Annotated in this window: 56 protein-coding genes (1 of these 56 cut by a window edge); 26 read left to right on the forward strand and 30 right to left on the reverse strand. The window is 72.2% G+C overall.

Annotated features, from left to right (window positions below; all coding sequences use genetic code 11):
* Positions 1-122: 122 nt before the first annotated feature.
* The 3 genes from ACFY10_RS31790 to ACFY10_RS31800 all read right to left on the reverse strand — a co-directional run bounded on the left by ACFY10_RS31790 (position 123) and on the right by ACFY10_RS31800 (position 3,505).
* Positions 123-1,694 carry an oleate hydratase gene (locus ACFY10_RS31790; protein ID WP_390668664.1) on the reverse strand — a complete coding sequence of 524 codons (1,572 nt, stop codon included), beginning with the start codon at positions 1,692-1,694 and terminating at the stop codon, positions 123-125.
* A 186-nt stretch (positions 1,695-1,880) separates the two neighbouring features.
* Positions 1,881-2,258, reverse strand: a complete 378-nt coding sequence (locus ACFY10_RS31795; RefSeq protein ID WP_390668665.1) for a hypothetical protein — start codon at positions 2,256-2,258, stop codon at positions 1,881-1,883.
* A gap of 32 nt (positions 2,259-2,290) precedes the next feature.
* A complete protein-coding gene (locus ACFY10_RS31800; protein WP_390668666.1) occupies positions 2,291-3,505 on the reverse strand; it encodes a globin domain-containing protein in 1,215 nt (404 codons plus the stop codon).
* A gap of 531 nt (positions 3,506-4,036) precedes the next feature.
* Between ACFY10_RS31800 and ACFY10_RS31805 the strand changes: the two genes are divergently transcribed.
* Positions 4,037-5,032, forward strand: a complete 996-nt coding sequence (locus ACFY10_RS31805) for an Acg family FMN-binding oxidoreductase (RefSeq protein ID WP_390668667.1) — start codon at positions 4,037-4,039, stop codon at positions 5,030-5,032.
* A 55-nt stretch (positions 5,033-5,087) separates the two neighbouring features.
* On the opposite strand, the gene ACFY10_RS31810 is transcribed toward ACFY10_RS31805, so the two are convergent.
* From ACFY10_RS31810 to ACFY10_RS31820, 3 genes are all read right to left on the reverse strand, one after another.
* The gene (locus tag ACFY10_RS31810) at positions 5,088-5,351 is read right to left on the reverse strand and encodes an SHOCT domain-containing protein (RefSeq protein ID WP_390668668.1); all 264 of its coding nucleotides are present in this window, start codon (positions 5,349-5,351) and stop codon (positions 5,088-5,090) included.
* A gap of 164 nt (positions 5,352-5,515) precedes the next feature.
* The gene (locus tag ACFY10_RS31815; protein ID WP_390668669.1) at positions 5,516-5,767 is read right to left on the reverse strand and encodes a hypothetical protein; all 252 of its coding nucleotides are present in this window, start codon (positions 5,765-5,767) and stop codon (positions 5,516-5,518) included.
* A 114-nt stretch (positions 5,768-5,881) separates the two neighbouring features.
* Positions 5,882-6,295 (reverse strand): nitroreductase family deazaflavin-dependent oxidoreductase, encoded by a 414-nt coding sequence (locus tag ACFY10_RS31820; protein ID WP_390668670.1) that lies wholly within the window; start codon positions 6,293-6,295, stop codon positions 5,882-5,884.
* A gap of 371 nt (positions 6,296-6,666) precedes the next feature.
* Here ACFY10_RS31820 and ACFY10_RS31825 point away from each other — a divergent pair, with 371 nt between their 5' ends.
* The 5 genes from ACFY10_RS31825 to ACFY10_RS31845 all read left to right on the forward strand — a co-directional run bounded on the left by ACFY10_RS31825 (position 6,667) and on the right by ACFY10_RS31845 (position 12,328).
* Positions 6,667-8,061, forward strand: a complete 1,395-nt coding sequence (locus ACFY10_RS31825) for an APC family permease (RefSeq protein WP_390668992.1) — start codon at positions 6,667-6,669, stop codon at positions 8,059-8,061.
* 26 nt (positions 8,062-8,087) lie between these two features.
* Positions 8,088-9,302 carry an arginine deiminase gene (locus ACFY10_RS31830; protein WP_390668671.1) on the forward strand — a complete coding sequence of 405 codons (1,215 nt, stop codon included), beginning with the start codon at positions 8,088-8,090 and terminating at the stop codon, positions 9,300-9,302.
* 22 nt (positions 9,303-9,324) lie between these two features.
* Complete coding sequence (gene argF / locus ACFY10_RS31835; protein WP_390668672.1) at positions 9,325-10,338, forward strand: ornithine carbamoyltransferase; 1,014 nt, start codon at positions 9,325-9,327, stop codon at positions 10,336-10,338.
* Positions 10,339-10,341: 3 nt separating this feature from the next.
* Positions 10,342-11,265: a carbamate kinase gene (locus ACFY10_RS31840; RefSeq protein ID WP_390668673.1), complete on the forward strand. Its 924-nt coding sequence runs from the start codon at positions 10,342-10,344 to the stop codon at positions 11,263-11,265.
* Positions 11,266-11,413: 148 nt separating this feature from the next.
* On the forward strand, positions 11,414-12,328 hold the full coding sequence (locus tag ACFY10_RS31845) for a universal stress protein (protein ID WP_390668674.1): 915 nt from the start codon (positions 11,414-11,416) through the stop codon (positions 12,326-12,328).
* Between the two features lie 147 nt (positions 12,329-12,475).
* On the opposite strand, the gene ACFY10_RS31850 is transcribed toward ACFY10_RS31845, so the two are convergent.
* Together ACFY10_RS31850 and ACFY10_RS31855 are read right to left on the reverse strand one after the other, a co-directional pair.
* Complete coding sequence (locus ACFY10_RS31850; RefSeq protein ID WP_390668675.1) at positions 12,476-12,856, reverse strand: hypothetical protein; 381 nt, start codon at positions 12,854-12,856, stop codon at positions 12,476-12,478.
* Positions 12,853-13,518, reverse strand: coding sequence for a DUF4389 domain-containing protein (locus tag ACFY10_RS31855; protein WP_390668676.1), 666 nt, complete (start codon positions 13,516-13,518; stop codon positions 12,853-12,855). The genes ACFY10_RS31850 and ACFY10_RS31855 overlap by 4 nt, the downstream gene beginning before the upstream one ends.
* Positions 13,519-13,840: 322 nt before the next feature.
* On the opposite strand from ACFY10_RS31855, the gene ACFY10_RS31860 reads away from it, so the two are divergent.
* The 10 genes from ACFY10_RS31860 to ACFY10_RS31905 all read left to right on the forward strand — a co-directional run bounded on the left by ACFY10_RS31860 (position 13,841) and on the right by ACFY10_RS31905 (position 24,915).
* Entirely contained in the window at positions 13,841-14,533 is a 693-nt protein-coding gene (locus tag ACFY10_RS31860) for a response regulator (RefSeq protein ID WP_390668677.1), read from the forward strand.
* Positions 14,534-14,655: 122 nt separating this feature from the next.
* Positions 14,656-15,684 (forward strand): type I glyceraldehyde-3-phosphate dehydrogenase, encoded by a 1,029-nt coding sequence (gene gap, locus ACFY10_RS31865; protein WP_390668678.1) that lies wholly within the window; start codon positions 14,656-14,658, stop codon positions 15,682-15,684.
* A 123-nt stretch (positions 15,685-15,807) separates the two neighbouring features.
* Entirely contained in the window at positions 15,808-17,535 is a 1,728-nt protein-coding gene (locus ACFY10_RS31870; RefSeq protein ID WP_390668679.1) for a GAF domain-containing protein, read from the forward strand.
* Positions 17,536-17,691: 156 nt separating this feature from the next.
* Positions 17,692-18,984: a GAF domain-containing protein gene (locus ACFY10_RS31875; RefSeq protein WP_390668680.1), complete on the forward strand. Its 1,293-nt coding sequence runs from the start codon at positions 17,692-17,694 to the stop codon at positions 18,982-18,984.
* 55 nt (positions 18,985-19,039) lie between these two features.
* On the forward strand, positions 19,040-20,560 hold the full coding sequence (locus ACFY10_RS31880; RefSeq protein ID WP_390668681.1) for an aldehyde dehydrogenase family protein: 1,521 nt from the start codon (positions 19,040-19,042) through the stop codon (positions 20,558-20,560).
* Between the two features lie 29 nt (positions 20,561-20,589).
* Positions 20,590-20,958, forward strand: coding sequence for a DUF779 domain-containing protein (locus tag ACFY10_RS31885; protein ID WP_390668682.1), 369 nt, complete (start codon positions 20,590-20,592; stop codon positions 20,956-20,958).
* A 39-nt stretch (positions 20,959-20,997) separates the two neighbouring features.
* Positions 20,998-22,011 (forward strand): zinc-dependent alcohol dehydrogenase, encoded by a 1,014-nt coding sequence (locus ACFY10_RS31890; RefSeq protein WP_390668683.1) that lies wholly within the window; start codon positions 20,998-21,000, stop codon positions 22,009-22,011.
* Positions 22,012-22,052: 41 nt separating this feature from the next.
* Positions 22,053-23,168, forward strand: coding sequence for an NAD(P) transhydrogenase subunit alpha (locus ACFY10_RS31895; RefSeq protein ID WP_390668684.1), 1,116 nt, complete (start codon positions 22,053-22,055; stop codon positions 23,166-23,168).
* A complete protein-coding gene (locus ACFY10_RS31900) occupies positions 23,165-23,497 on the forward strand; it encodes an NAD(P) transhydrogenase subunit alpha (protein ID WP_390668685.1) in 333 nt (110 codons plus the stop codon). The genes ACFY10_RS31895 and ACFY10_RS31900 overlap by 4 nt, the downstream gene beginning before the upstream one ends.
* 5 nt (positions 23,498-23,502) lie before the next feature.
* Positions 23,503-24,915, forward strand: coding sequence for an NAD(P)(+) transhydrogenase (Re/Si-specific) subunit beta (locus ACFY10_RS31905; protein ID WP_390668686.1), 1,413 nt, complete (start codon positions 23,503-23,505; stop codon positions 24,913-24,915).
* A 46-nt stretch (positions 24,916-24,961) separates the two neighbouring features.
* Here the strand turns inward: ACFY10_RS31905 and ACFY10_RS31910 are convergent, their stop codons facing one another.
* The gene (locus ACFY10_RS31910; protein WP_390668687.1) at positions 24,962-25,933 is read right to left on the reverse strand and encodes an LLM class flavin-dependent oxidoreductase; all 972 of its coding nucleotides are present in this window, start codon (positions 25,931-25,933) and stop codon (positions 24,962-24,964) included.
* A 68-nt stretch (positions 25,934-26,001) separates the two neighbouring features.
* On the opposite strand from ACFY10_RS31910, the gene ACFY10_RS31915 reads away from it, so the two are divergent.
* Positions 26,002-26,775, forward strand: a complete 774-nt coding sequence (locus ACFY10_RS31915; RefSeq protein ID WP_390668688.1) for a helix-turn-helix domain-containing protein — start codon at positions 26,002-26,004, stop codon at positions 26,773-26,775.
* Between the two features lie 495 nt (positions 26,776-27,270).
* Here the strand turns inward: ACFY10_RS31915 and ACFY10_RS31920 are convergent, their stop codons facing one another.
* The 5 genes from ACFY10_RS31920 to ACFY10_RS31940 all read right to left on the reverse strand — a co-directional run bounded on the left by ACFY10_RS31920 (position 27,271) and on the right by ACFY10_RS31940 (position 32,770).
* Positions 27,271-28,896, reverse strand: a complete 1,626-nt coding sequence (locus tag ACFY10_RS31920; RefSeq protein WP_390668689.1) for an NAD(P)-binding protein — start codon at positions 28,894-28,896, stop codon at positions 27,271-27,273.
* Positions 28,893-29,903: a thiamine pyrophosphate-dependent enzyme gene (locus ACFY10_RS31925; protein ID WP_390668690.1), complete on the reverse strand. Its 1,011-nt coding sequence runs from the start codon at positions 29,901-29,903 to the stop codon at positions 28,893-28,895. Before ACFY10_RS31925 ends, ACFY10_RS31920 begins: the two co-directional genes overlap by 4 nt.
* Positions 29,900-31,141: a pyruvate ferredoxin oxidoreductase gene (gene porA / locus ACFY10_RS31930; RefSeq protein ID WP_390668691.1), complete on the reverse strand. Its 1,242-nt coding sequence runs from the start codon at positions 31,139-31,141 to the stop codon at positions 29,900-29,902. The genes ACFY10_RS31925 and porA overlap by 4 nt, the downstream gene beginning before the upstream one ends.
* Positions 31,125-31,745 (reverse strand): 2-oxoacid:acceptor oxidoreductase family protein, encoded by a 621-nt coding sequence (locus ACFY10_RS31935; protein ID WP_390668692.1) that lies wholly within the window; start codon positions 31,743-31,745, stop codon positions 31,125-31,127. Before ACFY10_RS31935 ends, porA begins: the two co-directional genes overlap by 17 nt.
* Positions 31,746-31,879: 134 nt before the next feature.
* The gene (locus tag ACFY10_RS31940; RefSeq protein ID WP_390668693.1) at positions 31,880-32,770 is read right to left on the reverse strand and encodes a universal stress protein; all 891 of its coding nucleotides are present in this window, start codon (positions 32,768-32,770) and stop codon (positions 31,880-31,882) included.
* Between the two features lie 274 nt (positions 32,771-33,044).
* Between ACFY10_RS31940 and ACFY10_RS31945 the strand changes: the two genes are divergently transcribed.
* The 3 genes from ACFY10_RS31945 (at position 33,045) to ACFY10_RS31955 (ending at position 36,144) form a co-directional block, all read left to right on the forward strand.
* Complete coding sequence (locus ACFY10_RS31945) at positions 33,045-33,767, forward strand: CBS domain-containing protein (RefSeq protein WP_390668993.1); 723 nt, start codon at positions 33,045-33,047, stop codon at positions 33,765-33,767.
* Positions 33,768-33,910: 143 nt separating this feature from the next.
* A complete protein-coding gene (locus ACFY10_RS31950) occupies positions 33,911-34,333 on the forward strand; it encodes an Hsp20/alpha crystallin family protein (protein WP_390668694.1) in 423 nt (140 codons plus the stop codon).
* A gap of 374 nt (positions 34,334-34,707) precedes the next feature.
* Entirely contained in the window at positions 34,708-36,144 is a 1,437-nt protein-coding gene (locus tag ACFY10_RS31955; protein ID WP_390668695.1) for an MBL fold metallo-hydrolase RNA specificity domain-containing protein, read from the forward strand.
* Between the two features lie 34 nt (positions 36,145-36,178).
* Here the strand turns inward: ACFY10_RS31955 and ACFY10_RS31960 are convergent, their stop codons facing one another.
* From ACFY10_RS31960 to ACFY10_RS32000, 9 genes are all read right to left on the reverse strand, one after another.
* On the reverse strand, positions 36,179-38,506 hold the full coding sequence (locus tag ACFY10_RS31960) for a heavy metal translocating P-type ATPase (RefSeq protein WP_390668696.1): 2,328 nt from the start codon (positions 38,504-38,506) through the stop codon (positions 36,179-36,181).
* 122 nt (positions 38,507-38,628) lie between these two features.
* Positions 38,629-38,841, reverse strand: coding sequence for a ferredoxin (locus ACFY10_RS31965; protein ID WP_390668697.1), 213 nt, complete (start codon positions 38,839-38,841; stop codon positions 38,629-38,631).
* On the reverse strand, positions 38,838-40,154 hold the full coding sequence (locus tag ACFY10_RS31970; protein ID WP_390668698.1) for an NADH-ubiquinone oxidoreductase-F iron-sulfur binding region domain-containing protein: 1,317 nt from the start codon (positions 40,152-40,154) through the stop codon (positions 38,838-38,840). Before ACFY10_RS31970 ends, ACFY10_RS31965 begins: the two co-directional genes overlap by 4 nt.
* Entirely contained in the window at positions 40,151-40,840 is a 690-nt protein-coding gene (locus ACFY10_RS31975; protein WP_390668699.1) for a ferric reductase-like transmembrane domain-containing protein, read from the reverse strand. Before ACFY10_RS31975 ends, ACFY10_RS31970 begins: the two co-directional genes overlap by 4 nt.
* Positions 40,837-41,808: an FAD:protein FMN transferase gene (locus ACFY10_RS31980; protein ID WP_390668700.1), complete on the reverse strand. Its 972-nt coding sequence runs from the start codon at positions 41,806-41,808 to the stop codon at positions 40,837-40,839. Before ACFY10_RS31980 ends, ACFY10_RS31975 begins: the two co-directional genes overlap by 4 nt.
* Complete coding sequence (locus ACFY10_RS31985; RefSeq protein ID WP_390668701.1) at positions 41,805-42,206, reverse strand: hypothetical protein; 402 nt, start codon at positions 42,204-42,206, stop codon at positions 41,805-41,807. Before ACFY10_RS31985 ends, ACFY10_RS31980 begins: the two co-directional genes overlap by 4 nt.
* Before the next feature lie 81 nt (positions 42,207-42,287).
* Complete coding sequence (locus tag ACFY10_RS31990) at positions 42,288-43,673, reverse strand: sensor histidine kinase (RefSeq protein WP_390668702.1); 1,386 nt, start codon at positions 43,671-43,673, stop codon at positions 42,288-42,290.
* Positions 43,670-44,374, reverse strand: coding sequence for a response regulator transcription factor (locus tag ACFY10_RS31995; RefSeq protein ID WP_390668703.1), 705 nt, complete (start codon positions 44,372-44,374; stop codon positions 43,670-43,672). The genes ACFY10_RS31990 and ACFY10_RS31995 overlap by 4 nt, the downstream gene beginning before the upstream one ends.
* A gap of 101 nt (positions 44,375-44,475) precedes the next feature.
* Positions 44,476-45,354, reverse strand: a complete 879-nt coding sequence (locus ACFY10_RS32000; RefSeq protein WP_390668704.1) for a universal stress protein — start codon at positions 45,352-45,354, stop codon at positions 44,476-44,478.
* 127 nt (positions 45,355-45,481) lie between these two features.
* Between ACFY10_RS32000 and ACFY10_RS32005 the strand changes: the two genes are divergently transcribed.
* On the forward strand, positions 45,482-46,156 hold the full coding sequence (locus ACFY10_RS32005; protein WP_390668705.1) for a cation transporting ATPase C-terminal domain-containing protein: 675 nt from the start codon (positions 45,482-45,484) through the stop codon (positions 46,154-46,156).
* A gap of 19 nt (positions 46,157-46,175) precedes the next feature.
* On the opposite strand, the gene ACFY10_RS32010 is transcribed toward ACFY10_RS32005, so the two are convergent.
* The 5 genes from ACFY10_RS32010 to ACFY10_RS32030 all read right to left on the reverse strand — a co-directional run bounded on the left by ACFY10_RS32010 (position 46,176) and on the right by ACFY10_RS32030 (position 48,373).
* The gene (locus ACFY10_RS32010) at positions 46,176-46,436 is read right to left on the reverse strand and encodes a DUF1876 domain-containing protein (RefSeq protein WP_390668706.1); all 261 of its coding nucleotides are present in this window, start codon (positions 46,434-46,436) and stop codon (positions 46,176-46,178) included.
* A gap of 2 nt (positions 46,437-46,438) precedes the next feature.
* On the reverse strand, positions 46,439-46,807 hold the full coding sequence (locus tag ACFY10_RS32015; protein WP_390668707.1) for a hypothetical protein: 369 nt from the start codon (positions 46,805-46,807) through the stop codon (positions 46,439-46,441).
* A gap of 54 nt (positions 46,808-46,861) precedes the next feature.
* Positions 46,862-47,329, reverse strand: coding sequence for a hypothetical protein (locus ACFY10_RS32020; RefSeq protein WP_390668708.1), 468 nt, complete (start codon positions 47,327-47,329; stop codon positions 46,862-46,864).
* 179 nt (positions 47,330-47,508) lie between these two features.
* A complete protein-coding gene (locus ACFY10_RS32025; RefSeq protein ID WP_390668709.1) occupies positions 47,509-47,727 on the reverse strand; it encodes a hypothetical protein in 219 nt (72 codons plus the stop codon).
* 64 nt (positions 47,728-47,791) lie between these two features.
* Positions 47,792-48,373, reverse strand: coding sequence for a hypothetical protein (locus ACFY10_RS32030; protein ID WP_390668710.1), 582 nt, complete (start codon positions 48,371-48,373; stop codon positions 47,792-47,794).
* Between the two features lie 310 nt (positions 48,374-48,683).
* Here ACFY10_RS32030 and ACFY10_RS32035 point away from each other — a divergent pair, with 310 nt between their 5' ends.
* Positions 48,684-49,754 carry a zinc-dependent alcohol dehydrogenase family protein gene (locus ACFY10_RS32035; protein ID WP_390668711.1) on the forward strand — a complete coding sequence of 357 codons (1,071 nt, stop codon included), beginning with the start codon at positions 48,684-48,686 and terminating at the stop codon, positions 49,752-49,754.
* 129 nt (positions 49,755-49,883) lie between these two features.
* Here the strand turns inward: ACFY10_RS32035 and ACFY10_RS32040 are convergent, their stop codons facing one another.
* Together ACFY10_RS32040 and ACFY10_RS32045 are read right to left on the reverse strand one after the other, a co-directional pair.
* Positions 49,884-50,393, reverse strand: a complete 510-nt coding sequence (locus tag ACFY10_RS32040; RefSeq protein ID WP_390668712.1) for a flavodoxin domain-containing protein — start codon at positions 50,391-50,393, stop codon at positions 49,884-49,886.
* A gap of 76 nt (positions 50,394-50,469) precedes the next feature.
* Positions 50,470-50,694, reverse strand: a complete 225-nt coding sequence (locus ACFY10_RS32045; protein ID WP_390668713.1) for a hypothetical protein — start codon at positions 50,692-50,694, stop codon at positions 50,470-50,472.
* 301 nt (positions 50,695-50,995) lie between these two features.
* Between ACFY10_RS32045 and ACFY10_RS32050 the strand changes: the two genes are divergently transcribed.
* From ACFY10_RS32050 to ACFY10_RS32065, 4 genes are all read left to right on the forward strand, one after another.
* Entirely contained in the window at positions 50,996-51,871 is an 876-nt protein-coding gene (locus ACFY10_RS32050) for a universal stress protein (RefSeq protein ID WP_390668714.1), read from the forward strand.
* 2 nt (positions 51,872-51,873) lie between these two features.
* The gene (locus tag ACFY10_RS32055; protein ID WP_390668715.1) at positions 51,874-52,647 is read left to right on the forward strand and encodes an HAD family hydrolase; all 774 of its coding nucleotides are present in this window, start codon (positions 51,874-51,876) and stop codon (positions 52,645-52,647) included.
* A complete protein-coding gene (locus tag ACFY10_RS32060) occupies positions 52,644-55,013 on the forward strand; it encodes a glycoside hydrolase family 65 protein (protein WP_390668716.1) in 2,370 nt (789 codons plus the stop codon). The genes ACFY10_RS32055 and ACFY10_RS32060 overlap by 4 nt, the downstream gene beginning before the upstream one ends.
* 128 nt (positions 55,014-55,141) lie before the next feature.
* Positions 55,142-55,657, forward strand: partial view of a universal stress protein gene (locus ACFY10_RS32065; RefSeq protein ID WP_390668717.1) — the 5' portion only. It continues 279 nt past the right edge of the window; 516 of the gene's 795 nt are visible here — the first part of the coding sequence; the start codon lies at positions 55,142-55,144; its stop codon lies off the right edge, out of view.

A 55,657-nucleotide genomic window follows, 5' to 3' on the forward strand; every position in this document is an offset into this window, starting at 1 on the left:
GCGGGGGGCCCCGCCCCCCGGGGGGTGCTCCTCCCGCCCACCGGGCCGGCTTTTCCGCCCGCCCACCCGGGGGGGGGGGGCGGCCCCCCGCCCCCCCCGCCGCGGTTCGTCGTTCCGTCCGGCTATCGGCGGTGCATGGTCTCCAGCGCGGCAGCCAGTACGTGGGGGTCGTGGAGGCCCTTGTAGACCGCCGGAGGCTGCTGGTCGAGACGGAGCAGCCGGGCCACCGCCGTCCAGGCCGTGCGCACCGAGTACTCGACGGTGAACACGACGTCGTCGGGCACCTCGGCGAACTGACCGATGAAGGCCAGGTTGACCGACCCGTCGGGCACGACATGGGGCCGGTCCTCGCGGCGGCGGACCAGGAACTGGCTGGTGATGTATGGCATCACACAGGGCACCACGGTGGAGGTCTCCAGGACGCGGGCCGCGAGCGGCTCGTCGAAGTGCAGATGGTGCAGGACCTCTTCGAGGATCTCCCGGCCGGAGCACATCGTCATCGGCTTGCCCGTCCGGTTGCCCGCGCGGCCCGGGAAAAGGCCGTAGCCCCACCAGACCGAGACGCCCTCGGGCTGGTCGCGGTAGACGGGCTGGCGGTTGGCGACGAGGGTGAGCAGCCAGTTCGACTCGGTGAAGGTCATCAGCCCGCCCCGGCCGGTCTCACGTCCACTGAACTCCGCCAGCGCGTTGAGGAAGACCGGATCCTTGGAGGTGACCGTGAACGACTCCCAGCGGGACTCCTTGACGTGTTTGTCGAAGGCGGCCGGGTTGCCGAACTCCTCGCGTCCGCGGGCGATCCGGTGCCACAGCAGCCACGCCTGAGAGCGCTCGGAGGGCGGGGGCGGTGCGGTGGTGTGCGAGCCGAGACTGGAGGCGTCGGTCATCGAGCCGTTCGTGACCAGGACGAGGTCCTCGGGCGTTACGGCGATCTTCTCGTCGCGGCCGCCCCGGGTGACGTACAGGGTCTCGACCGTGCCGCTGTGCTGCCCGGGCGTGAACCCCAGGTCGGTGACGCGGCAGCCGGTGTGCACCATGACGCCGCGTTCGCGCAGCCAGGCCGTCAGGGGCCGCACGATCGAGTCGTACTGGTTGTAGCGGGTCCGGTGGATGCCCGACATCGAGGCGAACTCGGGGAAGAGGTGGATGAACCGCCTCAGGTAACGGCGGAACTCGATCGCGCTGTGCCAGGGCTGGAAGGCGAACGTGGTGCACCACATGAACCAGAAGCTCGTGGTGAAGAAGTGCTCGTCGAAGCAGTCCGTGATCCGTTTGCCGTCCAGGTGCCCCTCGGGGGTCGCCAGACACCGGACCAGCTCCAGCCGGTCGCGCTCGGAGAACCCCATCGACGTCGTGTCGACGATCTTGCCGTCCCCGTCGACGAGACGTGCGATGTCGTTCCAGGCGAAGTCCTCGTGCCCGGCCAGGATCTCCTGTGTCACGGACACCGTGGGGTCGTCGAGCGAGGGGATGCCGGACAGCAGGTCGTACGTGCAGCGGAACTCGGCCTCGAACATCCGCCCGCCGCGCATGGTGTAGCCGGCGTCCGCCGTGCCGCCCGCGTCCAGGCTGCCGCCGATCTGCCGCTGTTCCTCGAAGAGGTGGATGTCCGTTCCGTCGAACCCTCCGTCGCGGATCAGGAACGTGGCCGCGGCCAGTGCCGCGATCCCGCTGCCCACCAGATATGCCTTCGCCATCACACAACTCCTAGCTCTCGCCCGCCGATCGGGAACCGCGCCTCCCACGCTTTCCTGTGCACGTGGGTCCGGTCAGTGGGCCATTGGTCACGTGCGCGGTCCGGACGGCCCGCGTCTCGAGGCGGGAGCGCAGGACGGCGGCCCGATCGGTGGACCGTCACCGATCGGGCCGTGCTCAGGTGGGAGTCAGGCCGACTGCCGGCCGCCGCCCCGCCAGGGCGGTGCCGTCGTCCGGCGGCCGTCGTCCCAGGCGTGGGCGGCCTTGTCGGTCTGGCGGCGCAGCCGGTCGTGGAGCTGGTCGACGACCTCCCGGCCCGTGGCCTCCTCGGCGAGGACGACCACCTGCCGGCCGCCGACGCGCAGGTCGGCCGTGGCCAGCCAGGGGTGGTCGGCGTGGCGGGCGCCTGCCCGCACGATGCGCACCTCGCCGGTGACGGCGGGCAGACCGGCCCGGCCGACGACGGCATCGATCTTCGTACGGGCGTAGGCGAGGGTGTCCTGGTCCACCGGGCCGTCGGAACGCAGCCGCACCGCGGGCGCGGCCTGGGCTCTGTCGTTGGTCATCGTGATCCCCTTTCTGGAAGATGCAAGGTCGTTCAGGCCGCGCTGCCGGGCAGCCACAGGTCGGGTCCGAAGACCTCGTACCGGATGCGCCGCGCCGGCACTCCGGCGGACAGCAGCTGTCCGCGGACGTCGCGCATGAAGGGCAGCGGGCCGCAGAGGAACACCGTGGCGCCGTCGGGGAGTCCGACCCCGTTCAGGTCCATCAGACCCTCGCGGGCACCGGGTTCCTCCGGCCCGGGGTGCTCGTACCAGAACTCGGCGCGGGCGCCGGGCAGTTGCTCGACGAGATCGCGCATCTCGGTGCGCAGGGCATGGTCGGCGGGGGAGCGGTCCGCGTGCAGGACCAGCACCGGGCGGGTCGAGCCGATGGCTTCGAGATGGGCCAGGATGCCCGTCATGGGGGTGCAGCCGATGCCCGCCGACACCAGCACCAGCGGGTCGGTGGCGCCTGCCGGATCGTCCAGGAAGACGTCGCCGAACGGTGCGGACAGAGTGAGTTCATGTCCTTCACGGACCTGCTCGTGCAGCCGGTTGGAGACCTCGCCGTCCGGTGCGCCGCCCGCGCCGGCGACCCGCTTCACGGTGATGCGCCGCAGGTCCCTGCCCGGATCCGAGGACAGGCTGTACTGACGCACCTGGTGCACCCCGTCGGCCATGCACACCCGCACGCTCGCGTACTGTCCCGCGCGTGCCCGCGGCGCCCGTCGCCCGTCCGCCGGACGGAGCACGAAGGACACCGTGTCCGGGGTCTCGGTGCGGCGCTCGACGACCGTCCACTGCCGCCAGATCCTGCCCGGCTCGACACCCGCGTCCTGGTACAGACGGGCCTCCCGGCCGATCAGGGCGCCGGCCATCAGCCAGTACACCTCGTCCCAGGCGGCCGCCACCTCCGGCGTGACCGCGTCGCCCAGCACCTCGGCTATCGCGCCGAACAGGTACTTGTGCACGATCGTGTACTGGTCGTCGGTGACCCCGACAGCGGCGTGCTTGTGCGCGATCCGGCCCAGCAGCAGGTCCGGGCGGCTGTCCGGATCCTCCAGCAGCGCGCTCGCGAATCCGGCGATCGACCCGGCCAGCGCGCGCCGTTGGGCTCCGCTGGCCTGGTTGCCGCGGTTGAACATTCCGTCGAGCAGTTCCGGCCGGTCCCGGAACATCGCGCCGTAGAAGCGCGTCGTGATCTCGTCGAGTGCTCCGGCCACGGCGGGCAGGGTGGCACGCACCACGGCGGCGGATTCTGCGGACAGCATGAAACCTCCCGGGCAGGGGGGATGAGTGGGAAAGGGTGGGCGCCGCGTCGAAGGTGCGCGCCGACTGTCTGTGTACCAGCCGCCCGCTCGTGTTTCGGTGCGGTTTCGTGCCCGTGGGCCGTAGAGGGGCCGTACGGCCCACCCACTCGGGCGCATCGGCCCAACGGCCTGCTCGGACCCTGGGGCCGTACGGCATCGTGGAGGTCTCCTCTCGGCCCTGTCGGGCTGCCGCTCACCGAGGGCAGCGGGGGACGTGCTCGCCCGGGTGCGAAGCGTGCGAGCACGCGGCCGACGACCCACGTACGGCCACGGCCCTTCATGAGGCCGTCCCCCTGGCGCGGGCGCCGTTTCCGGTGGGGACGGGGGAACCCCTTGCGGATGCTGTGCCCGGCGTCCGCGCTCAACTCAATGATCACGCGTCGGCCGCGGCCGGAAGAGGGGCGACCGGCCCCGACCCGGGGCCGGTCGGCGCCTTGCACCGAGGGCGCCGTCATGTTGAGCTCGGCAGGTGTCCGGAGTGAGGAGGACGCGATGCAACAGCCACAGCTCGACGAGAGCACGGTGATCGCGTTGGTCGCCGAGGCCACGGCGGCCCCGTCCATGCACAACGCGCAGCCCTGGCGCTTCCGCTTTGAAACCGCCGAGCGCCTCCTCCTGCTGCGCGCCGATCCCGAGCGGGCGATGCCCGGCTCCGATCCCGACAACCGGGCGCTCCACATCGGCTGCGGTGCGGCCCTGTTCAACCTGCGCGTGGCCGCCGCCCACGCGGGTCTGGGCGCGCAGACGCGGCTGCTGCCCGAGCCGGGAGAACCGTTGCTGATGGCCGCCGTCCAGCTGGCCGGCCCCGCCGGAACACCGGGGGTGGAGGACGATCTCGTACGGCTGCATCCCGCGATCCGGCAGCGGCACACCAGCCGTCACCCCTTCGCGGAGAAGGACGTACCCGAAGACCTGCAGGCCAGGCTGGAGCAGGCCGCGGCCGCGGAGGGCGCCGTGCTGCTCTTCCCCCGTCCCTGGCACGTCGAGACGGTGCTCGACCTCGTGCAGGATGCGGAAAGCCGCGACGCGCTGGACGCCGACGGCAGGAAGGACCTCGAGCGCTGGACCCGGCTCGGACCGGAGGCGGACACCGCCGTCGACGGCGTCCCCGAGTACGCGTTCGGGCCGCGCAAACGGAACGGCAAGGCTCCCCAGCGGGACTTCGCGGGCCGCCGGACGGTGGCCGACCGCGGCAGCACCGTCTTCGAGCACACGCCTCATCTGGCCCTGCTGAGCACCTCCGGCGACAGGCCCGCCGACTGGCTGCGCGCCGGACAGGCTCTGGAACGCGTCCTGCTCGAAGCCACCCTGGCCGACCTGGCCACCTCACTGACCTCGCACCCGCTGGAAAGCACCGACCTGCGCCAACTGGCCCGCGACCCGGTGCACGGGATCGGCCAGGTGCAGATGGTGCTGCGCCTCGGTTACGGCCCCCGCGGCCCGGCCACACCCCGCCGGCCCGTGGCCGACGTCCTCGACATCGTGTGACCGGACTGCGGAGGAGCGGAGAACCCGGCCGCGCGCTCACTGCTGGGTGAGGCGGTCAGTGTTTGGTGAGGTCGGTGCCCTCGGCTCGGAGCACCTGCAGACGGCGCCGGTACTCCTCCTCGTCGATCTCGCCGCGCGCGAAGCGTTCGGCGAGCAACTGCTCGGGTGAGGCCGGCGAGGGCGGTGCCCAGTGCGCGCGGTGCGGCCCCGTGGGCTGCGGACGGTCGAGGGCACGCAGGAACAGCACGAAGGCGCCGATGATCAGCCCCCAGAAGACGATCATGCCGAGGGATGCTCCGAACCACCCCCAGCCACTCATGTGGTGGTCGTACCAGAACATCATGGGGATCACTTCCTGACGTCGCGGACCGGAGCCGGGATGCGGCTGCACCGGGATACCCGGTCACTACCACGGTCCCGCTGCTCTGCAGGGATGTGCAGGGGCCGGGTTGCCCATGCGGCGGGACGGTGGTCCCGGCCGTGTCACCGGGACCACGATCGTGGTCGTCGCGACCGCCGAGGGCGTCGCCCGTCCGCGAGGCACCGCATCCTCGCCCGGTAGGCCTCCGCGTCGATCAGGCCGCACAGCCGTTGCTCCACCAGCCGGCGCTCGGCCTCCTCCAGGGCGGCGCGGCCCCGGTGCAGCCGAGGCCACGACCAGCGGCGGCCTTCGGCCGACACGAGCAGGCGGCCCGTGTCGTACAACGCGCCCACGAGTATGAGCAGTTGGAGCACTGCGGCTACGGCAACCATGGCACTGGCCCAAAGGAGGCGGTTCCGCCCGGTACGGGCGGTCACTGTCAGCCTGAGCGCCCAACCCCGTCCGGGGCAGGGGCCGCACGGGGCAGCTCAGGGGCCGGGCGGGCCGTTGGCCGGCCTGCTGCCGAGGACCGGCAGTTCGACGCACTCGGTCGTGCGGACCACGTACTTGAGCGCGGCACCGAACAACCACGGCATACCGCGAACGCCCTCCTCGACCGGAACGATCGTCGGGGCACCCAGTTCGAGCCGTTCGCCCCCGAGCCGCATCCGGCACCTCCCGGCAGCCTGGATGTTCTTCAACCAGTCGGACTCCCGCCCGAAGTTGATGCCGATCACGACCTTGTCGCCCGCGCGGAAGGCACGCAGCGGGGTGTGGCGCACCGTGCCGGAGCTACGTCCGACGTGTTCGAGGTCGGCGAAGGCGAGACGACCGGCGAAACGGAGGGTCGTCCTGTTGATGCGGCCGCGTGTGCGGTGAGCGAGGACTCGGGGGAAGGGCACGGGGACCGGCCTCCCAGGGGGAGTGGGGACTGTCGGCTGCTCCCATGACGCGCCCCCGCGCATGCCTTCCGGCAGAGGCCGAAGGGCCCTGTCGGGTCCCGCGCCCGACCTGACCGCGGCGATGCGCCGACGCGGAGGTTCCCCGCCCCACGGACTGGCCCGAGTGGGCAACCGGTCGCGGGACCAATGGGTCCGCCCCGGGGACTTGTGGCCGCTCACCGCAGTCGTGGCCGCGCAGAAGGATCGATCACGGATCGGCCGATCGATCCCCAGCCACCCGCACAAGGAGCACAGCCATGTCCAGAACCACACGGAGCGGGGCCGGGCCCGCTCCCCGCGCGGCACTGGGACTGCCCGCCGCGTCCGCCCTCGTGATCGGGAGCATCATCGGCACCGGCGTCTTCGCCCTGCCGTCGGCGCTCGCACCGTACGGGCCGATCTCGCTGGTGGCGTTCGTCGCCGTCACGGTGGGCGCGCTGGCGCTGGCCGTGACCTTCGGGGCGCTGTCGAAGCGGGTCCCGGCGAGCGGCGGGCCGTACGTCTATGCGCGGGAGGCCTTCGGGGAGTTCGCGGGATTCCTGAACGCCTGGTCGTACTGGATCACCGCGTGGGCCGGGAACGCCGCGATCGTGGTGGCCTGGGTCGGGTATGTCGAGGTGTTCGTCAACACCGGTCACAGGACCGGGATTTCGGTGCTCATCGCGCTGGTCGGGCTCTGGATCCCGGCCGCGATCAACCTCACCGGAGTGCGGAACACCGGCGCCTTCCAGGTGATCACCACCGTGCTGAAGTTCGTGCCGCTGGTCTTCATGGCCACGATCGGCCTGCTGTTCATCGACCCGGACAACTTCGGTGCCTTCAACGCCAGTCACCAGTCCGCACTGGGCGCGATCTCGGCCGCCGGGGCCATCGCCCTGTTCAGCTACCTCGGCCTGGAGGCCGCCTCCGTCGTCGCGGGCCGGGTCCGTGAGCCGGGCCGCAACGTGCCGCGTGCCACCGTGTACGGCACGCTCGTCTGCGCCGTCATCTACATCCTCGGCACCCTCGCCGTCTTCGGCACCGTCTCCCACGGCGAACTCGGCGCCTCCACCGCGCCGTTCACCGACGCCGCGAACAACATCTTCGGCGGCACCTGGGCCGGCGACGCCGTCGCCGTCGCCGCCATCGTCTCCGGCATCGGCGCCCTCAACGGCTGGACCATGCTCTGCGCGGAGATGCCGTACGCCGCCGCCCGCGACGGACTCTTCCCGGGCGCCTTCGCGAAGCTGCGCGGCCAGAGCGGCGTTCCCGTCTTCGGCATCGTCGCCTCGACCGTGCTGGCCTCGCTGATCACCGTGTTCAGTTACACCCGCTTCGAGGACGTCTTCACCAAGATCGTGCTGCTGAGCGTGCTCACCGCCGTCATCCCATACCTGTTCTCCGCCGCCGCCCAGCTGTACTGGTTGCTGGTGCGCGGCCGGGACAGCCTCACTCCGCGGAGGCTGGCCCGGGACGTGACCGTCTCCGCGCTGGCGATGGCCTTCTCGTACTGGTCGATCCAGGGCAGCGGCTACCAGACCGTCTACTACGGCCTGTTCGTGCTGCTGCTCGGACTGCCGGTCTACGTCTGGCTCAAGCGCGACCGCGGCGAGTACGGCGAGCCGGCCCGGCCCGCGGCCACCGAGATCCGGGCGCCGGAGACCCCGCCGGCCGGGCCGGCCTTCCCCAAGCCGCGGACGAGCCGTCCCGGCGGCTTCCGGAAGAACCCGCTCCGCCACCACGACTGACCCCCGGACCTCAAGGAACCCCCGCCATGAACACCTTCCACGTGGACTCCGAAGCCGGCCCGCTCCGTCAGGTGATCCTGCACCGGCCCGGGCTCGAACTCTCGCGGCTGACCCCGCGCAACGTCGACGCGCTCCTCTTCGACGACATCCTGTGGGCCAAGCGCGCCCGCGAGGAGCACGACGCCTTCGCCCAGGTGCTGCGCGACCACGGCGCCCGCGTGCACTACTTCGCCGACCTGCTGGCGCAGACCCTCGACGTCCCCGAGGCCCGCGACTGGCTCCTGGACCGGGTGATCACCCCCGCCACCGTCGGTCCTGCCCTGCTGGACCCGGTGCGTGAACGGTGCGCCGAACTGGACGGGGAGACCCTCGCCGGCTACCTGATCGGCGGGCTGCTCAAGAGCGACCTGCCGCTCGCCACCCCGCACAGCCTGGTCTGGAACGCGCTGGACGCCGAGGACTTCGCGCTCGCGCCACTGCCCAACCACCTCTTCCCGCGCGACAACTCGTGCTGGATGTACGACCGGTTGTCGGTCAACCCGATGGCCAAGCCCGCCCGGCGGCGCGAGAGCCTGCACGCCGAGGCCATCTACCGGTTCCACCCGATGTTCGCCGGCATCGCGCCCGCGCCGATTCTCGACGGCCCCGTGGGCACCCTCGAAGGTGGCGACGTCCACGTCCTCGGCAACGGCGCCATCATGGTCGGCATGGGCGAGCGGACCACCGCCCAGGCCGTGGAGAACCTGGCCGTCCGACTCTTCGCGGGCGGCACGGCGAACCGGCTGATCGCGGTCCAACTCCCAGCCACCCGCGCCTATATGCACCTCGACACCGTGCTGACGATGGTCGACCGCGACACCTTCGTCGTCTACCCGGGCCTCGCCGACTCCCTGCGCTCCTGGACGCTCACGCCCAGCACCGTGCACCAGGCCGGCTTCGCCGTCGCCCCCAACTCCGACCTGGCGACCGCCCTGGCCGAGGCCCTCGACCTGGACAAGGTCCGGATGCTCTCCGCGCCGCAGGACATCCGCAACGCCGAACGCGAGCAGTGGGACGACGGCAGCAACTTCCTCGCCCTCGCCCCGGGAGTGATCGTCGGCTACGAGCGCAACGTCACCACCAACACCTACCTGCGCAAACAGGGCATCGAGATCGTCACCATCGCCGGGGCCGAACTCGGCCGCGGCCGGGGCGGCCCCCGCTGCATGAGCTGCCCGATCGAACGCGACCCGGTCGCCTGAGCCCACACCACGAGGACCCGTCATGACCATCGCCCCGACCGTCGAACTGCGAGGCCGCTCCTACCTGAGCGAACTCGACTTCACCGCCCGTGAGATCCACCACCTCCTCGACCTCGCCGCCGACCTGAAGTCCGCCCGGCGCGCAGGCACCGAGCAGCACCGGCTGACCGGAAAGCACCTTGCGTTGATCTTCGAGAAGACCTCCACCCGCACCCGCTGCGCGTTCGAGGTCGCCGCCGCCGACCAGGGCGCCGTCACGACCTACCTGGGCCCCGGCGACACCCACGTCGGTGCCAAGGAGTCCGTCGCAGACACCGCCCGTGTCCTCGGCTGCATGTTCGACGCCATCGAGTACCGCGGCGCGGCCCAGTCGATCGTCACGGAACTCGCCGCCCATTCCGGCGTCCCGGTCTACAACGGTCTGACCGACACCACGCACCCCACCCAGAGCCTGTGCGACGTCTTCACCATGCGTGAGCACAGCGCCAAGCCGCTGCCCGACATCAGCTACTGCTACCTCGGCGACGCCCGCAACAACATGGGCAACTCCCTGCTGTCCATGGGCGCCCTGCTCGGCATGGACGTGCGGATCGCGGCCCCCCGGTCCCTGTGGCCGGAGCCCTCCCTGGTCGCCGACTGCCGTGCGCTCGCCGAGGGCAGCGGAGCCCGCATCACCCTCACCGAGGACGTGGAGACCGCCGTACGCGGCGCCGACTTCCTGCACACCGACGTCTGGGTCTCCATGGGCGAGCCCGCCGAGAGCTGGGGGGAGCGCATCGAGCTGCTGCTGCCGTACCAGGTCAACGACAAGACGCTGGCGGCCACCGGCAACCCGGACGTGAGGTTCATGCACTGCCTGCCGGCCCTCCACGACCACCACACCCGCCTCGGCCGGGACGTGCTGCACAACTACGGCCTGGACGCGCTCGAAGTCACCGACGAGGTCTTCTCCTCGCCCGCCTCCATCGTCTTCGACCAGGCGGAGAATCGGTTGCACACCATCAAGGCCGTCCTCGTCGCCACCTTGGAGGACTGAACCATGCGCATCGTCATCGCCCTCGGCGGCAACGCCCTGCTGCACCGTGGCGAACGCCCCGACGCGGACGTCCAGCAGGCGAACATCGACCGGGTCACCACCGCGATCGCCGCCCTCGCCCATGAACACGAGGTCGTCCTCACCCACGGCAACGGGCCCCAGATCGGACTGCTCGCCATGGAGAGCGCCGCCGACCCCGCGCTGAGCGCCCCCTACCCGCTGGATCTGCTCGGCGCCCAGACCCAGGGCATGATCGGCTCCCTGCTGGTGCGCAGCCTGTACGACACGCTGCCCGGGCACCGGATCGCCGCGCTGGTCACCCACACCCTCGTCCGGGCCGACGACCCCGCCTTCCGGCATCCCACCAAGTACGTCGGCCAGGTCTACCCCCAAGCCATCGCCCGCTCCCTCGCACACGAGCGCGGCTGGCGCATCGCCCAGGACACCACGGGATGGCGGCGCGTGGTCGCCTCGCCCGTGCCCGAGCGGATCGTGGAGACCGACACGATCCACGACCTGCTCAACATCGGCACGCTGGTGATCTGCGCCGGCGGCGGGGGCGTCCCCGTCACCGCCGACAAGAACAGCGGTGCGCTGAGCGGGGTCGAGGCCGTCATCGACAAGGACCTGACGGCCGCGCTGCTCGCCGAGGACCTCAAGGCCGACTTCCTGCTCATCCTCACCGACGTCCCGAACATCTACACCGACTACGGCACCCCCGGGCAGCGGCCCGTCCTCGACGTCACGCCCGCCGACCTGCGCCGCGGCGGCTTCCCCGCCGGCTCGATGGGGCCCAAGGCCGATGCGGCCGCCCGGTTCGTGGAACGCACCGGGGGCCTGGCCGCGATCGGCGCCCTCGACGCGGCGTACGAGATCGTGCACGGCAGGTCGGGCACGCTCGTCCGCCCCGAGATGCCGACGGCCTGACCGGCGTCGGGGCACGGCCGTGGAAGTGACGCTGCGTCATGAATGGTCGTCCTGTGGGCCGATCGGTCCCCAGCAGGGACGTCAGGCCCCTGCTGCCCCACGTACCCGGTCCGGAGACTGAGAGCGCATCCTTGAAGGAGGTCCGCACATGCCCACCATCACCGTCGGTCTCGACGGCTCACCCCAGAGCCTCGCCGCGGCCGACTGGGCCGCCCGCGAAGCACAGCAGCGCGAGGCGTCCCTGCGTCTGGTCCACGCCTGGGAACCGCAGCCCCGTACCTACGGGCCATTCGCCGGTACCTTCGCGCCGGCCGCCGTCGACGCGCAGCGCGAATGGGCCGAGTACATGCTCCGCGAGGCCGAGTCCCGGCTCGCCAAGAGCCACCCCGGTCTGCGGATCACCACCCTCTGGACCGCGGGACCGCCCGCCGCCGCCCTGCTGACCGCCGCCGAGGATGCCGACCTGCTGGTTCTCGGCTCCCGGGGCCTGGGCGGAGTGGCCGGGTTCCTGGTCGGCTCCGTCGCGCTCGCCGCAGTGGCCCGCAGCGAGCGGCCCGTGGTCCTCGTACGGGCCGGTGCGGACACCTCGGACGAACACCTGCCGGACGCCATGGGAGCCGCGTCCAGCGACACGCCCTACCGTGACGTCGTGCTGGGCCTGGACCTGGAGACCCCCGCCGAGGCCGTCATCGGGTTCGCGTTCGAGGCGGCCCAGCGCCGCGCGGCCGGTCTGCGGGTGCTGCACGGCTGGAGTCCGCCGACCTCCCACGGTTATGCCGCGGCCTTCGACTCCGGGCTTGACGCCGATCCGGCCGAGCAGGTGCGCCGTCGGCTGGCCGAGGTACTGCAGCCGTGGAAGGACAAGTTCCCCGGAGTCCGGGTGCGCGAGCAGGCCGTGGTCGGCAGCGCCGGCCGCCACCTCGTGCACGCCTCCCGGGACGCGGCCCTGGTCGTCGTGGGCCGACGCAACCGCCGGGCGCTCGTCGGGGGTCATATCGGCTCGGTCACGCATGCGGCACTGCAGCACGCCTCCGCGCCGGTCGCGGTCGTCCCGCACGACTAAGCGCTCCGCGGGATGTGCGGCGATGTGCCGTCCTTCGTCTGCGGCATCATCGTGGCTGGTCGCGCAGTCCCCGCGCCCCTTTGGGGCGCTGCGAAGCGCAGCGGACTTCGCCGAAGCCGCTTGGCGCACGCGCTCAGTGCACAGAGGTCAGTACACAGAGGCGGGCCAGGTGCAGGCCACCGCGACGACGACGCCCACGTCCAGCAGCAGTCCGACACTGAGCCACGGGTCGAACCAGACGGCCTTGAGGAGCAGCCCGGTCGAGGCGGCGACCAGAGCCGCGGTGGGCCACCACCCGGTGCCCGCCAGTACGCCGACGCCGGCGATCGCGTACACCACGGCCGTGTACCAGGCGAGTGCCAGCGCCATCGCCCCGGCCGTTGCCTGGGGCACGCGGGCAGCTGTGAGCGCCCACGAGTACCCGGGGACGAAGAGGGCCGGTTTGCCGGGCTGCTGCGGCGCCGTCCACACGCCCGGGTGCAGCAGCCCGTGCACGATCAGGAACGCTGCCACCAGCAGGGTGGTCACGGCAGTTCCTCGGGACGGTCCGGCTCGGCGCCGCCCATGTCGAGGCGGAACGGGGGATAGGTGTCCGTCATCAGGGCGGCGTAGGCGGCGACCCGCAGCACCCACCGGTTGAGGCCCAGGATCAGGTCGAACAGGTCCCGGGGATACTTCTCGGTGAAGGCCAGGGTCACGGCGGCGATCAACGCCAGCACGGCGACCAGCCCGCCGTCCCACCAGCCGAGGTGCCAGCCGCCCAGGAAGAACCCGATGACGATGTAGTGCGGGATGGCCAGCAGCCACCACTTCACCAGGACCAGGCCCCGGGAGAGCCGCTCGGGGTAGTCGATGTCCAGGCGCGCCGGGTAGTCGGGCTCCTCGCCCAGGCTGAACGGCGGATACCGGTCGGTGCCCAGGGCGCCGTACGAGTAGTACGCCACCCGCCAACTCCAGCGCAGTACCCCGAGGTTGAAGTCGAACAGGGACCGTGGGTAACGCTCGGTGAACAGGATGCTGAAGAACCCGATCACACTCACCACGGTGAAGGCGATCCACAGGAAGAACAGCACCACGTAGTGCGGGATGACCAGGATCCACTTCACCAGCCACAGCCACCGGGACAGAGGCGTGTCGAGCACCGCGTTCACGCGTACGGGACGGTCCGGTGTTCCCGGCAGGGTTGTCATGGCGATCAACTCCTTCGGCCCATGGCGCTGCGCGCGCCGACTTGGGCCCAAGCTCAGCGTGACCGTTGAAAGACGGCCCGCGCGAGGGCCATTGGGGGCCGTTCGGGGGCCATCGGTCCCGGTCGCAGGAGCCGGGCGGAGTGCGGGCGACGTCCGGCAAGGGCCGGACCGGCGTGCGCGCGGGGCAGACGGGCACCGGAAGGAAGGACGCCCTCGTATGAGGGCCGACCGGCCCTGGCCATCCGGCCCGGAAGCGGGAAGGATCCCGGTTTCGACGCCGGTCCCCGGAACCCGGCGCGGAGCGCAGGACAAGGAGCATCCGATGGCGGACGGCGAGCGGCCCGGACCCGACGACCCGATCCGGGTCTTCCTGCTGGACGACCACGAGGTCGTACGGCGGGGGGTGCGCGACCTCCTCGACGACGAGCCGGACATCACCGTGGTCGGCGAGGCCTCCACGGCCGCACAGGCGCTGGTGCGCGTTCCGGCGCTGCGCCCGCAGGTGGCGGTGCTCGACGTGCGCCTGCCCGACGGCGACGGCATCGGCGTATGCCGGGAGCTGCGCTCGGGCATGCCCGACCTGGCCTGTCTGATGCTGACCTCGTTCGACGACGAGGAGGCCCTGCTGGACTCGATCATGGCGGGTGCCTCCGGGTACGTCCTCAAGCAGATCCAGGGTTCGGACCTGGTGTCGGCCGTGCGCACGGTGGCCGCGGGACAGTCGCTGCTCGACCCGAGCGCCACCACGAAGCTGATGGCCCGTCTGCGTGGCGGTCGGCAGCAGGAGGAGGAACCGGACGCACTGCCTGGCCTGACCGACCGGGAGCGGGACATCCTGGCACTGATCGGCGAAGGCCTGACCAACCGCCAGATCGGCCGGCGGCTCTTCCTGGCGGAGAAGACGGTGAAGAACCACATCTCCCGGCTGCTGGCCAAACTCGGTGTGGAGCGGCGCATCCAGGCCGCCGTCATCGCCACCCAGGCCCAGGACCGGCTCCGGCGGGAAGGCCACTGACACCCCGGGGCCGAACGTCCCCCGGCTCGCCCCCGTAGGGCCCAAGCCCCGCCCGGTACGCCGCCCGCAGGCTGACGGCAGACCCCGGACACTGCCGGGCACCGATGGGGAGGACGACGGACATGAGCGTGCGCGTGGGCATCAACGGCTTCGGCCGTATCGGACGCAACTACCTGCGCTGTGTGCTGGAGCGCGCGGAGAACGGCACCGGCACACCGGTCGAGGTCGTGGCGGTGAACGACATCACCTCGCCCGCGGCCCTGGCCCATCTGCTGGAGTACGACTCGACGTACGGACGCATCGGTCGCACCGTCGAGCACGACGACGACTCGATCACCGTGGACGGCCACCGCATCGCCGTGACCGCCGAACGCGACCCGGCCGCGCTGGCCTGGGGCGAGACGGGCGTGGACATCGTCATCGAGTCGACCGGCCGCTTCCGCACCCGTGAGCAGGCCGGCCTGCACCTGAAGGCCGGCGCCCGCAAGGTGCTGCTGTCCGTGCCGGGCAAGGGCGTCGACGCCACCGTTGTGATGGGCGTCAACGAAGGCACGTACGACCCGGAGACCGACCACGTCGTCTCCAACGCCTCCTGCACCACCAACTGCGTGGCGCCCATGGTCAAGGTGCTCGACGAGCACTTCGGCATCGTCAAGGGCCTGATGACCACCATCCACGGCTACACCAACGACCAGGTGGTCCTGGACGGCCCGCACAAGGACCTGCGCCGCGGCCGCAGCGCCGCCGTCAACATCATCCCCACCAGCACCGGGGCCGCCCGCGCCGTCGGCCTGGTCCTGCCTGAGCTGGCCGGCACCCTCGACGGCATCGCCGTACGGGTGCCCGTGGAGGACGGCTCGCTGACCGACCTGAGCGTGGTCCTCGAACGGGAGGTGACCGTGGACGAGGTCAACGAGGCCTTCCGGGAGGCCGCGGACGGGCCGCTGAAGGGCGTCCTGCGGGTCTCCGACGCCCCGATCGTCTCCCGCGACGTCGTCGGCGACCCCGCGTCGTGCGTCCTGGACGCCCCGCTGACCCAGGCGCACGGCGACCTGGTCAAGATCTTCGGCTGGTACGACAACGAATGGGGCTACACCAACCGCCTGCTCGACCTCACCGAATACGTCGCCGCCCGGCTGCCGCGCGCCTGACCGGCGGCCAAGTCCGCCCGACCCCGCCCCCACCCCGTACCGCCCCCTGTCCTGGACCGTTACCGTGGCACATGACCAACGTCATTGGTCATCGACACGGCAAGGGGACCTGGAGGATCACCGGTGGGAAGCCCTGAGGAGCCCCGGGAAGCTCGGGTACGGCTCCCGCAGCTGAGGCTGGACGAGCTGCTCGAAGAGCTGCAGGCCCGCCTCGACGCGGCCCGCGGTACCCGCGACCGGGTGCACAGCCTCCTGGAGGCCGTGCTCTCGGTCGGCCGCGACCTCGACCTCGAGCAGGCGCTGCACAGCATCGTGGAGGCCGCGGCGACGCTGGTCGACGCGGAGTACGCCGCCCTCGGAGTGATCGGAACGGACGGCAAGAGGCTGTCGGCCTTCCACACAGTCGGCGTCACCGAGGAGCAGATCGCCAGCATCGGCCCCTTCCCGGAGGGGCACGGCATCCTCGGGGAACTGATCAGCCACCCCGCGCCCCTGAGGCTGGTGAAAATCTCCGAACACCCCTCCTCGTACGGCTTTCCGCCCCACCACCCGCCGATGAACACCTTTCTCGGCGTCCCCATCCGGGTGCGCGAGCAGGTCTTCGGCAACCTGTATCTGACCGAGAAGCGGGGCGGGCTGCAGTTCGACGAGGACGACGAGTCGGTGCTGGCGACGCTGGCCGTAGCGGCCGGCGTCGCGATCGACAACGCCCGTCTGTACGAGGAGTCCCGGCTGCGCGAGCGCTGGCTGGAGGCCAACGCGGAGATCACCCACAGCCTGATGTCCGGCCGTCCGCGCAGCGAGATCCTCGGTCTGATCGCCGAGCGGGCCGGTGACATCACCGGGTCGGCGCTGGCGGCGGTCGCGCTGCCCATGGAGGACACCGGGACACTCGCCGTGGAGATCGCCGTCGGGATGGACGCCGAGGCGCACCGGGGCCTCGTACTGGCCATGGACAGAAGCCTGATGGGGCTGGCCTTCTCCGGCGCCGCACCGGTCACCAGCACGGACGTCGGCCACGACGAACGGATCTCCCTGGAGCCCCCGCGCTTCGAGGGACTGGGACCCGCCGTGGCCGTGCCCATCGGCACGGGCGAGGCGGGCGCGCGAGGCGTGGTCCTGCTGGCACGAGAAACCGGCCGGCCGGAGTTCTCCGCGACGGAGACCGAGACCTTGCTGGTCTTCGCCGCGCAGGCCGCCGTTGCGATGGAACTGGCGGAGCGCCGCCAGGACGCCGAGCAGATCGCGGTGCTCCAGGACCGCGACCGGATCGCCCGGGACCTGCACGACCTGGCGATCCAGCGGCTGTTCGCCACCGGCATGACGCTGCAGAGCGCGGGCCGCTTCATCGAGCACCAGGAGGCCGCCGAGCGGGTGGTGCGGGCGGTCGACGACCTGGACGAGACCATCAAGATCATCAGGTCGACGATCTTCGGCCTGCGGGCCCGTGAGGGCGGCGCAGGAACCGGGCTGCGGGCCCGTGTGGTGCGGGCGGTCGGCGAGGCCGCCCCGGTGCTGGGCTTCGCCCCCAGCCTGCGGATGGAAGGACTGCTGGACACCGACGTGCCAGGGGAGATCGCCGACCATGTCGTGGCCGTCCTCTCCGAGGCCCTGACCAACATCGCCCGCCACGCCCGGGCCGGCCGCGCCGACGTGGCCCTGGACACCGACGGCAGCGAGATCCGGCTGACCGTCACCGACAACGGCGTGGGCATCCCGCCCGACGGCCGCCGCAGCGGCCTGCGCAACATGGGCGAACGGGCCCGGCAGCTGGGCGGAGTACTCGAGCTCGGCAGTCCGTCCGAAGGCGGCACCGTGCTCACGTGGCACGTACCCCTGTCCCCGGAGTAGGAGGCCTCGCACCTCCCGCAGCGAGGCCCGCCTTCCTTACTGCCGTCCCGCCTGAAGCCCAAGAGACCCTGCCACAGGGGCCGTTCGGCCTCTGCAGCCTCACCGGTGCCCGGGTGAGGCTGGAGCGGACCAGGAGGACGGCATGCGGGAGGTGCCATGGACGCTTCCACCGCCGTCTCTGCAGACGCACTGCGCACCGTGCACGAGCGGTTCGCGGCCTCGCCCGAAGCCCACCCGGGCGTGCGCAGCCTGGTGGCCGACTCGTGGCGCCGCTGCGCGGCGTCGGGCGTACGCCTCGACGGACAACGCCTGCCGCCCCTGCGCACGACACCCGAGGAAGTGGCCGCATACCGCCGCGCCCATCCGCTGGCCCCGGTGCTGCCCCTCTTCCGGGAACTGCTCGGAGCCGGCGCGGCGGACGACGGACACGTCTTCGCCGTCGGCGACGCCGACGGGACCCTGCTGTGGGTCGAGGGCGACTCCGCGACCGTACGGCGCGCCGAGCGGATGCACTTCACCGAGGGCGCGGTGTGGAGCGAGGCACAGGCCGGGACGAACGCCCCCGGCACCGCGCTGGAACTGGAACGCGCCGTCCAGATCGTGACAGGCGAGCACTACAGCTGCGCCGTGCACCCCTGGTCGTGCGCCGCGGCCCCCGTCCGCGACCCCGGCACCGGCCGGATCCTCGGCGTCGTCGACCTCTCCGGCGGCGGCACCATCGCCACACCGCCCGCCCTGGCCGCGGTGCGGGCAGCCGCCCTGGCGGCCGAGGCGGAACTCGCCCGGACACCGCCCGCGACGCTGCTCGGCGCCGACACCGGCGTACGGCTGACCGCGCTGGGCCGCGACAGTGCCGTACTCGAATACGGCGGCCAGGTGCACCACCTGAGCCCGCGGCACAGCGAGATCGTCGTCGCGCTCGCCCTTCAGAGCCGTGGCGTGCAGGGCGACCGGCTTGCCGTGGACCTGTCCGAACGGGAGCTGTCCGCCTCGACGCTGCGTGCCGAGATGACCCGGCTGCGCGCGGTGCTCGGCCCCGACCTGCTCGGATCGCGGCCGTACGCGCTGCTGCGCCCGGTGCACTCCGACTTCGCCGAGGTCGCCTCCCTGCTCGCCCAGGGACGGGTGAACCGGGCCCTGGCCCGCTACGCCGGTCCGCTGCTGCCGCGCTCCGACGCGCCGGCCGTCGTGGAGCAACGGCGGGCCCTGGAACAGCAGTTGCGCGGCGCAGTCCTCGCCGGCCCGGACGCCGGGCTGCTGCGCCGCTGGGTGGACGCGGCCTGGGGAACAGACGACGCCGACGCGTGGCTGGCGCTCGCCCGACGGCTGCCGGGCGGTTCGGCGCAGCGCGCGGCAGCGGCTGCGCGGGCCCGTGCCCTGGACGGCGAGAGGGCGATTCCGCAGCAGGTCGGAAGGCATGCAGCGGTGTTGCAGCGTTCCCGTTCCTAGCGTGCTGAGCATCACCACGACCGTCGTGATGGAAGAGGACCGAAAGGGGAGGGTCATGAAGTACGAAGCTCCGGGCAGGCCGGGCAGCCCCGTGGACGTGGCGCCCCGGTATGAGAACTTCATCGGCGGCAAGTGGGAGGCGCCCACCACGGGTGAGTACTCGCCCAACCTGTGCCCCGCCACCGCCAAGCCGATCTGCGAGGTCCCGAAGTCGGGCGCGCAGGACATCGAACTCGCCCTGGACGCGGCGCACGCCGCCAAGGACAAGTGGGGCGAGGCGTCCACCGCCCAGCGGGCCGCGGCCCTGAACGCGGTCGCCGACGCCATCGACGCCCACCGCGAGGAGCTCGCGGTCGTCGAGAGCTGGGAGAACGGCAAGCCGGTCCGCGAGACCCTCGCCGCCGACATTCCCCTGGCAGCCGACCACTTCCGCTACTTCGCGGCCGCGATTCGTGCCGAGGAGAGCTCGATCACCGAGATCGACAAGGAGACGGTGGCCTACCACTTCCACGAGCCGCTCGGCGTCGTCGGACAGATCATCCCGTTCAACTTCCCGCTGCTGATGGCCGCGTGGAAGCTCGCCCCGGCGCTCGCCGCGGGCAACGCCACGGTGATCAAGCCCGCCTCCCCGACCCCGTGGTCGATCCTGAAGCTGATGGAGGTCATCGGCGATCATCTGCCGCCCGGCGTCCTCAACGTCGTCAACGGTCCGGGCGCGGAGATCGGCAAGGCGCTCGCCACCAACAAGCGCATCGCCAAGGTCGCCTTCACCGGCGAGACCACCACCGGCCGCCTGATCATGCAGTACGCCTCGCAGAACATCATCCCGGTCACCCTGGAACTGGGCGGCAAGTCGCCGAACATCTTCTTCAACGACGTGGCCGCCGAGGACGACGACTTCCTGAGCAAGGCCGTCGAAGGACTCGTCCTGTACGCCTTCAACAAGGGCGAGGTCTGCACCTGCCCCTCGCGCGCACTGATCCAGGAGGACATCTACGAGGAGTTCATGGGCCGCTGCCTGGAGCGCATCCGCGCCATCAAGCAGGGCGACCCGCTGGACACCGCGACCATGATCGGCCCGCAGGTCTCCAAGCAGCAGATCGAGAAGATCGCGTCGTACGTCGAGATCGGCCAGAAGGAAGGCGCCGAACTGCTGATCGGCGGCCACCGTCCCACCATCGGCGGGGAGTTCGCGGACGGCTACTTCTACGAGCCGACCGTCCTCAGGGGCCACAACAAGATGCGGGTCTTCCAGGAGGAGATCTTCGGACCCGTCCTCGCCGTCACCACGTTCAAGGACGAGGCCGAGGCCCTCGAGATCGCCAACGACACGCTGTACGGCCTCGGGGCCGGCGTGTGGAGCCGCGACACCGGCCGCACCTACCGGATGGGCCGCGCCATCAAGGCCGGCCGCGTCTGGACGAACTGCTACCACCAGTACCCCGCGGGTGCCGCGTTCGGTGGCTACAAGGTCTCCGGCATCGGCCGCGAGACGCACAAGATGATGCTCGAGCACTACAGCCAGACCAAGAACCTCCTGGTCAGCTACGGCACCAAGCCGCTCGGGCTGTTCTAGAAGAGCCTGATCCCAAGGAGAGCAGCGACATGCCCGCGAACGTCCAGAACGGCAACGCCGGGCGCGTCACCGCAACCGAGGCGGCGCACCGGGCCATCAAGGCCCTGCGCGCCGCCCACGGCGGGCCGGTGATGTTCGTCCAGTCCGGCGGCTGCTGCGACGGCAGCGACCCGATGTGCTTCCCCGGCGGCGAACTCGCCCTCGGCGAGGGCGACATGCTGCTGGGCGTCCTGGAGGACTGCACCTTCCACATCGACGCCGATCTGTATGAGGCGCTCGGCCGCCCGCACCTCCTGCTGGACGTCGCGGAGGGAACACCGGGCGGTTTCTCCCTCGCAGCAGGGGACGGGCTGCATTTCATCACCCGGGTCAGTGAGCCCCGGCACAAGGCCAGTTGACCAACAAGCCCCGGCAGCACGCCGGCTGAGGAGCAGATCATGAAGGCAGCGGTGGTCACCGACTTCGGGAAGCCCCTGGAGATCCAGGACCTTCCCCTCCCCGAGCCCGGCCCCGGCCAGGTGCTCGTCCGCATGGAGGCCTCCGGCCTCTGCCACACCGACATCCACGCCGCCCACGGCGACTGGCCCGTCAAGCCGCAGCCGCCGTTCATCCCCGGCCACGAGGGCATCGGCCCCGTCCAGGCCGTCGGTGCCGGAGTCCCGGCCGACCTGGTCGGCAAGCGGGTCGCCATCCCGTGGCTCGGCTCGTCCTGCGGCACCTGCCGCTACTGCGTCTCCGGCTGGGAGACCCTCTGCGAGAGCCAGGTCAACTCCGGCTATTCCGTGGACGGTTGCTACGCCGAGTACGCCGTCGCCGACGCGGGCGCGATCGTAGCGGTCCCCGACGGCGTCTCGTCCCTCGACGCGGCGCCGCTGACCTGCGCGGGCGTCACCACCTACAAGGCGATCAAGGTCGCGCGCGTGGTCCCGGCCGAGCGGGTCGCCGTCTTCGGCATCGGCGGCCTGGGCCACCTGGCGCTGCAGTACGCACGCCTGGTGGGCGGCCTGGTCACCGCCGTCGACCTGGAGCCGGACAAGCTGGGCCTGGCCCACCGGCTCGGCGCGGACCAGACCGTCAACGCCCGCACCCACGACCCGGTCGAGGAGATCAAGAAGGCCGGCGGCGCGGACGTGGCCGTCGTACTGGCCGCCGCCCCCAAGGCGTTCGAGCAGGCCTACCGCTCGCTCAACCGCGGCGGACGCCTCGTCATGGTCGCCCTGCCCGCCGACAACGCGTCCATCAACGTGCCGATCTTCGAGACCGTCCTCGGCGGCATCTCCGTCATCGGCTCCATCGTCGGCACCCGCCAGGACCTGTCCGAGGTGTTCGCACTGCACGCCGCCGGACGCACCCAGGTCATCGCCGAGACCCGGCGCCTGGAGGAGGTCAACGACTCCTTCGACGAGGTGCTCGGCGGACGGGCCGAGGCACGGCTCGTCTTCGAGTTCTGAGACTCCGGCACCCCGGAGTCCCCAGGGAGAGGCAGCAGATCATGGGAACCGTCACCGTAGGTGCCGTTCGGGAGCGGGCGCCCGGCGAACGCCGTGTCGCCCTCGTCCCCGAGGCCGTCACCCTGCTCACCCGCGCCGGCATCGACGTCCTCGTCGAGACCGGAGCCGGCTCCGGCGCCTGGTTCGCCGACGCCGACTACACCGAGGCGGGCGCCACCGTCGTACCCCCGGACGAGCTGTACGCACGCGCGGACGCCGTGCTGTGCGTGGGCCCGCCGGACGCGGAGGCCGCCGAGTCGCTGCGCTCCGGACAGCTCCTGATCGGGCTGCTCGAACCGCTGCGCCACCCCGGCCTGGTCAAGGAGCTGACCGAGCGCGGGATCCGCCCGGTGAGCCTCGATCTGCTGCCGCGCACCCTCAGCCGCGCCCAGTCGATGGACGCGCTGACCTCCCAGGCCAATGTCGCCGGCTACAAGGCGGCCGTGCTCGCGGCCGACTCGTACGACCGGTTCTTCCCGATGCTGACCACCGCGGCGGGCACCATGCGCCCGGCGCAGGTCCTGGTCCTCGGCGCCGGAGTGGCCGGGCTGCAGGCGATCGCCACCGCCCGCCGCCTCGGCGCCGTCGTCACGGCGTACGACGTACGCCCCGAGTCGAGAGGGGAGGTGGAGTCCCTGGGCGCCCGGTTCCTGGACCTCCAGAGCCTTCCACAAGGGGAACCGGGTGCCGGACAGGGCGGCTACGCACGGGAGTTGACCGAAGAGGAGCAGCAGGCCCAGCGTGCGGCCCTGGACGCGCACATCGCCCGCACCGACATCGTCATCACCACCGCCCAAGTACCGGGCCGCAAGCCGCCGTTGCTGGTCACCCCCACCGCCGTCGAGGCCATGAAGCCCGGCTCGGTGGTCGTCGACCTCGCCGCGAGCGAACTCGGCGGCAACGTCGAGGGCACCGAGCCCGACAAGACCACCGTCCTGGACAACGGCGTCACCCTCATCGGGGCCGGCCGTCTGCCGTCCGCGATGGCGACCGCCGCGTCCACGGCCTACGCCCGCAACCTCGTCGCCCTGCTGCGCCACCTGGTGCGCGACGGCGAACTCATCCTCGACCCGGCCGACGAGATCACGGCCGCGCTCACGGGAGGAGCGTCCTCATGAACAACCTCGATCTCCTCACCGCGATCACCGTCTTCGTACTGAGCGTCCTGGTCGGCGTCGAGGTCATCAGCAAGGTCCCCGCGACCCTGCACACACCCCTGATGTCCGGCTCGAACTCCGTGCACGGCATCGTCGTCATCGGCGCCATGCTGATCGCGGCCGAGTCGCACACCTGGCTCGGCTACGTCCTCGCCTTCGCGGCCATGGTGTTCGGCGCCATGAACGTCGTCGGCGGATACGTCGTCACCGACCGGATGCTGGAGATGTTCAAGGCCAGGCCGGCCACCGAGAAGAACGCCTCCGACACGCGCGAGAAGGCGGAGGTGTGAGAGTCATGGACAACGTCTCCAACGCCGTCCACTACATCTTCCTGGCCACGGCCGCCTGCTTCGTCATCGGCCTGCACCTGATGAACCACCCGCGCACGGCCCGCCGCGGCAACACCATCTCCGCCGGTGCGATGGCCGTCGCGATCGCCGCCACGGTGTGGCTGGTGGCGCACGAGGGCACGATCACGCGGACCGGCTGGCTCGTGCTTGCCTCGGGCGGCCTGATCGGCGCCGCGCTCGGCCTGTACGCCGCACGCGAGGTCAAGATGACCGCCATGCCCCAACTGGTCAGCCTCTTCAACGCGGTTGGCGGCGGAGCTGCCGCCCTGATTGCGGTCAACGACCTGCTCCAGGCGGACCATCCGGCCGTCCTCGGCGCACGGGTCTCCCTCCCGGGCGCCCTGGACATCGTCATCGGCGCGGTCACCTTCTCCGGATCGCTGATCGCGGCAGGCAAGCTGCAGGGCGTCGTCTCGGGCGCGCCGGTGGTGTTCCCGGGAGCGCGGGTGCTCAACGTGGTGCTGCCGGCCTCCTTTGTCGCGGGCACGATCTGGCTCGTGCTCGCCCCGGACTCGCTCGTCGCCCTGTACGGGCTCGTCGCCGTCGCCCTGCTCTTCGGCGTGACGATGGTGCTGCCCATCGGCGGCGCGGACATGCCGGTCGTCATCGCCCTGCTGAACGCCTTCACCGGATCCGCGGTCGCGATGGCCGGCTTCGTCCTCGACGAGACCGCACTGATCATCGCGGGCATGCTGGTCAGCTCCTCGGGCGGCATCCTCACCAAGCTGATGGCCGACGCCATGAACCGGTCGATCGCCAACATCGTGGTCGGCGGCTTCGGCACCGGTGACAGCGCTCCGGCCGCCGTCGGCGGGGCCCCGGCCCAGGTGCGGTCGGTCTCCGCGGACGACGTGGCGATCCAGCTGGCGTACGCGAGCAAGGTCATCTTCGTCCCGGGCTACGGCCTCGCCGCCGCCCAGGCCCAGCACGAACTCGGCGACCTCGCCAAGCTGCTCAGCGACCACGGCGTCGACGTCAGCTACGCCGTCCACCCGGTCGCCGGCCGCATGCCCGGGCATATGAACGTGCTGCTGGCGGAGGCCAACGTCCCCTACACCCAGCTGAAGGAGATGGACGACGTCAACCCCGAGTTCCCGCAGGCGGACGTCGCCCTCGTCATCGGCGCCAACGACGTCACCAACCCGATCGCCCGCCGCCCCGGCAACGCGATCTCGGGCATGCCGATCCTCGATGTCGACAGGGCCAAGAGCGTCGTCGTGATCAAGCGCTCGATGGGCCACGGCTACGCCGGCATCGACAACGAGCTCTACACCGACCCGAAGACCGGCATGTTCTTCACCGACGCGAAGAAGGGACTGGCCGAACTCAAGGCGGCAGTGGGCGAGTTCGTCGGCTGACCCGCGGCCGGATGCGCCGGGGCCGTCCTGCGGGGCGGCCCCGGTGTCATGCCCTGAGCGCGGGGATCAGGTCGGCGATCCCCTCCATCTGCTCGCGCAGCGCGCGCAGGCCCATGGCAGCCGGACGGCAGACGACATGCCGGGCGCCCGCGGCCAAGTACCGCGCCAGGCCGTCGCGCACCTCGTCGGCCGAGCCGGTGACCACGGCCTGGATCTTCTCCAGCTCCTCCAGCGGCATCCCGTAGTTGGCCCGCGCGTATTCGTCCAGGGCCCGGCGGCCGCGCTCGGCGTCCTCGTCGACCCGTACCGTGACGAACAGCGCCGCGGTGACGTCCTCGGCGACGCGGCCCGCATCCGCCGCAGCCTTGCGTACGTCCAGGAGCCCGGCGGCGTAGTCGGCGGGATCGGGCGGGTAGGGCAGCCAGCCGTCGTAGAGCCGGCCGGTGCGGGCCAGCGCCGAGGGGGTCGCGCCGCCCAGCCAGACGGGCGGCCCGCCGGGGCGGTACGGCCTGGTCGCGGGCGGGATGTCGGCGTAGCGGAGGATCTCGCCGTCGAAGGATCCGGCGCCGTTCCACAGGGCCCGCCACAGGGCGACCGTCTCGTCCAGCCGGTGGAAGCGGCGTTCCCACGGCACCTCGGACAGCGCGTAGAAGGGCCGCCCGAACCGGCCGGGGAAGCCCGCGCCCACGGTCACCGTCAGCCGGCCGCCGGACAGCAGGTCGAGCGAGGCCAGGGACTGCGCGGCCTGGATCGGGCGGCGCAGGAACGGCAGCAGCGCGGCGGTGCCCAGGGTCACCGTGTCGGTGGCCGGGGCGAGCGCGGCCAGCATCGTCAGGGCCTCGATGCGCGGGCTGATCAGGGAGTCGTTGACGAAGAGCGAGGAGAACCCGGAGCGTTCCGCCCGACGCCCGAAGTCGATCAGCTCGCGGGGGTCGTCGGCCGCGTCCCACTGGGCGCTTCCGGTCGGAAGAAGAATGCCGATGTCCATGCCGTTGTCCATGCCGGTGATCCTCGCCACGGGTGCGAGCGGCGACAATTCCCCGCAGGGAATGGCCGCAACGCCCCCGCGGGCGTTACAACAGGCCCGTGGACTTCCCCAGCGCGCTGCGCGAACGCCGTACCCGCCGCCGACTCAGCCAGCTCGAGCTGGCCCTGCGGGCGGGCACCACCCAACGGCACCTCAGCTTCATCGAATCCGGCAGATCCGCACCGGGCCGCGCCATGGTCGTGCGCCTGGCCGAGTCGCTCGAACTGCCGCTGCGCGAGCGCAACGAACTGCTGCTGGCCGCCGGCTACGCGCCCGTCTACCCCGAGAGCTCCCTCGACGACCCGGCGCTGGCCCCCGTACGCACCGCGATCGACCACATCCTGCGCGGCCACCTGCCGTATCCGGCGCTGGTCGTGGACCGGGGCGGTGACCTGATCGCCGCGAACACCGCCTTCGGCCTCATCACCGAAGGCGCCGCCCCCGAACTGGTCGGCCCGGGCAAGAACGTCTACCGTCTCGCGCTGCACCCCGACGGCCTGGCTCCCCGCATCCGCAACCTCGCCGAATGGGCCCGGCACATCCTGGCCCGCCTCGGCCATCTGCCCGAGCTGCGCACCGAACTCACCCGCTACGTCCCCGACCTGGAACCGTCGGATGCGCAACTCGGCTTCGCGGTCCCGCTCCGCCTCGCGTCCTCATACGGGGAACTGCACCTGATGACGACCGTGACGACCTTCGCCACCGCCGTCGACGTGACCCTTGCCGAGCTGAAGCTGGAGGCCTTCCTGCCGGCCGACCCGGCGACGGCCGAGGCCCTCTCGGCGGCCGCCGGGCAGACGATCCCCGCAGGTCACGTCCCCGGAAACATGTAGTCCGTCTTGATCCGACCCTCGTCGTCGAGGACGAGGATCTCCGAACCTCCGCCGACCCCGTCCCCGGTCTCGGCCGACACCGCCTCCCAGCCGAACCTGACCAGGCCTGCAGGCGAACGGCATCGGGACGGGACCGGAAGGTGATTCCCTGCTTCGCCACGAACCGCTCGTAGCTCTGCGTCACGCGGATCTCGATGGCGTCGTGGCCCTGCGCCTCCAGCGTCGTGTGCCGGAAGCCGAGGCCCGCGGCGATCTCCCGGATCTCCACGGGCGGTTGGAGGACATGGGTGCCGTCCGCGGCCCACAGCCGCTCGGCGGCGGCACGGCGCTCGGCGGCATCCGGCTCCGTCCACTGGGCCAGGTAGCGGTCGGCCAGGTCCTGCGGGTCGATCTCGATCACGTACGTCTCCTCGTCGGAGGGGGTGCACTGGGCACCCGATCCTCCGGCCGAGGGACAGGACCGACAATTCCTCTCAGGGAACGGGGACGTCCGGTTCATTCCTCCGGCACCATCTCGATCGCCCCGGACGGACACTCGGCCGCGCACAGTCCGCAGCCCTTGCAGTAGTCGAGGTCGATGGCGAACCCCTTGCCCGGCCCCAGCTTGGTGATCGCGTTGTCGGGGCAGACGCCGTAGCAGTTGTCGCACTCGAAGCAGTTGCCGCAGGACATGCAGCGCCGGGCCTCGAACAGGGCAGTGGACTCGTCCAGGCCCTGCACGACCTCGTCGAACGTCGAGACGCGGCGGGCGATTTCGAGCCGAGGCCGGACCGAGGCGGGGGCGTCGGAGTAGTACCAGGTGTTGAGCCGTTCGAAGGTGGCCGGCGCGTGCTTCTCACTCGGCTCGTAGGAAGCGCCGCGCAGAAACGCGTCGATGTGCCGGGCCGCCTTCTTGCCGTGTCCCACGGCCACGGTCACCGTGCGCTCGGCGGGCACCATGTCGCCACCGGCGAAGATGCCCTGATGCCCTGTCATCAGACCGTCGGCCACCTGCACCATGCCGTGGTCCACGGCCAGTTCCGGCACGTCGCGCAGCAGGGACAGGTCCGAGTCCTGGCCGAGCGCCAGCACCACGCTGTCCGCCTCCAGCTCCTCGAACTCGCCCGTGGGCTGCGGGAATCCGGTCTCGTCGAGCTCCATCCGCTCGATGGTCAGACGCCCCTCGTCGGCGTGCTTGATGGTGGAGAGCCACTTCATCCGCACGCCCTCCTCCAGCGCCTCCTCGACCTCGATGTCGTGCGCGGGCATACGGTCCCGGGTGCGCCGGTAGACGACCACGGCGTCCGTTGCGCCCAGCCGGCGTGCGGTGCGGGCCGCGTCCATGGCCGTGTTGCCGCCGCCGTAGACGGCGACCCTGCGGCCCAGCAGCGGCGTGCCCTGGCCCTCCATGCTGCCCAGCAGCGACACCGCGTCGAGGATGTGGGCGCTGTCGCCCGCCGGGATGTAGGCACGCTTGCCGATGCCCGCGCCCACGGCCAGGAACACGGCGTCGAAGCCGCCGTCCCGCTGCGCGGCAAGCACATCGTCGACCTTGGTGCCGAGCTCCAGCGTGACGCCCAACGCCACGATCCGGTCGATCTCGGCGTCCAGCACCTCGCGCGGCAGCCGGTACCGCGGGATGCCGTAACGCATCATCCCGCCGGGCTGCTCCTGCGCCTCACGGAGCGTCACCTCGTGGCCGAGCAGCCGCAGATGGTACGCGGCCGACAGTCCGGCAGGGCCGGAGCCGACGACCAGGACGCGCTTGCCGGACGTAACCGAGGGGCCCGGAATCGTCCAGCCCTGCTTGATCGCCTCGTCGCCTAGGAACCGCTCGATGGAGTTGATCCCCACGGCGTTGTCGACCTGGACGCGGTTGCAGGCCGTCTCGCACGGGTGGTAGCAGACCCGGCCCATCACGGCGGGCAGCGGGTTGTCCCGCATCAACTGCCGCCAGGCGGACTCGTAGTCGCCGCTCTCCGTGTGGAACAGCCACTGCTGGATGTTCTCGCCGGCCGGGCACGCCTGGTTGCACGGCGGCATCCGGTCGACGTACTCGGGACGCTCGGTCCGCCAGGCGCCGGTGTGGTTGGCCAGGCTGGAGCCGACGTCCAGGGTGATCGCGAACGGTTTGTCCTTCACGGCGTGGCCTCCTCATGGGCCAGCAGCCCGAAGCGGGCGATGTTGCGGTCGGCGGTCTGCTGCAGCTGGGCGATGACGTCCGTGCGCAGCTCCGGCCGGAAGAGGTGCGCGTACCGCTTCTGCGGGCGCAGGTACTCCTCGACCGGCAGGCGCCGCCGGATCGGCGTGACGTCGGTGACCTCGCCGTCGAGAGCCTCGAACACCGGGAACAGCCCGGTCTGTTCGGCCAGCCGCGCGATGCGCACCGTGTCGTGGGACGCCGTGCCCCAGCCCAGCGGGCAGGGCACGAGCACGTGCAGATAGCGGGCGCCGCGCATGCCCATCGCCCGGTGCACCTTGGCCTCCAGGTCGCGCAGTCCGGCCACGGTCGCGGTGGCGACGTACGGGATCTCGTGCGCCATCGCGATCAGCGGCAGGTTCTTGCCCTGCCCGAAGGGGGCGCCGGGCTCCTCGCCGACCGCCTGGGTGGTGGCCGTGCGCGCGGTCGGGGGAGTGGCCCCGGAGCGCTGCACGCCGGTGTTCATGTAGGCCTCGTTGTCGTAACAGACGTACAGGACATCGTCGCCCCGCTCGAACATGCCCGAGAGGCACCCCAGCCCGATGTCGACCGTGCCGCCGTCACCGCCCTGTCCGACCACGCGGATGTCGGTACGGCCCTTGGCGCGCAGTGCGGCTGCGACGCCCGCCGCGACGGCGGGTGCGTTCCCGAACAGGGAGTGCAGCCAAGGAAGTTGCCAGGACGTCTCGGGGTAGGGCGTGGAGAAGACTTCCAGGCAGCCGGTCGCGTTGACCGCGATCACCTTGCCGCCGGCCGCCCGCTGGGCCGCGTCCAGGATGTAACGCGCGCCGAGCGCCTCGCCGCAGCCCTGGCAGGCCCGGTGACCGCAGGTCAGCGCGTTGGCGCGGGCCGGGTCGGCCTGGTCGGACTGGAGGTCGGGGCCCAGCAGCCGGTTCCCGGCCGCGAAGCTGCCCACCTGGTAGAACTTGACCTGCTCCGCGGCGCTCATCGGTTCCTCCCCACATCGCGCAGGATGTTCTCCGCCGACGGCCCCGACCTCCTGGTCTGCGCCATCCGCGCCAACTCCCGCTCCACCAGCTCGGTGTTGAGGTCGAGGAAGGTCAACTGCCCAAGCCGCCCGGCGATCGCGTCGTCGAACAGCCGGTGCAGCGACTCCTTGGTGATCGCGCGCCCGCCGAGCCCGGCGACCACCGTGTGACCGTCGAGCAGAATCCCGGACAGCGCGGTGCGCACGTTCGCCGAGACGATCCCGCCGATGCCGACCGCCAACGCCCGCTCGATCACGACCACTTGGCGTGCCCTGCCGAGCACGGTCCGCACCGCGTTCAGCGGGAAGGGCCTGAACGACGTGATCGCCAGCGCCCCGATGCGCACTCCGCACTCACGCATCTCGTCGACGACGTCGCACACCGTACCGAACACCGACCCCAGCGCCACGACGATCGTGTCGGCGTCCTCGCAGGCGTACGAGTGGACCAGGCCGCCGCTGGCCCGCCCGAAGACCTGCCGGAACTCGTCGGCCACCCGCGGGATAGCCTCCAGCGCCTGCATCTGCTTGGCGTGCGCCAGATAGCGCACCTCGGTGAAGGCGTCCGGGCCGACCATCGCACCGATCGACACCGGCTCGTCCGGGTCCAGGACCTGGCGGGGCTCGTACGGCGGCAGGAACGCGTCGACCTGCGCCTGCTCCGGCACCTCGATCCGCTCCCAGGCATGCGTGAGGACGAAGCCGTCCATGCACACCATGACCGGCAGCGACAGCTCCTCGGCCAGCCGGAAGGCCTGCGGGTGCAGGTCGGAGGCCTCCTGGTTGTCCCGCGCGTACAGCTGGATCCAGCCCGAGTCGCGCTGCGACATGCTGTCGCTGTGGTCGTTCCAGATGTTGATCGGCGCGCCGATCGCCCGGTTGGCGACCGTCATCACGATGGGCAGGCCGAGCCCGGAGGCGTTGTAGAGCGCCTCCACCATGTACAGCAGGCCCTGGCTCGCGGTCGCCGTGTAGGTGCGGGCGCCCGCGGCCGAAGCCCCGATGCACATCGACATCGCGGCGAACTCCGACTCGACGTTGACGTACTCGCACGGCTTCAGCTCCCCGGACTTCACCAGACGGCTGAGCTCCTCGACGATGTGCGTCTGCGGCGAGATCGGGTAGGCCGCGATCACTTCGGGACGGCAGTACGCGACGGTCTCGGCGACCGCGCGCGAGCCCTCAGTCTGCTTGAGCATGGGCGTGTTCCTCCCGCTGGGCGCACTGGGCACGGACGTGGTCGTACGCCTCCCGGGCCGCGGCCGCGTTGGCCGTCCCCAGCTCGCCGGGGAAGCGTTCTTGGACGGCAGCCGTGAGCGAGTCGATCGCCACACAGCCGGTGAGCGCGGCGAGGCCGCCCAGCAGGACGGCGTTCGGCACCGGACGGCCGAAGTGACGTAGGGCGAGCGCGGTGGCCGGGACCGTGAGTACGGGGCCGGCGAGCTCCTCGAGGCCCAGGTCGGCGACCGGACGCGGCGAGTTGATCAGCACGTAGCCTTCCCCGCTCTCGGCTCCGCTCGAGCGGGGGGACCCCCTTGGCCGCAGCCCTTCGAAGACGTTCACCTGGTGCAGCAGCGTGGGGTCCTGGACCACCAGCGCATCGGGCCGGGTGACGGGCTCGCGCACCCGGATCGGCCGGTCGTCGATCCGGCAGAACGCCATGACCGGAGCCCCGGTCCGCTCCGAGCCGAAGCTCGGGAACGCCTGCGCGTACCGGTCCTCCATGAACGCCGCCACCGACAACAACTCGGCGGCCGTGACGGCTCCCTGGCCGCCACGGCCGTGGATGCGAACCTGGAACACGGCACCCTCCTTCCTCTATGGGCCTCTGTGCCTTCGTAGTGCCGGGCCTGGCCGGCAGCGCAGGGGCCGAACGTCCCCGGTGGAGGGAGAGGGACCCCGGTCCGTCCGGTGCCGGACGGACCGGGACGCGGGAGTCACTCGTGCGGGACGATCGCGACCGGGCAGCGGACGTGGTGCATCACCGCGTGCGCGACCGGACCGGTGTGCGTGCCGAGCCTGGCCGGCCGGACCCTGCGGCCCACGACCAGCAGACCGGCGTCCTGCGAGGCGTCCAGCAACTGCTGGGCCGGACGTCCGTTCTCCACCAGCTCGAGGACCTTCACCGTCGGGAACTTCTCTCGCCACGGCCGAAGTGTCGCGTCCAGCGCCCGCTCGGCGGCCTGCCGCGCCACAGCACTCATCCTGGCCACCGCCGCGGACTGGGCGTACGGCACGTGCCACGCGTGGACCACCCGCAGCGGTGCGGAGCGCAGCGCGGCACTCTCGAAGGCGAACGCGAGCAGTTCCTCGCACGGGTGCGCGGTGTCCACACCGACCACGACATCGCGGTACGGGGTGTGGGCCGACGGCCGGCCCTCCTCGTCCGGCACATGCTCGTCCTCGGCGCTCCGGTCGGCCCGTACGAGAATGACGGGCCGGGTCACACGAGCCACCGTCGCGAGCGCCACCGAACCTGCCATGAAGCCGCCGAGCCCACTGAACGCCCGGCTGCCCAGGACCAGCAACTCGCCCTCGGTACCCGCCGCGACGAGGGCGTCGGCCGCGGGCCGGGCGATCTGTTCCGCGCTGAGATAGACCTGCGGGTAACGTTCGTTGATCTGGTCCATGGCTCCGCGCAGGATCCGCCGCGCCCAGTAGCGCGGCGCCTCGAGTTCGGGCAGCGGTGACGCGTCGGGCGACAGACCCTCCCATGCGTGCACCAGGCGCAGCGGCAGGCCGCGCCGCAATGCCTCCCTGGCCGCCCAGTCGGCGGCGGCGAGACTCTCACGTGAACCGTCCAGGCCTACGACAACGGGGCGAAGCACGGCCAACACCTCCCCGGATTGATGTCCGCACGCCTACCGGCGGACCTCTGCACCACCAGCGTCCCGGCGAAGGAGCCTGCCCGGGCAGGGGCTGCGCGGCCTTGACAGCGGGTCGAACGGCCCTTTGTGCGTGCCCGGACCGGGTCCGGCGGACGAGCCCACCAGAACCCGGAATGGGGCCACTCGGCCCATGTCGCCGACGGGTCCGTGGCCGAGTCTGAAGATGTCGCACGAGACGACCATCCAGCGCGACGCGAACACTCTGGAGGATGCCATGCCCGGCACTCCGCACATCGTGAGCGATGTGATGACCCGGACCGTCGTCGCCCTCGCCCGACAGGCGACGTTCAAGGACATTGTGAAGACCATGCAGCGGTGGAAGGTCAGCGCCATGCCCGTGCTGGAGGGCGACGGCCGGGTCGCGGGGGTCGTCTCCGAGGCCGACCTGCTGCCCAAGGAGGAATTCCGCGACGGCGACCCGGACCGCTACACCCAACTCCGCCGTCTGGGCGACCTGGTGAAGGCCGGCGCGGTGACGGCCGAGGAGCTGATGACCGCCCCGGCCCTGACCGTCCCGGCGTACGCGTCCCTCGGGCAGGCCGCCCGGATCATGGCGCTCCACAAGGTGAAACGGCTGCCCGTGGTCGACGACGAAGGCGCGCTGCAGGGCATTGTCAGCCGGTCCGACCTGCTGAAGGTCTTCCTGCGGGACGACAAGGACATCGCCGGGGAGGTCCGGCGCGAGATCGTCGCCCCTCTCTTCCCCGCACCGCTGGAGCCGATCCGGGTGCAGGTCCGCGACGGAGTCGTGAAGCTCACCGGAAGGATCGCCGACACCACCCTCGTGCCCATCACCAAACGCCTGGTGCGGTCCGTCGAAGGCGTCGTGGACGTCGACTGCGCGCTCTCGGGCCCGCACCGCAGGCCTGACCTCGACCCGGATCTGCCGGACGGCGAGAGGACCGCGCCGCCATCGGGAGTCGGTGGCGCGGCATGAGGGCAGCGCTCCAACCGGCGGGTGACGGGCGGACGTTGGGGCGCCAGGGCCGACCGGGCCCGGCAGTGGACCGGTCGGCTCACGCGCGTCCCGCCAGGACGCGGGACGCTGGAAGTGGCGAAGAAGAAGAGGAGGAGGGACACATGACCGGCATGATCGAGCGACTGCCGGGCTGGCCGACCCTGCCCGACCTGTTCGGCTGGGTCGAGACCGGCTTCCCCGGGGCGCACACGGTCCCCGGGCTGCACGGCATCCGCATTGAGGAGCATCTGGCGGACGAGAAATACGTGCTGCGGGCCGAGCTCCCGGGCATCGACCCCGCCAAGGATGTCGAGATCACCGTCACGGAAGGCGTTCTGACCCTGCGGGCCGAGCGCAGTGAGGAGACGACGCAGAAGCACCACACGGAGTTCCGCTACGGCACCTTCGCCCGCTCCGTCCGGCTGCCGGCCGGCGCCAAGGGCGACGAGGCCACTGCCGAATACAAGGACGGCGTTCTGACCGTCACCGTCCCGGTGCCCGAGGCAAAGACGGGCACGAAGACCATCCCGGTGCAGCACGGCTGAACGCGGTCCGCCGCGCAGCCGCACGAAGTGTGCGCGGCCGGTACGCCGGCCGCGCACACGACTGCCCGGACCCGGGCACGGTGCGGGGCCGGCCGGGCCGTGTCGAGGCCCTTCGGCCCAGTGACCGCAACACTCCGCTCCGCCGAGTCTGGAGGTCGCAGCGGCGCGGGACGCCGCCGACGGGGCCCGGACATGAGAGGCGGGAAGGACTCCACCCGCTTCTCGCGGATCCTGATTGCGCGGTGCACGGCCGCCAGCCGCTTCCCCGCGCCTTTCCGGGTCCTTCCCGTCACTCCCAGGACACCACATGGACATCGAGCGGGCCAGGGCCGAACGGGCCTGACCGCACCGCAACCCCCGATGAGGAGACTGCCATGGCCGTGAACGAACTGCGCCCGGTGCAACCCGCGCAGGCGCACGTCAGGCCCGCACTTCTCAGCTTCCTGGGAGGCGTGGGAACGGTCACCGGCAGCAAGTTCCTCGTCGAGAGCGACCACGCCCGCATCCTCGTGGACTGCGGGCTCTTCCAGGGCCTGGCCGATCTGCGCCGCCTCAACTGGCGCGGCCTGCCCTGCGACGCCGCGGACATCGGGGCCGTGGTGGTCACCCACGCCCACCTGGATCACTGCGGGTACCTGCCCAGGCTGGTGCGCCACGGCTTCCGGGGGCCGATCGTGACGACCGAGTTCAGCGCCCGCCTGATCGAGATCGTCCTCCGGGACAGCGCCAAGCTGCAGATGGAGGCAGCCCAGCACGCCAACGACCACGGCTGGTCCAAGCACCGGCCGGCGCAGCCGCTGTACGACGACTCGGACGTCGACCGCACGCTGAAGCTCCTCGCCCCCGCGCCGACCGGCACGGAAATCGACATCGCCGCCGGAACCACCGTCACCCTGCACCCTGCCGGGCACATCCTCGGGTCGGCCTGGGCCCGGCTCACCCTGGAGGACGGGCACACCCTCGCCGTCAGCGGCGACCTCGGCCGGCCCGGCCATCCGCTGCTGCTGCCGCCGGAACCGTTCTCCGGGGCGGACGTGCTGCTCATGGAGTCGACGTACGGCAACCGACGCCACGAGGAAGAGGCGGGCCGGGCACACTTCGCGGACGTGTTGAACCGCACCCTCGCCCGTGGCGGCACCGTCGTGATCCCCGCCTTCGCTCTCGACCGCACCGAGGTCGTCCTGCACGAACTCGCCGAACTCCGCAGCCAGGGCCGCCTTCCGGCCGCGGTCCCGGTGTACGTCGACAGCCCCATGGCCCTCGCGGCCCTCGACGTCTACCGCGACGCCGTCCTGGCCAAGGCCCCCGAGCTGCGCCCCGAGGTCACGGCCGCGGGGGTGGCGGCGCTGAGCCCCGAACCGTTCCTCGCGGCCCGCTCCATCCAGGAGTCCGTCGACATCGGGCACTCCGGCGGACCGGCCGTCATCGTGTCCGCGTCCGGCATGGCCACCGGCGGCCGCGTCCTGCACCACCTGCGACGCCTGCTGCCCGACCCGCGCAACGCCGTCGTCGTCGTGGGCTTCGCGGCCCAGGGCACCCGCGCCCGCGACCTCGTCGACGGAGCCGAGGCCCTGAAGATGTTCGGCGAGTACGTTCCCGTGCGCGCGCACGTCGCGGACGTGCCGCACTTCTCCGCCCACGCCGACGCCGCGCAGATCGTCGAGTGGCTGCGCGGAGCGCCCGCCCCGCACACCACCTACCTCGTGCACGGCGAGCCCGACGCGGCCGACGCACTGCGCGACCGCATCGACCGAACCCTGGGCTGGACCGCCGTCGTACCTCGTTCGGGAGAACGCGTACTGATCCGGTGACCGACGTTCCGGAGGCGGCCGTTGCCGAGCTCGGTCACGGGGCGAGTGAGAAGTAGTTCTCCTCTTCCTGCGTGAAGTGCAGGCGCAGCACGCTGTGCAGCCCGTACAGACAGGCGCGCAGGTCGTCGAGCTGCTCTGCGGCGAGGTTCCCGTCGGCGCTGAGCGCGAGGTGGGTGGCGATTCGCCGCGAGAGTCGTTCGATCTCGGCGTGGGCGCGGCTCATGGTGGCGGTGGACTCGGGACCGCCGAGGGTGGGGGCGAGCGCCGGGTAGAGCTGGTGTTCCTCGGCGTATTCGTGGGGCAGGAGCCGTTCGGTCAGCAGCCGGTGCGCCTCGGCCACCGCTGCGAGGGCCTGCGGGCCGGTGTCCGCCGAGAGGCGGTCGGCGGCGTCGCGGACGGCTTCGAGGACGTCTTGCAGGTCGTCGTGTTCGGCGGCGAAGCGGTGGATGAGGGCTTCGGTGGCGGGGGCGAGGGCGGGCCGCACCGTGCGGTCGACGCGCAGGGCGCGCAGTGCGTTGAGGATGACGGCGGCGTCGATGCCCTCCTGGAGCAGGGCTCCGACGGCGGGCGGGAGCAGGCCGATGGCGGCTGCGGCCATGGCGGTGAGGGACATGAGCATGCCGCCGAGGGCGCTCTGCACGGCGATGTGCCGGGCGCGTACGGCGATGGCGACGGCGTCGGCCAGGCGGTCCACGCGGTCGGTGGTCAGGACGATGTCGGCGGCCTCGGAGGAGGCGGTGGAGCCGCGTGCCCCCATGGCGACGCCGACGTCCGCGGCCGCGAGCGCCGGGGCGTCGTTCACGCCGTCGCCCACCATGACCGTGACGGCGCGCTCGCGCTCGGCGCGGACCGCGGCGACCTTGCCCGCGGGGCTGAGCTCCGCGCGTACGCCGTCGAGGCCGAGAACGGCGGCGACCTCACGGGCGGGCTCGGGGCGGTCGCCGGTGAGCATCAGCAGCCGTTCGATGCCCGCCGCCCGCAGATGGCGCACGGTTCGAGGGGCGTCCGGGCGCACCGGGTCACTCAGCAGGACCGCGCCGACCGGTCGCCCGTCGACGGCGAGCCAGGCGACGGCCGCGTCGTCGAGGAGCGCGCGATTGCCTACGGCCTGAACCCAGGGCGGCTGCGCGTCCGGGGTGTCGAAGCGGCCGACAGAGATCCGGTGCCCGCCCACAGTGCCCAGGGCGCCCCGGCCGGGCTCCTCGGTGACGTCCGACGGAACCGACAGCGCCAGCCCGCGTTTGCGGGCCGTGTCGACGATGGCCTGGGCCAGCACGTGCGGGGAGTACTGGTCGAGCGACGCAGCCAGCCGCAGGACCTCCGTAGCGCTCCAGCCGGGTGCGGCGGCCACATCTATGACGCGGGGGCGGCCGCCGGTGAGGGTGCCGGTCTTGTCGAGCAGCAGGGTGCGGGCCCGGCCGAGGTTCTCCAGGGCGCCGCCGTCGCGGATCACCACGCCCAGCCGGGAGGCCCGCGACAATCCGGAGACGATCGCCACCGGCGCGGCCAGCAGCAGGGGGCACGGTGTGGCGACCACCAGGACCGCGACCGCCCGCACGGCGGAACCGCTGATCAGCCAGGCCAGCCCCGCCACCACGAGGGACAGGGGCAGGAACCAGGCCGCGTAACGGTCGGCCAGACGCACCACCGGTGCGGATTCCGCGCCTGCCTGCCCGGCCAGACGGACGATCCCGGCATAGGTGCTGTCCTGCTCGGTGGCCGTGGCCCGCAGGTCGAAGGCACCGCCCGCGTTGACCACGCCGCTGCGCACGGCTTCCCCCCGCGGCCGCTGGACCTGGCGGGCCTCACCCGTGAGCACCGATTCGTCGAGGACGGCCGCGGTGCTCTCCACCAGACCGTCGACGGGGACCACTTCGCCCGGACCCACCACCAGCAGTTCGCCGACGACGACCTCGGCCAGCGGCACCGTGCGCACCCCGGATTCGGTGCGGCGGCGCGCGGAACGCGGTGCGTGCTCCAGCAGCGCGCGCAGGTCGTGCGAGGCACGCCGCTGGGCCGCGGCTTCGAGGGTGCGGCCAGTGGCAAGCATCAGCGCGATCAGGGCCCCGGCCAGGTACTCGCCGACGGCCAGGGTGCCGCCGAGGGCCAGGACGGCGATCAGATCCACCCCGGCGTGACCGCGGCGCAGCGCAGCCAGCACCCACGCCACGGCGGGTACGACGGCGGACACCGTACCCAGGCCCCAGAGCAGGTCGGCGAGGCCACCGGCCCCGGCGAGCCAGGCGACCCCACCGGCGGTCAGGGCCGCTGCAGTGACACCCAGCAGTACCGGTTCGAGCCGCATGGACGCGGCTGCCGCGGTGAGGCGGCGCAGCGGTGCTGTGCGAGTCGCAAGGCCCATGGAACACCTCGGTCCGTCCGGTGCGGTCCCCGTCCATCACACCGCCTCGCGGGGCATGGGCGGCAGGGGACGAACGGCCCGCAATCAGGGCCGAACAGACGGCCCGGACGCGGTTGCAGGGGTCATCGCGGTGTGCGCTCCGTGCGCAGGGCCAGGACGGGACAGGCGGCGACGGCACGGCGGGCGTGGGTCTGCAGGCGGGCGGGGACGGTCGTCCGCTCGATGATGGGGTAGCCCCATTCGTCGAGGTCGACGAGTTCTGGGAGGAGTTCGGCGCACAGGCCCTGGCCGGTGCAGGCGGTGCGGTCGATGCGGAGGGTTCTGGTGCGGGTCATCGCCATGTCTCCGGGGCGGTTGCGGGCGGTACGGGAAGCCGGGGCGGACGGTGGGCGGCAGCGCAGATGCCGTAGGTGAGGTGGTGGTCGATGTCGTCGGCGAAGGTGCGCAGGGCGGAGGCGGCGAGGCGGGCAGCGCCGTCGGGGTGGCGGCAGGCGCCCCGGTCCGGCAGCAGGCCGGTGCGGTGGCGCAGCCGGGACAGCAGGAGCGGGTCGGCCCGTCCGGCGGCCAGGCCGGCGAAGTCCTCGGCGACCGCGGGCAGCCCGAAGAGGCAGGGGCCGCACTGCCGGGCGCTGTGTGCGGCCAGGTAGGCGAGGATCCGGGCCGTCTCAGTAAGCCCGCAGGCGGAGTGGGGAAGCGCGACGATCACCCCCGCGCCCGGCGCGGCGCCGAGCGGGGCCAGGTCGTGCCGGGTGAGGGGAGTGCCGAGGTGTTCCGCCGGAAGCCACACGCCTCCGAAGCCGCCCAGCAGGATCGCCTGCAACGGCTCGGCGGGTCCCCCGGCGCGGTCGAGGACCGCATCGAGCGGTGTGCCGAGCGCAACCTCCAGCACACCGGGCGCGGCGACCGCGCCCGAGACGGTGACGAGCGTGGTGCCGGGCTCGTCCGGTGTCCCGGCCTGCCGGAACCAGCCGGGCCCGTAGCGGGCGACGAGGGCGAGATGGGCGAGGGTCTCCGCGTTGTGGACGAGCGTGGGGCGCCGTCCGACACCGCGTTCGTGGCTGCGCGGCGGGGTGCCCTGCGGGCGGGCCTCGCCCCCGTTGAGCCAGCGCACCAGGGAGGTCGACTCGCTGGAGACGTACGCGTGCGGAAGGCCGTGCAGCTGCAGGGAGACGGCATCCAGGCCGGCTCGCCTGCGCTCGTCCAGGGCGGCGCTCAGCTGCCAGTACTGCGCCGGGCGGGCGCGCGGCACGCAGATGTGCACGGTGTCGGCGCCGACCGCCTCCGCGGCCAGGACGGCACCGTCCAGGACGAGGTGGGGCGCCACGGCGAGCAGGAACTGGTCCTTGCGGCTGGCCGGCTCGCTCTCCATGGCGTTGACGACGATCACGGCGCGGCCCCGCCCCGCGGCCACCGCGCGCAGCTTCTGGGCGGTCGGGAACCCGGCGCCGCCGCGGCCGGTGAGCCCGGCCGCCTCCAACGCCCGTATCAGCGGCGCGGAGTGGCCGTTGCCGCGCGTCGCGGTGACGGGCGGCGCTCCGTACCGGTGCAGGTGGTCGGTCAGGTCGGCGGGCCGGCCGGTGGCATACCAGCCGGCGAGGAGGCGGGTGTCGACGGCCACACCGGTGGCCGTCGGAGCCGAGGTGTTCACCGGCCGCCCCCCAGGTGGAGCGCCGTGGTGGCGGCGGCACGGTGGGCCCAGCCGGGCTGCAGCGGCCCGGCGGCCAGGAATGCGGTCAGCGCCACCGGTACGGCGCCCGTGGTCAGGGCGGCCACGAGGCGTGCCGCGGCCCGGCCCGGACCGGCCTTCGCCAGCCGCCACCACACGGTGCCCACCACCGAGGCCAGGCACCCGGAGTAGAGCCACAGTTGGAAGGAGAGCCGGGTGTCGGTGCCCGTTCCGACGCCGTGGAAGAGGGCGAACGGCCAGGCCGCGTACGCCAGCCAGTGCACGGCCTTCCAGCGGCGCACCCCGATCCGCAGCCGCAGCGCGCTGGTGACCAGCACCGCCAGCAGCAGATCGAATGCGACGGTGCCGAGCCCGAGCCACAGCGGCCGGTACGAGGCGGTGAACGGCAGTACCGTCACCGCCCAGCCCAGGTGGACGAAGGGGTCGAGCACCGCGGTGACGACGTGCAGGACGAGGAACACCAGGGTGAGCAGGGACAGGTAGCGGTGCAGCAGGCCGATCTCGAAGCGGCCGATGCTGCGGGGTGCGGCGCGTCCGCCGGAGGCGATGCCGAGCACCACGGTGGCGGTGAGCAGCAGCAGCGCCAGGGTGCCGCCGGCGCGGCTGGCATACCAGAGTGGGCTGCCCGCCAGGGCCAGGGTCGTCATCGCGGACCTCCGTCGGAAGCGGTGGCGGGGGTGTCGGGCGGCCAGCCGCCGACGCGTACGACCTGGCCGTCCTCGGCCACCAGACGGGCGGGCAGCCCGGTACCGCGCAGCCAGTCGACGGCCGCGTGGCCCCGTACGATCGCCGCCGTGCTCGCGGCGTTGGCGTCCACGCAGGTGGCGGCCGCGACGGTGACGGTGCGCCAGACGGGGGCGGCAGGTTCGCCGGTGGCCGGGTCGACGATGTGGTGCACGGTGCGTCCGGCGCGTCGCCAGGTCCGCACCCGGATGCCGGAGGTCGCCAGCGCGCCGGTGGTCACGGTGACCGCGGGGCAGTGGTCCGGCGCGGGCCCGGCGTGGTCGTCGGCGAACGCGATCCGCCAGCCGCCGTCCGGCGGCGGCCCGGCCACCGCCAGGTCGCCACCCAGATTGACCATGACACCGCAGCCGGCGGTGGCGGCGGCCCGGCGTGCGGCCCGGTCGGCGGTGAGGGCCTTGGCGGTAGCGCCCAGGTCCAGGAAGGTGCCCGGAGGCAGGTGCAGCGTCCGGGTGCGCGGGTTCCACCCGATCCGGCGCCAGCCGGGAGCGGGCCGGAACACCGGCAGGGGGCGGGCGTCCTCGGGCCGTACGGACGCGAACGTACGGTCGTAGCCGAGCGCGATCACCGCGCGGCCGACGGTCGGGTCGACGGCGCCGTCGGTGAGTTCGGCCGCCCGGAGCGCGGCCTCGAGCGCCTCGGCGAAGCGCGGGCCGACAGTCACCGGGGTGCCCGCGGCCAGGTTCACGCGGGTGAGCTCGGAATCCGCCCGGAAGCGGCTGCACGTCGCGTCGACGGCGGCCAGTTCGGTGCGCAGGACCGCTTCCGCTGCGGGCAGGGCGGCTGGGTCGGTCACGAGCAGAACAGCCGTGGTGCCGAGAGCCGGGAAGGCCGCCTCCGCGGGCGGTGTCATGGTCGGGGGCGAGGTCGTCATGACGCCCCCGTCGTGGTCTGGGGCTGTTGCCGGGTGGGGGCGGGCGGCTGGGCCGGGGCCTGCAGCGACGGCTGCGCGGTGCGGGAGCCCCCCTCGCCGTCGTCGCCCTCGTGCTCGCCGGAGTCGTCCCCGCCCGTCGCGCGGGCGGCCGAGGAGGAGGGTGCCGCCGGGTTGTGCGCAACCGGACCGGCCGGGGCGGGCGACGCCGAACTGCCGGGCAGCACATGGGTGTACACGGTGCCCAGGGCGGCGGCGCCGGCGACGGACGCGACGGCGATCCACCGGGTGAGGCCGCGGATGCGCGACACCCCGCGATCGCGTGCGCGCGCCGCGCCACCGGGCGGGGCGGCGGAGTGGCCGAAGTCGTGCGGCGAAGAGGGCTCGGGCGGGTAGGACATGGCAGCGGCTCCTGGAGGATCGGCGGCCTGGATTCGGCTGCGTGCATTTCCAGGCTGTGCAGCCGGGTCCCGGGAACCTGCTCACCTCTTCTTCAGATCCGGTAAAGATCTCGGTGCCGGAGAAGCACCTGTCCACAGCGGCAGTTCCAGCACGACGGTCAGCCCGCCGCCCGGAGTGTCCTCCAGCCGTACGGTGCCGCCGTTGACGGTGGCGAGCCGGTGGACGATGGCCAGCCCCAGGCCGGTGCCCCTGGCCTCCGGGTTGCCGAACCGGTGGAACGCCACTGCCTTGGCATCGGCGTCCATGCCGGGACCGTCGTCCCTCACCCGCACTCTGGCGTAGCGGCCCGCCGCCCGATGGCCGACCGTCACACTCCCGCCGTCGGGAACGGCGTCCAGAGCGTTCGCGATCAGGTTGTCGAGGACCTGCTCCAGGTGCCCGCTGCCCAGCGAGGCGGTCAGGGCGGGGCCCGGGGGCGCAGTCAGCAGCACATTGCGCTCCTCGGCCACGGGCGACCACGCGTCCGCGCGCTCCGCCACCACCTCGTCGACCCGGACGGCGACCGGGCGCGGGATCGCCTGTTCGGCGCGGGCCACCGCCAGCAGACCGTCGACCAGTCGGGACAGCCGGGCGATCTCCCCCTGAGCGGCGGCGAGCTCCGCCGCGGTGTCGCCCTCGGCCCCGGCCGCCAGGACGTCGAGCCGCAGCCGCAAGGCGGCCAGCGGAGTACGCAGCTGGTGCGACACATCGGCGATCACGGCCCGGTGGCCGTGGACCAGAGCCTCCGTACGGCCCGCCATCGTGTTGAACGTGGCGGCCAGCCGGCGCACCTCCGGCGGCCCTCCGTCGACGACCGCCCGTTCTCCGAGATCCCCCTCGCCCAGCCGCTGGGCGGCGGAATCCAGACTCGACAGGGGGCGGCTCACCCAGCGGGCGAGGCGTACGGACAACAGCACGGACGCGGCGAGCCCCAGCAGGCCGATCCCGGCGGACCAGCCCCAGATCGCGGCGATCCGGGCATCGCGGGGCGCGGCGGAACGAGCCAGCACGACGGCTCCCGCGGGCCGCCGGACGTCACCGGCAGGTTCGGCGGCGAGCAGACGGCCCTCATTCTCCGGCGGCTCCGGCTCATGCCCGGCCAGCACCCGATTCACCAGCTCGCGCGCCTCCTCACCCCGGGCGGCGGCGCACTCCGTGCTCGCCACCAGCCGCGCGGACGCGTCGTACACGGCGGCGCAGTCCCCCGCCTCGGCGGCGACGTCCAGTTCCTTCCGCATCGGGGTGGCCGAGCGGTGGTCGGAGAGGTGCTCCTCGGCCGCCGAGGCGATCACGCGGGTGGCCGACCGCTGATCGTCGCGGAAGGACACGCGTTCCCGGGCCGTCATCAGCCCCCCGAGCGGTACCACCGCCAGCACCAGCAGCACGGTGGTCAGGACGAGGAACGTCAGGGCGATCCGGCGGGTCACGGCGGTTCCTGGAGTCCCTCGACCGTTCCGAGCCGGAACCCGTGCCCATACACCGTCTCGATCAGCCCCGGCGCATCGAGCTTCCGGCGGAGGGCCGCGACGTGCACGTCCAGCACCTTCGTGGGGCCGTACCAGTGGGCGTCCCAGGCCCGTTCCAGGATCTCCTGTCGGCTCACCACCCGCCCCGGATCGGCGGCCAGGCACTCCAGGATGCAGAACTCCTTCGGCGTCAGCGCGACCGGGCGGCCGTCCACCGAGACCTGGCGGGTGCGCAGATCGACGGCCAGCGGCCCATGACGCAGGATCTCGGGCCCGGCCGGACGCCGGCGTCGCAGCACGGCGCGGATCCGGGCCAGCAGCTCGGCCAGCCCGAACGGCTTGACCAGATAGTCGTCGGCACCCTCGTCCAGGGCGACCACGCGGTCCGCCTCCTCACCCCGTGCCGTCACGGCGATGATTGCGGCGTCCGACCGGGCGCGCAGCCGCCGGCACACCTCGACCCCGTCGATGTCGGGCAGCCCCAGATCGAGGAGGACGACGTCGTTGGACGCGGCCGCCAGGGCCGCCCGGCCGGTGTGGACCCCCTCGACCGTGTATCCGGCCTGCCGCAGACCGCGCACCAGGGATTCCGCGATGCCCCGATCGTCCTCCACGACCAGCACCCGCGTCTCCTCGGACGATCCTCGGTCCCGTCCACTCATGCTTGCGATCCACCTCCTGGACGGTCAGGTCCGCCGTGTCCGCACAGGACTCAGTCTGCGCTGCTCACGGAGCCTGACAGCAGGGCCGTTAGACCCACCCCTCAGTCGTGCGGAACCACCGCGACGGGACCCGGCACGTGATGCAGCACCGCGTGCGCGACGGGCCCGAGTTTCCAGGTGAGGCGGGACGGATGCCGGCGGCGTCCCACGACCGTGAGCTGACTGTGGGTGGCGGCGGACAGCAGCACCTGCGCGGCCGGGCCTGCGGTGACCTGCTCGACGACGGGGACGTCGGGGAACTTCTCGCGCCACGGCGCCAGCGCTGCCGTGAGCCGCGCGCGTTCCTCCGCCTCGTGGCGGCCGGCGTCCTGGCCGACGGGCACCGCATGCGGACGCAACAGCGGAAGAGCCCGTACGGCGTGCACCCGGGTTCCGTGCAACTCGGCGGTGGTGAAGGCGAATTCGAGCAGAGGGTCGGCGGTCGCCGCCGGCTCTTGCACGCCGACCACGATCTCATTGCGCCCCGCGGCCACCGGATGCCCCCACCCGGCTTCGACGGTGGGATCGCCGGCCCGGACCGTGACGGTCGGGCACTGGGACAGGCCCAGGACGTGCAGGCTGATGGAGCCGAGCAGGAAGCTCGCCGCCGAGCCGTGTCCGCGGGAGCCGAGCACGAGCAGCGCCGCGTGCTCGCTCTGGTCCACAAGGGCCTGTGCGGCGGAGGCCCGTACCAGTTGGGTCGTGACAGCCAGACCGTCGTAGCGGTGGAGCAGTTCGGCTTCGGCTCGCTGCAGCACTTCACGCCCGTACTGCTGTTTGCCGCGAGCTTCCTGGACGATGGGCACGTTGAGTGGCTGGGTGGTCCACGAGTGGAGCAGGACAACGGGCAAATGCCTGTCCAGGGCTTCCCGAGCGGCCCACCATGCGGCCGTCGTACCTGCGGGGGAACCGTCGATTCCGACGATGACAGGTCCGGTCATGGCGCACCTCCACTGTCGGCGCGACGGGAATGCGTCGGAAAGGGGCGCCGCGCCGCGCGCATACAACCCGCTTCCGTCTCTTCCAGCGTCGTGGACAGACCGCCCGCCCGGGAGGGCCGGACGGTGCGTGGATGGGGCCTGTCCGGCCCTGTGGGGCAGCAGCCGGGCGGGAGAAGGCTGCCGCTTCCAGCTGGCCACCAACATCGGGGCCATCCTGGCCCTGCTGGGCGCCTCCCCGGCCGGACTGCCAGCCCCGCTGACCGCTGCCCAACTGCTGTGGATCAACATCATCATGGACGGGCCGCCCGCGATGGCCCTGGCCGTCGACCCGGCCCGCGACGACGTCATGCGCCACCCGCCGCGAGACCCGGGGGAGCGGATCCTGGACGCCCGTCGGCTGTACGCCATCAGCCGGGCCGGCGCGGTCATGGCCCTCGGCACCGTGGTCCTGCTCGCCCTGGCCCGCTCGGCCTTCGGCACGGACACCGCGCTGACCATGGCGTTCACCGCGTTCGTCCTGTTCCAGCTGTTCAACTCTCTGTGCGCCCGTGCCGACGACGGCTCCCTGCTCGGCCGCCACCAGCTCCGCAACCGGACCCTGTGGCTGTGCCTGGCCGGCGTTCTCGCCGTACAGGTCGCCGCCGTCCAACTGCCCTGGGCACGCACGGTCTTCGGCACCGTCCCGCTGGACGCGACCCAGTGGGCCTTGTGCCTGGGCACCGCGTCCACCGTCCTCCTGGCCGAACTGGCCGTACGCGGCGCTCAGACGGCGCTGCACGGATCCGACGGAGCGCGCCAGTGACTGCCCAGTCGGCAGACCGTCACGCTTCGGCAGGACCTGCCAACTGGACGATGTCGTCGGAGGCGACGTCGTGGAGTCGGATGGCGAGGTCCTCCAGCGCCCGGCTGGCGGCGAGCTCGTCACCGATCTCCGGAATGGAGCGGTCGATCGGGTTGCGACGGGCCACACCCCGGCCGGTGACGGTCGACGTGTCAAGGGTGGTCAGGACGGCCCGTGCGTGGGTGTCGTCGCCGTCCTCGGTGATGTAGATCTGCACGGTCCACTGCTTGGCTTCCATCATGATCACTCCCGAGCGGAAGGTGTGGGGCACGAGGTACCGGACTGACCGGCCGCTGCGCCCACTTTCAGCCTGCGCGCATCTCCGGCGCCGGGCCAGGGCCGAAGGGCCCGCCAGGGAGGCGGCATGGTCTGTGTCGGCGCTCGGTTCGGCGAGGTGTCCTCGGGGGCCGGTTCCTCAGGAGCGCCGGCCTTCGTCCTGATCGGCCCCGTGTTCCCGGTCAGCCGCAGGCCCGAGGCGTCCGAGAAGCGGTGCACGGCGTCCTGGCTGGCCTTCGCGGCCGCGTGGACACGGGCGACTTCGCCGGTGTCCACAACCACGTCGACCACGAGAACCAGCGCGGCCGTCTCCAGCCCCCGATCTGCGGACGCCATCGGGGTGCACCCTTCCCGGCTGAACCGACCGGCCCCCGTGCCACGCCAGTGCGGCTACCCCTCCGCCCGGATACCGGAGATGCGTCGCGTCTCGAGGTTGGATTGGACCATGAGATGGGTGTGGTGGGACTGGTTCGCGGCGTCCTCCCAGGTGAGAGTGACCCGGCTCCAACAGTGCCCCGTGCCGCTGTCGTTGTAGTCGACCTGCCAGGCGGTCGGAATGCCCGCGGCGCGCAGCACCCCGTCCCGGTGGTGGATCGCTTCCCAGCGGGCCAGGCTGCGGCGCAGCTCCGGCGTGAGGTAGTGGCGGCGCAGTGCGTCGACGAGCTGCCCACGGCCCTGGTCGGTCAGCGCGTCGGTGTAGGCACCGTAGAAGTCCGCGACGTGGTCGACGGTGGACAGCGGGTTGCCCTCACGCGTGGCCGTGCCGGCCGCGAGGGTGGCCGCGGCCGGCGTGTGCGGCCGGGGAGGCGGCACCGTGGCGCCCGGAGTGATGTGGCGGAGGGTGGGGGACGTGGCCATGGCGCTCTCCTGTTCCTCGAACAACGCGGGTCTTCCTCACTTCCAGTGGACCTCAGGCAGAGGTCGGCCGGGGGAGAGGGCCAAATGGTGTGCTTCCAGGGCCTGTTCGGCCTTGCAACTCAAGGCCCCCCGAGGGGTGGAGGGGGAAACGACGACGTGGCCGCACGGTTGGGCCGCGGTCATGCCGACCGGCGTGGTGGCGTGCCGGTCGCCGGACGGGCGAGGCGGGCGGTGAACCGGTCCCGGGCCGGATCGGCGACCTTTGCCGGGGCGCGGGGCTCACGGACCCCGTTCTCGCCGACGGCGCCGACCCCCTCAGGCTGCCGGGCCGCGCTCAGCTTGCGGACCACGAGCACATCCGGCGGCACGTCCGGTTCGCGGGCCACTTCGAAGGCCACCGGCACGCCACCACGCCGCAGCAGGGAGTCTTCCCTGAAAACGATCGTGCCGGTGATCCCAGGATCAACCAGCCTTGCGGCCGCCCCACTGCGGGCCGACCAGATCCCACTCCCTGCCCCACTGGGCGAAGCGCCGTTGGTCGAGTCGCCACCGTACGGCGGCCCCGGCGCCGAACGTGGCACCGGAGAAGGCGAGGGCGGCAGCGGCACCGAAGAGAACAGCCTCGGCGGCCGACGCGGCCGGACCCGTCGGCTCGGTGGTGAGGGCTCCGCCGTCGTCCTGCCAGACAGCGAGCCGGGATCCGGCCTGCAGGCCGGTGCTCACCCGGGTGTATCCGCTACGGGTGGTGCCGTCGGGGGCCGTCCAGCGGACCTTCGCCAGGGTCCGGTGCGCCGTTTCCCTGACCGCGGGCACATCCTGCGGGACGACGCTGAGCAGGACGGCCTGCACGGAATGCCGCGCGGCACGCTGCTGGGCGAACTCCTCGGCGGCCGCGTGTGCCGTCACCAGCCCGGCGATGGTGCCTCCCACCGCGATGACCGCCCATATCGCCAGGACGATCCAGGCTTCGACGATGTCGTCGCTCCGTCGCAGAGGATTGCTCCGCCACCGCCACAGTCGCTTCCTCGTCCCGCTGCTGCGCATCGGTCCGCCCTCCTGGGCGCTCGTTGTGCCCGGCACCCTCCGAAGGTGACCCGGTGGAGCGAGGCGGGACAGGGGCCGACCGGGTGGGATCCGGGGCCGGTCGGCCTGTGCTCGGCCGCTCTCCGCCCACCCGTGAAGGCGGCGGCCGGTCACCTGACGGGGCCAACCGGCCCATGCGGATCCCACGGACCCGGGACAAGCTGGACGTGCGGGGCAATCCCGGCGGCGCGTCGGATGCTCGGCTTCTGCTTGCCGACGGCGGTTCGCCGGGTCCGAGATCCCGCAGGCGATCAGGAGGGTGAGGCGCGACATGAAAGGCTACGTGTTCCACGGCCCCGGGCAGGCCGCCTGGGAAGAGGTTCCCGACCCCGAAATCCAGGAAGCCACCGACGCGATCGTGCGGGTCGCCGCCGTCACCATCTGCGGGACGGACCTGCACATACTCAAGGGCGACGTACCCGAGGTGCGGCCCGGCACGGTACTGGGGCACGAGGCTGTCGGCGAGATCGTCGAGGTCGGCAGCGACGTGCGCACCGTAAGGCCCGGAGACCGGGTCCTGGTCTCCTGCATCAGCGCGTGCGGACGGTGCCGTTACTGCCGTGAGGCCATGTACGGCCAGTGCCGTGGCGGCGGGGGCTGGATCCTCGGCCACCTCGTCGACGGCACCCAGGCCGAGTACGTGCGCGTCCCCTACGCCGACCTCTCCGTGCACCCGCTGCCCGGCGCGGTGGACAGCGAGGACGCCGTGCTGCTGGCCGACATCTTCCCGACGGCCTACGAAGTGGGCGTGCTCAACGGGCACGTGCGTCCCGGAGACACCGTCGCCGTCGTCGGTGCCGGGCCCATCGGCCTGGCCGCGATCGCCACGGCGCGGCTGTTCTCGCCCGATCGCATCGTCGCCGTGGACCTGGCGGCCGCCCGTCTGGAGGCAGCCAGGAAGCTCGGCGCCGAGGCCGTGGCCGACGCCCACGAGGCTCCCGAGCAACTGATCGCCGACCTCACCGAAGGGCTCGGCGCCGACGTCGTCATCGAGGCGGTCGGCGTGCCGGAGAGCTTCGAACTGTGCACCCGCATGGTGCGGCCCGGCGGGCACGTGGCCAACATCGGTGTCCACGGCAAGCCCGCGACCCTGCACCTGGAAGACCTGTGGATCAAGAACGTGACCATCACGACCGGGCTGGTCGACACCCACTCCACGCCCACCCTGCTGCGGATGGCGGCGGCCGGGCGCCTGCCGACCTCGCAACTGGTCACCCACACCTTCCCGCTCGACCACATGGAGGAGGCGTACGAGGTCTTCGCCCACGCCGCCGAGACCAGCGCGCTCAAGATCGTCCTCGGCGGACCACAGCGTGAGGTCGTCGCCGTGCACGCGGGATGACGGGAGCACGGCACGCGAGCTGACGGGAGCATGCGTCATGTCAGAAGGAGGAAACACGGCGGAAGAAGGAGAAACGACGTCCGCCCGTTGCTGACGCGTGCCGACCGCGCCTGGCGATGCCGGCCCGCGTCAGCCTTGCGTCAGTACGCCGGCGATCTCCGACGCCCAGGCGTCGATCGCGGCCCAGTCGCGGTGGTCGCCGAAGCGGCCGCCGACGAGACGGAACATGACCCGCCCGGCGCGCGGCAGCTGGGCGCGGGTGATGACGCCCGAGAACAGCCGGTGCTCGCGGTAGGACAGACCGCCCGGCAGACCCTTTTCGATCACGGGGATCTCCTTCGGGGCCAGGCGCCGCCACGGCCCGCGCAGGGCGGCCGGCATCCCGACGCTGAAGATCCATACGGGGCGTGGCCCCAGCACGTCCAGGTTTTCCCGCACGAAGTCCGTGGCCGGGTCCAGCCAGGCCTGTCCGTGTACGGCGCTGCCGAGGACGAACGCCTTGTAGGCGTCCGCGTCGTCCACCGCCTCCATCGGCCTCGCCTCGGCCTTCAGCCCCAGCTCGACCAGCCTGGCGGCCAGGCGCTCGGCGACGCCGCGGGTCGATCCGTGTGCGGTTGCGTATCCCACCAGTACGTCCATGACGTCACCTCGGCATTTCTCGTGCCCGCAAGCGGCCACGGCCCGTTCCCGTCGGTACCCGACCTTGCACGCCCGCTCAGGTCCGGTAGTGCCGGTGGTCGTCGTGGTCGCCGATGAAGTGCCGCTCCTCGATGACCGTCTCCCGTTCGCCGGGCCGCCGGACCGTGCCGGGCGTGGCCATGAAGACGATCAGGCCGATGACGCCGGCGCACATCAGGGCGAAACCGACGACGAACGAGCTGTATCCGAAGACCAGGCACGCACCCAGTACGGCCGCACCGATCAGGATGAGAGGGATCATGACTGCCTTCCTCCATCGTCTTCACTGCCTGCTCTCCGTTCCCCTCAAGCGTGTGGCCGGGACGGTGGGCGGCCCAGGGGCTGAGCGGGCAGGCAGCCGGGCCGAGTGGCCCTCGGTGTCCGTGCGCGCGGCCCCCTGCCGTCTCTCCCGCATCCGTGCTTCCCCGGCGCGCGGCGGCATGGGCCGAACGTCCCCGGCCGGGACCGGACCGGCCCCTGCTGCCGCCGTGCCGCGGGTGGCACGGTGAGGGTGGAGTCCTGGGCCGAGTTCCCGTACAGACCGACGAAAGGCGGTGGGGAAGATGGAGTTGCCCCTGGTCGTGGGCGTCGACGGATCGGACGGAAGCCTCGCTGCAGTCGACTGGGCCGTGGACGAGGCGGCCCGGTACGGTCTGCCGTTGCGGCTGGTGTACGGCTCGCTGTGGGAACGCTACGAAGGCGCCGTCCCGTCCGACAGCGTGGAGCGCCCGTCCGAGCAGGTGATGGCCGAGCACATCGTCGCCTCCGCGGCGGAACGCGCCCAACGGCGCAACCCGGAGGTCAAGGTCAGCGCCGAAGTGATCCCCGAGGAGGCGGTCGCCGCACTCCTGCGGGAGGGCCGCAACGCCTCCGTACTGGTGACTGGCTCACGCGGGCGCAGCGAGCTCGCGGGCCTGCTTCTCGGCTCGGTCGGGCTGGCTGTGGCTGCCCGTGCCCATGGGCCCGTGATCGTGGTCCGTGGCGACGAGGCCGGCCGGGAGGCCACTCACGAGCGGATCGTGCTGGGTGCGGGCGAGCCGGCGACCGGCGGTGAGGCAGTGCGGTTCGCCTTCCGCGAGGCCGAGGCACGCGGGTGCACCCTGGACGTCGTGCGCGCCTGGCGCTGCCCCGCGCACGAAGGCGCCGACCACCCCAAGCTGGCCGAGGATCCGGCGCACCGCCACGAGGAACGGGCCTCCGCCCTGCTCGACTCCCTGCTGGAGGACGCGATCGCGGACCACCTGGGGGTCCGGGTGCGCCGCAGCACGGTCGAAGGACCGGCGCGCAAGGTGCTGCTGGCCCGGTCGGCCGCCGCGGACCTCGTGATCGTCGGGGCGCAGCGCAGGAGCGGTCACCTCGGCCTCCAGCTCGGCAGGGTGGCCCACACGCTGCTGCACCACTCCGACTGTCCGGTGGCGGTCGTGCCGCAACAGGCGTGACCGTGCACCGCCCCCCGACTCCCGTCACGTCCCGCGACCTGCTCGCACCGGTGCTGCGGGACGTGCGAGCCTTCGTCTTCGACACCGACGGAGTGATCACCGACTCCGCCCGGGTGCACGCCGCAGCCTGGAAGACCGCATTCGATGCCTTCCTGCGCGTCCACCCGCCCCAAGACCCCGACCGTGGCCGCCCGTTCGACGTACGGGACGACTATCTGCGGTACGTGGACGGCAAGTCCCGCCTAGACGGAGCCGCGGCCTTCCTGGACTCGCGCGGCATCGACGCGCCGGCCGAGACGGTGCGGGCCGTGGCCGCGGACAAGGAGCGCCTGTTCACCGAGCGGCTGCGCGTGCACGGCGTCGCGGCGTACCCCGGAACGGTCCGCCTGGTACGTGCCCTGCGCCGGGCCGGGGTACCCCGGGCGGCGGCCTCCGCGTCCCGCCACGCAGGCGAACTGCTCGACCGGGCAGGGGTTCTCGACCTGTTCGACGTCCTCGTGGACGGGGGTGAGGCGGCCCGGCTGGGCCTGCCCGGCAAGCCGCGGCCCGACCTCTTTGAGGAGGCGGTGCGCCGGCTCGGCGTCCCCGCCGGCCGTGCCGCGGTCGTCGAGGACGCCCTGGCCGGCGTGGAGGCGGGCCACCGCGGCGGCTTCGCCCTGGTGATCGGCGTGGACCGCGCAGCCGACCCGGAGACCGCGGAGAGGCTGCTGCAGCACGGAGCCGACATCGTCGTACCCGACCTCGGAGAACTCCTCGTGCAAGGAGCGTCGAAGTGACGGCCTGGACCTGGGAGTACGAGGGCTACGAGCCCGCCGACGAACGCCTGAGGGAATCACTGTGCACACTGGGCAACGGCTACTTCGCCACGCGGGGGGCACTGCCCGAGTGCGCCGCGGACGAGGTGCACTACCCCGGCACCTATGTGGCCGGCTGCTACAACCGCCTCACCTCCGACGTGGCGGGCCACCGGGTCGAGAACGAGGACATGGTCAACGTGCCGAACTGGCTGCCGCTGCGCTTCCGGCTCCCCGGCCGGGCGTGGCTCACCCCCGACACCGCGACCGTGCTCGAGCACCGCACGACCCTGCATCTGTCCGCCGGGCTGCTGGAGCGACGGACGCGCTACGACCTCGGCGAGGGGCGGGTGCTGGCGGTGCGTCAGCATCGCCTTCTGCACATGGCGGACCCCCATCTGGCCGCGTTGCGCACCGAGTTCACGGCCGAGGGCTTCACCGGCCGGCTCGACGTCGAGGCGGCCCTCGACGGCGGCGTCACCAACTCCGGAGTCGAGCGCTACCGCGACCTCGACGGCCGCCACCTCACCCACGTGCACACCGGCACCGCCGCCCCGGACACCGTGTGGCTGCGCTGCCGCACCCGGACGTCGGACATCCGCATCGGCATGGCGGCCCGTCTGAACACCGACGCAACGGTCATGGTCCGAAACGAAGTCCCGCGCGCCGCACAGCTGTTGCACCTGGACCTGGCCGACGGCCGCACCGCCACCGTTGACAAGACCGTCGCCCTGCACACCTCGCACGATCCGGCGATCAGCGACCCGCTGTACGCCGCCGTCGACCGGGTGACCCGGGCGCCGGGCTTCGACGAACTGGTCGAGTCGCACCTCACGGCCTGGGATCAGCTCTGGCGCCGCGCCGGCCTCGACGTCGCCGGGGAGGCGGGCCGCATCCTGCGGCTGCACCTCTTCCACGTCCTGCAGACGGTCTCCCCGCACACCGCCGACCTCGACGTCGGCGTGCCCGCCCGGGGACTGCACGGCGAGGCCTACCGCGGTCACGTCTTCTGGGACGAGCTGTTCGTCCTGCCCTATCTCAATCTGCACTTCCCCGAGGTCTCGCGCGCCCTGCTGCGCTACCGTCACCGGCGACTCGAACAGGCCTGCACCGCCGCGCGGGAGTTGGGCCGCCGCGGTGCGCTGTATCCCTGGCAGAGCGGCAGCGACGGGCGCGAGGAGACCCAGCGGCTGCACCTCAACCCTCGCTCGGGGCGCTGGCTGCCCGACCACTCCCGGCTCCAGCACCACGTCGGTTCGGCCATCGCGTACAACGTGTGGCAGTACTGCGAGGCGAGCGGCGACACCGAGTTCCGGCACACCAAGGGTGCCGAGATGCTGCTGCAGATCGCCCGCTTCTGGGCCGACTCGGCCGTCTACGACGAGGCCCTCAAACGCCACCGCATCAAGGGCGTGGTCGGCCCCGACGAGTACCACGACGCCTACCCCGGCGCGCACGAGCCCGGCCTCGACGACAACGCGTACACGAATGTCACCGCCGCCTGGGTGCTCGCCCGCACGCTGGAACTGCTCGGCTCCCTCCCCGAGCCCCGGCGGCGCGAACTCGTCGAGCGGGCAGGTCTGGACGGCGGCGAACTCGAACAGTGGGAGGACGTCTCACGCACCCTCCATGTGCCCTTCCACGACGACGTCATCAGCCAGTTCGAGGGCTACGGCGACCTTGCCGAACTCGACTGGGACGGCTACCGCCGGCGGTACGGCGACATCAGGCGCCTCGACCGGATCCTGGAGGCGGAAGGCGACACCGTCAACCGCTACCGGGCCTCCAAACAGGCCGACGTACTGATGCTGGGGTACCTCTTCGCACCGGCCGAACTGCAGAGCCTGTTCCGGCGGTTGGGGCTGCGGCTCGACGAGGACACCTGGCGGCGCACCGTCGACCACTACCTGCGGCGCACCAGCCACGGCTCCACACTCAGCGGCCTGGTCCACGGCTGGGTCCTGGCCCGCGCCCGGCGCGCAGAGGCATGGAAGTTCTGCCAGGAGGCCCTCCAGGGCGACATCGCCGACGTTCAAGGCGGCACCACCGGCGAGGGAATCCACCTGGGCGCCATGGCCGGCACCCTCGACCTCGTCCAGCGCGGACTGACCGGACTGGAGACACGGGGCGGGGCGCTGTGGCTCGATCCCGTGCCGCTGCCGGAACTGTCCTCGTACGGGTTCGCCCTGCGCTACCAGGGCCACTGGGGAGTGCAACTGAGGCTCGAGCGCGGTCTGTTGGAGATCGCCGTGCCGTCGTCCGACGGCTCACCGATCGACGTACGACTGCCGGACCGGGCGGTCTGCCTGCAGCCGGGGGAGACGGGCCGACTGGCGCTCGGAGGCTGACGGCGAACCGCGGCCGGGCCCGCCAGGACCTGCCGAAGGGCCGGTCGGTGCGGCCTCGGGGCCCGTACGGCCCAGTGCGGCGGAGGACCGGCGGGAGAAGGCTGGGACCACTGGAAGGGAGGGCCGCCATGAACGGTCCGGTTGTGGTGGGAGTGGACGGCTCGCCGTCGAGTCTCGCGGCTGTGGAGACAGCCGCGCGGGAGGCCGAACGGCGCGGGGTGGGACTGGAGTTGGCGCATGCCCTGGCGTGGTCCTCGGGGCAGGTGCTGCCCGGGGTGGCGCCCTGGGATCCGGACGGTGCCGGGCTGCGGGACCGGGTGAACGAGGCATTGACGGATGCCGAGTGGCGGGCCCGCAAAGTGGCGCCGGAGCTGATCATCACCCGTGAAGTCCTCGTGGGCGAAGCGGTGTCGGTGCTGGAGTCCGAGGCACGCGCCGCGTCGCTGGCCGTGGTGGGCACTCGTCGGGTGAGCGGGTTGCGCCGTCTGCTGCACGCCTCGATCGCCGGTCGGCTGACCGCCCACGGCTCCTGCCCGGTGCTGGTCGTGCGCGGCAGGCACAACCGGACCGGTCCCGTCGTACTGGCGTGCGTGCCGGCGGCGGCCCGGGAAGCGGCCGAATTCGCCTTCGCCGAGGCCTCGGAG

This window comes from Streptomyces sp. NPDC001401 (genome assembly GCF_042895385.1).
Taxonomy (GTDB): Bacteria; Actinomycetota; Actinomycetes; order Streptomycetales; family Streptomycetaceae; genus Streptomyces.

Coding starts and splice junctions, on each gene's coding strand:
- ACFY10_RS32030 (WP_390668710.1), bottom strand. CDS start 48,373: ATGCGCAGCAGCGGGACGAGGAAGCGACTGTGGCGGTGGCGGAGCAAT.
- ACFY10_RS32010 (WP_390668706.1), bottom strand. CDS start 46,436: ATGATGGAAGCCAAGCAGTGGACCGTGCAGATCTACATCACCGAGGAC.
- ACFY10_RS31805 (WP_390668667.1), top strand. CDS start 4,037: ATGCAACAGCCACAGCTCGACGAGAGCACGGTGATCGCGTTGGTCGCC.
- ACFY10_RS32040 (WP_390668712.1), bottom strand. CDS start 50,393: ATGGACGTACTGGTGGGATACGCAACCGCACACGGATCGACCCGCGGC.
- ACFY10_RS31885 (WP_390668682.1), top strand. CDS start 20,590: ATGCCCGCGAACGTCCAGAACGGCAACGCCGGGCGCGTCACCGCAACC.
- ACFY10_RS32050 (WP_390668714.1), top strand. CDS start 50,996: ATGGAGTTGCCCCTGGTCGTGGGCGTCGACGGATCGGACGGAAGCCTC.
- ACFY10_RS32020 (WP_390668708.1), bottom strand. CDS start 47,329: ATGGCCACGTCCCCCACCCTCCGCCACATCACTCCGGGCGCCACGGTG.
- ACFY10_RS31945 (WP_390668993.1), top strand. CDS start 33,045: ATGCCCGGCACTCCGCACATCGTGAGCGATGTGATGACCCGGACCGTC.
- ACFY10_RS31840 (WP_390668673.1), top strand. CDS start 10,342: ATGCGCATCGTCATCGCCCTCGGCGGCAACGCCCTGCTGCACCGTGGC.
- ACFY10_RS31965 (WP_390668697.1), bottom strand. CDS start 38,841: ATGACCCGCACCAGAACCCTCCGCATCGACCGCACCGCCTGCACCGGC.
- ACFY10_RS31830 (WP_390668671.1), top strand. CDS start 8,088: ATGAACACCTTCCACGTGGACTCCGAAGCCGGCCCGCTCCGTCAGGTG.
- gap (WP_390668678.1), top strand. CDS start 14,656: ATGAGCGTGCGCGTGGGCATCAACGGCTTCGGCCGTATCGGACGCAAC.
- ACFY10_RS32000 (WP_390668704.1), bottom strand. CDS start 45,354: ATGACCGGACCTGTCATCGTCGGAATCGACGGTTCCCCCGCAGGTACG.
- ACFY10_RS31960 (WP_390668696.1), bottom strand. CDS start 38,506: ATGGGCCTTGCGACTCGCACAGCACCGCTGCGCCGCCTCACCGCGGCA.
- ACFY10_RS31795 (WP_390668665.1), bottom strand. CDS start 2,258: ATGACCAACGACAGAGCCCAGGCCGCGCCCGCGGTGCGGCTGCGTTCC.
- ACFY10_RS31900 (WP_390668685.1), top strand. CDS start 23,165: ATGAACAACCTCGATCTCCTCACCGCGATCACCGTCTTCGTACTGAGC.
- ACFY10_RS31890 (WP_390668683.1), top strand. CDS start 20,998: ATGAAGGCAGCGGTGGTCACCGACTTCGGGAAGCCCCTGGAGATCCAG.
- ACFY10_RS32015 (WP_390668707.1), bottom strand. CDS start 46,807: ATGGCGTCCGCAGATCGGGGGCTGGAGACGGCCGCGCTGGTTCTCGTG.
- ACFY10_RS31925 (WP_390668690.1), bottom strand. CDS start 29,903: ATGAGCGCCGCGGAGCAGGTCAAGTTCTACCAGGTGGGCAGCTTCGCG.
- ACFY10_RS32035 (WP_390668711.1), top strand. CDS start 48,684: ATGAAAGGCTACGTGTTCCACGGCCCCGGGCAGGCCGCCTGGGAAGAG.
- ACFY10_RS31905 (WP_390668686.1), top strand. CDS start 23,503: ATGGACAACGTCTCCAACGCCGTCCACTACATCTTCCTGGCCACGGCC.
- ACFY10_RS31955 (WP_390668695.1), top strand. CDS start 34,708: ATGGCCGTGAACGAACTGCGCCCGGTGCAACCCGCGCAGGCGCACGTC.
- ACFY10_RS31855 (WP_390668676.1), bottom strand. CDS start 13,518: ATGACAACCCTGCCGGGAACACCGGACCGTCCCGTACGCGTGAACGCG.
- argF (WP_390668672.1), top strand. CDS start 9,325: ATGACCATCGCCCCGACCGTCGAACTGCGAGGCCGCTCCTACCTGAGC.
- ACFY10_RS31985 (WP_390668701.1), bottom strand. CDS start 42,206: ATGTCCTACCCGCCCGAGCCCTCTTCGCCGCACGACTTCGGCCACTCC.
- ACFY10_RS31875 (WP_390668680.1), top strand. CDS start 17,692: ATGGACGCTTCCACCGCCGTCTCTGCAGACGCACTGCGCACCGTGCAC.
- ACFY10_RS31800 (WP_390668666.1), bottom strand. CDS start 3,505: ATGCTGTCCGCAGAATCCGCCGCCGTGGTGCGTGCCACCCTGCCCGCC.
- ACFY10_RS31860 (WP_390668677.1), top strand. CDS start 13,841: ATGGCGGACGGCGAGCGGCCCGGACCCGACGACCCGATCCGGGTCTTC.
- ACFY10_RS31975 (WP_390668699.1), bottom strand. CDS start 40,840: ATGACGACCCTGGCCCTGGCGGGCAGCCCACTCTGGTATGCCAGCCGC.
- ACFY10_RS31880 (WP_390668681.1), top strand. CDS start 19,040: ATGAAGTACGAAGCTCCGGGCAGGCCGGGCAGCCCCGTGGACGTGGCG.
- ACFY10_RS31810 (WP_390668668.1), bottom strand. CDS start 5,351: ATGAGTGGCTGGGGGTGGTTCGGAGCATCCCTCGGCATGATCGTCTTC.
- ACFY10_RS31895 (WP_390668684.1), top strand. CDS start 22,053: ATGGGAACCGTCACCGTAGGTGCCGTTCGGGAGCGGGCGCCCGGCGAA.
- ACFY10_RS31950 (WP_390668694.1), top strand. CDS start 33,911: ATGACCGGCATGATCGAGCGACTGCCGGGCTGGCCGACCCTGCCCGAC.
- ACFY10_RS31790 (WP_390668664.1), bottom strand. CDS start 1,694: ATGGCGAAGGCATATCTGGTGGGCAGCGGGATCGCGGCACTGGCCGCG.
- ACFY10_RS31980 (WP_390668700.1), bottom strand. CDS start 41,808: ATGACGACCTCGCCCCCGACCATGACACCGCCCGCGGAGGCGGCCTTC.
- porA (WP_390668691.1), bottom strand. CDS start 31,141: ATGCTCAAGCAGACTGAGGGCTCGCGCGCGGTCGCCGAGACCGTCGCG.
- ACFY10_RS31995 (WP_390668703.1), bottom strand. CDS start 44,374: ATGAGTGGACGGGACCGAGGATCGTCCGAGGAGACGCGGGTGCTGGTC.
- ACFY10_RS32045 (WP_390668713.1), bottom strand. CDS start 50,694: ATGATCCCTCTCATCCTGATCGGTGCGGCCGTACTGGGTGCGTGCCTG.
- ACFY10_RS31845 (WP_390668674.1), top strand. CDS start 11,414: ATGCCCACCATCACCGTCGGTCTCGACGGCTCACCCCAGAGCCTCGCC.